This is a genomic window from Streptomyces sp. NPDC051051, assembly GCF_040682975.1.
In the GTDB taxonomy this organism is placed as follows: domain Bacteria; phylum Actinomycetota; class Actinomycetes; order Streptomycetales; family Streptomycetaceae; genus Streptomyces.
The window spans coordinates 1-55,160 of record NZ_JBFBCB010000027.1 but is presented as its reverse complement, the minus strand read 5'-3'; the positions used below and the strand labels follow the sequence as shown (position 1 = coordinate 55,160).

Sequence of the window (55,160 nt, the reverse complement as noted above, 5' to 3'; positions counted from 1 at the left end):
GGTGCCCTGCCCGGCAACTTCACGCGTAGTACTCTCGCCGAAGTGGTCCGATGACGCGCCGGGAGGGTGTCCATGGCGAGACGGAACGACGAGCGGCGCGCCGCCCTGGTGGATGCCGCGATCGAGGTGCTGGCCCGGGAGGGAGCCCGAGGCCTGACCTTCCGGGCGGTGGACGCCGAGGCCGCCGTGCCCGTCGGCACCGCGTCCAACTACTTCGCCAACCGCGACGACCTGCTCACCCAGGCCGGCGCCCGCGTCTACGAGCGGCTCCAGCCCGACGAGGCCACGCTCGCCCGGCAGCGCACGGCCGGCCGCGACCGGGAGACGTACGCGGAGCTGATGCGTGAACTGGTCGGCCGCGTCGCCTCGTTCCGCACCGGCTACCTCGCCCTGCTCGAACTGCGCCTCGAGGCCACCCGCCGCCCCGAACTGCGCAAGGTCCTCACCGAGCGGGTCCGGGCCGACGTCGAGGGGAACGTCGCCTATCACGAGGCCTCCGGGCTCCCCGGGGACGCCATGGCCGTCAAGCTGCTCATTCTGGCGCTGAACTGGCTGATCGTGGAGCAGCTCACCCTGCCGGACGTCTTCACGGCGGCGGAGCGCGAAGAACTGGTGGCGGCGGCGGTCGACCGGATCGTGGCGGCCGACTAGGACGGTCCCACTGCCCGCGGCCGGGATCGCCCCGGCCGGTCGCGGAACGGCTGTACCGGGGCGGCGCGGGTCGACTGCCGCCCGGGCGGGGTCAGCCCGCCGACTCCGCCGCGTGCGGGCTCAGGACGCCCATCGCGACGAGGGCGATGATCACGATGCCGAGGACCACGCGGTAGTACACGAACGGCATGAACGACTTGGTGCTGATGAACTTCATGAACCAGGCGATGACGGCGTATCCGGACGCGAACGCGATGACCGTCGCGAACCCCGTCGGCCCCCAGGCCACGTGGCCGCCCTCCATGGCGTCCTTCAGCTCGAAGACGCCGGAGGCCAGCACCGCCGGGATGGCGAGCAGGAACGAGTAGCGGGCCGCGGCCTCACGCTTGTAGCCCATGAACAGGCCGCCGCTGATCGTGGCGCCGGAACGGGAGACGCCCGGGATGAGGGCGCAGGCCTGGCAGAGGCCGAAGATCAGGCCGTCCTTGACGCCCAGGTTCTCCAGGCCCTTGCGCTGCTTGGGCGCCCGGTGCCGGCCGCCGTTCTCGTCGCGGGCGGCCAGCCGGTCGGCGATGCCGATGACGATGCCGACGACCACGAGCATCGTCGCGGTGATCCGCAGGTCGCGGAACGGGCCCTCGATCTGGTCCTTGAGGGTGACGCCGAGGACGCCGATCGGGATCGAGCCGACGATCACCAGCCAGCCCATCTGGGCGTCGTGGTCCTTGCGCATCGTCTTGTCGAAGAGCGACCTGGTCCACGCGGAGATGATCCGCCCGATGTCCTTGCGGAAGTAGATCAGCACCGCGGCTTCCGTGCCGATCTGCGTGATCGCCGTGAAGGCCGCCCCGGGGTCCTCCCATCCGGAGAAGGCCGCGGTCAGCCGCAGGTGCGCGCTGGAGGAGACGGGGAGGAACTCGGTCAGCCCCTGGACGAGTCCGAGGATGAGAGATTCAAACCAAGACATGAGGTTACGGAGTCCAAGTGCCGATCGGAGAGGGCGACGGACACGGCGAGCCGCCGCGCGCGGTGATCAGGTGATCAAGTGATGTGCCGGAGGCAGCGTAGCGCCCCCGGGTGACAGGCCCGGCACAGGGGTTTCGAAGAGGGGTGCGCAGGGGAAGCGCGCACGGCGGTCGAACAGGGCGTATGTGTTGACCGGCCCGGGGGCCGCCGCTTACGTTGCTGCCGAGGGAAAGCGCTTGCTACGGCGGTTGCCGTGCTTGCCGCTCTCGTTCCCGCTGCCGGGCCGTTCGTCGGAGGAGTGCTGATCACGCCCATGTCCCCATCCCCTCCGCTCGCCGGTCGCCGCATCCGCGCCGCCGTCATCGGCACCGGTGCCATCGCCCGCGGCTCCCATCTGCCGGCGCTCGCCCAGCTCGCGGCGGAAGGCCAGACCGAGGTCGTCGCGGCGGTCGACATCGACGCCGGCGCGGTCGAGGCCTTCTGTGCGGAGGGCAGGATTCCGCACGCCTACACCGATCTGGAGCGGATGCTCGCGGAGCAGCGCCCCGACCTGGTGACGATCTGCACCCCGCCGACCCTGCACCGCGAGCAGAGCGTCGCCGCGCTGCGGGCGGGAGCCTGGGTGTGGTGCGAGAAGCCGCCCGTGCCGACCCTCGCCGACTACGACGCCGTGATGGCCGAGGAGGGGGACGCCGGGGGGCCGTACGCCTCGATCGTCTTCCAGCACCGGTTCGGGTCCGGTTCCGATCACGTACGGCGGCTGCTCGCCGAGCGGGCGATGGGGCGGCCGCTCGTCGCCCACTGCCAGACGACCTGGTACCGAGACACCGCCTACTACGCCGTTCCCTGGCGCGGGCGCTGGCGGACCGAGGGCGGCGGTCCCGCGATGGGCCACGGCATCCACCAGATGGACCTGCTGCTCGATCTGCTCGGACCGTGGAGCGAGGTGCGGGCCATGGCCGGCCGGCTCGTCCACGACGTGGAGACCGAGGACGTGTCCACCGCCCTGGTCCGGTTCGAGAACGGCGCCATGGCCACGATCGTGAACAGCGTCCTCAGTCCCGACGAGGTCAGCCGGATCCGCGTGGACTGCGAGCACGCCACCGTCGAGCTGACCCATCTCTACGGCCACGGCAACGACAACTGGCGGATCACCCCGGCACGGGACGTCCCCGCGGAACGGGCGGCGGCCTGGCAGGACTTCGGCGCGGACGTGCCCAGTTCGCACCTGGCCCAGCTGCGGGCGCTCGTCGCCGGCATGCGGGCGGGGGAGCGGCCGCGCAGCAGCGGCGCCGACGGGCGCACCAGCCTGGAACTGATCAGCGCCCTGTACAAGTCGGCGTTCACGGACGTGACGGTGAGGCGGGGCGAGATCGGGCCCGGCGACCCGTTCTACACGGCCCTGCACGGGGGCGCTCCCGGCTGGGCACCCGTCGTCACGCCCGCCGCCGGGCCGGCCGCTCCCGCCGCCGGGCCGGCCGCTCCCGCCGCCGGGCCGGCCGGGGAGTCCGCCATGACTCCGGTGGCTCCGGCCGCCCCGGTCGGCAGCCGGGAGGGGTCGGCATGACCGGGCTCCGCCTCGTCCACGCCCACGGCGACCGCGTCACCGTGACCGACTCCGCCAGCGGCGTCGAACTGCTCGCGTACGTCTACCGGCCCGAGGCAGCCTGGGAGGCGCCGAAGCCGTACATCCACCCGTTGCGCACCCTGGCGGGCGATGTCGTCACCGACTACCGGCCCAACGACCACCGCTGGCACAAGGGGCTGTCGCTGACCGCCTCCCACCTCTCGGGCGCCAACCTGTGGGGCGGCAACAGTTACGTGCACGGTGAGGGGTATCTCGCACTCCCGGAGCGCGTCGGCTCGATGGCGCACGTCGGCTTCGACGAGGTCACGGCGGACGGTGACCGGGTCGTCCTCGCCGAGCGGCTGACCTGGCATCCGTACGGCGGGGAGCTGTGGGCGGAGGAGCGGCGCCGGATCGAGGTGCACGACGTGGACCGGGCCGCCGGTTCCTGGGCGCTGACCTGGAGCAGCGCGATCACCAACCGCCGGGAGGAGCCGCTGCGGTTCGGCAGTCCGACCACCGCCGGACGGGAGATGGCCGGCTACACGGGCCTGTTCTGGCGCGGTCCGCGCGCCTTCCGCGACGGCCGGATCATCGGCCCCGACGGTGAGGGGCCCGCACTGATGGGCACGCAGGGCCCCTGGCTCGCGCTGTCCGGCGAGCACGACGGCACCGACGGGCACGCCACGGTCGTCTTCGCGCACGCCCCCGAGAACGACCAGTCCGGCGACGCCGGGTCCCATCCCGCGCACTGGTTCGTCCGCAACGAGCCCTTCGCGGGCCTGGCCCCGTCCTGGGCCTTCCACGACGAACTGGAACTGGCCCCCGGCGACACCCTCACCCGCCGCTACCGGGTGGTGGTGGCGGACGGCGCCTGGGAGCGGAAGGAGATCGCCGAGTACCTGGCGGCGCATCCCTGGTGAGCGGGGTCCGGTCCCCGTCGGTCGTCCGAACCGCGTCGGGGGCCGGCACATCCGGTGCCTCTCGTGCCTCTCGTGCCTCTCGTGCCTCTCGTGCGGATCGTGCCGGGCTCGCGAGGTCCGGTCCACGCGGAAACGCCTGACGACTTCCGGCAGAAGGGCGCCTCTTCCCCCTGACCGTCGGGGCGGGCGGAACGTCGAGGCCCGTGGGAGGAGGCTCCCGCCCCTGCCGCCCCGGGGTCCGCCCGGCTCCTCGTGGCGTCGTACGGACATGGACTCCCGGAGTCGGGGCAGGCGCGATGGCATGCAGGTACATCAGGCGTATGCCACGGCCCACGGCGGGACCGGACCGACGGTCGGGGCCTCACAGCGGCGCACCGGGGGAAGGCACCGCCGCTCCGAACGGCGATGGGGCCGCTGGCACCGCAGGCTTCTGGCCTACCGCAGCATCGAACTGCTGGTGTCCCCCGCGCCGGAAACGGCGGGTGAGGAATGCCTGCTGCTGGTGCACATCCGCAAGGTGGTCGGGCGGGTGACCTACCGGTCCTGCGGCGAGTGCGCCCAGGGCGTGATCACCAACATGGTTCTCGACGAACCCTTCCGCGACAGCGGACTGGGCACCAGGGCACTGTCACATCTGAAGTCCCAGTACCCGGACATCACCTGGCGCACCACGCTCGACAAGCGTCTCACCCGTGATCTGCTGCGCCGGATGCGCATCCCCGGAACAGCCGCCGCAGGCCCCTGCCCCCACGCCCGGTCTGCTCCCGCCACCGCGGGCTGAGAGCGACGCCGCAGGGGCCCGCGCGCCCGGTCGCTCAGGTCGCCTCAGTAGACGCTCAGGCCGTACGCCGACAGCCACTCGGCCACCGGCTGGTAGTAGGTGAACCCTCCCGAGCCGCAGTTCCCGCTGCTGCCGACGATGATGCCGAGGGCCGTGCCGCCCGAGAAAGCCGGACCGCCGGTGTCTCCGGGTTCGGAACAGACGGTGGACCGGAACAGTCCGTACACGGTGCCCCCGCCGTAGTCGACGGTGACGTTCACGGCCTGGACGGTCCCGCAGCGGTGTCCGGTGGTCCGTCCGACGTGGCAGACCGACTGCCCGACGACGGGGTTCGCCGCGCCGGTGATGTCGCGGGTGCCGGCGCCGGCACCCAGCGAGACCTCGCCCGGGTAGGCGACCGCCGTGTTCGTGTACCGGACGCTCGCGTAGTCGTTGCCCGGGAAGCTGACTCCCGCGGTGACGCCGACGACGACGGTCAGGGCGGCGTCGGCGTACCAGGTACGGGCGTCCTGGGCGCACCGGCCCGAAACGAGCGCGTACAGCGCGGATCCGGAGCGGGCGTTGAAGCCCACGGTGCAACGGGTGCCGGTGCTGTAGAGGGTGTCGCCCCCGCGCACCGCGGCAGCCGCCCGTTGACCCGCTCGCTCCTCGGCACGGGCGGCCGGTCCGATGGCGGCGGACCAGCCGAGGAGCAGCGCCAGCACGACGACGGCCCGGACGACGGTTCGGAGGGGGCTTTCGGTACGCAGGGGACTCACGGCGACCTCCTATGACATGTGCCTGACATTGTGGGTCTTCCGGACCCGGACGGTCAGACCGAAAGCCGCCAACCGCAGAGGCGGAGCACGTGGACGGGGCGCCGCCTCCGAGCGTCCTGACGTGCGAGTCGTCGATCACCGCCCTGGACCGGTCCGGTGCGGAAGCGCCGTTCCGCCGGGCGTGGTCAGGCGGCCGCCGGACCCGCCACCGTCCAGCCGGGGGCCTGGGGGTGGGCCGAGATGTCCTCGTGGTGGACCGGGGCGCCGCAGGCCGTGCAGGTGACCACGGGGACCATCTCGTGGCCGCAGACGTGCTCGACGACCATGGGGCGGTCGTCGTCCGCGCGGAGGTGGCGGTCGCCCCACGCCATGAGCGTCAGCAGGACCGGTTCCAGTTCGAGCCCCGCCCGGGTGGGCCGGTACTCGAAGCGCTGCGGGCGCTCGCTGTACGCGCGCTTGGTCAGGATCCCCGCGTCCACCAGGCGGCGCAGCCGGGTGGCCAGGATGTCGCGCGGGGCGCCGATGTTGCGCACCAACTGGTCGAAACGGCCGTTGCCCAGGCACACCTCCCGCAGGACGAGCAGGGAGTGCTTCTCGCCGACCAGCGCCAGGGCGTCGGCGATGGAACAGGGACGCGGGTCTTTGGTGGAGGCGGCCATGCCGCCCAGTCTAGAGGAGGGTTGGATTTCCCAACTTGCGGGTTTGATTTTCCAACTCACGACGCTATGGTGAGTTCGGATTTCCTACTCACCGGTAATCGCCGTGCCCGGCGACCGGTCACCGCCCGGCGGCCAAGGAGGCCCGCACATGCGTGACGCAGTCATCGTCGAAGCCGTACGCACCCCCATCGGCAAGGGCAAGCCGAACGGCTCTCTCGCCCACGTCCACCCCGTCGAACTCCTCGCCCACACCCTGCGCACCCTCGTCGAGCGCTCCGGCGTCGACCCCGCGCTCATCGACGACGTCATCGGCGGCACCGTCGACCAGGTCGGCGAGCAGGCCATGAACACCACCCGGTACGCCGCCCTGTCGGCGGGCTTCCCGGAGGCGGTGCCCGCGACCACGGTGGACCGGCAGTGCGGCTCCTCCCAGCAGGCCGTGCACTTCGCGGCGCAGGGCGTCATCTCCGGCGCCTACGACCTCGTCGTGGCCTGCGGCGTGGAGTCGATGAGCCGGGTGCCGATGTGGTCCAACGTGCCGTCCGGCAAGGACCCCTTCGGTCCGGGCGTCGCCGAGCGCTACCCGCAGGGTCTGGTCCCGCAGGGCATCAGTGCCGAACTCATCGCCGCGAAGTGGTCGATCACGCGCGAGCGGATGGACGCCTTCGCCGTCTCCTCGCACCGCAAGGCGGCCGAGGCCTGGCAGAAGGGCCTGTTCGACGCCGAGGTCGCGCCCCTCGACGGTGTCTCGCGCGACGAGTGCGTCCGTCCGGACACCGACCCGGACGTGCTGGCGGGGCTCCGGCCCGCCTACCACGACCCCGCCTTCGCGGAGCGCTTCCCGCAGATCGAGTGGAACGTCACCGCGGGCAACGCCAGCCCGGTCAACGACGGCGCCTCGGCCGTGCTGATCACGTCCGGCGACACCGCCGCCCGCCTCGGCCTGCGCCCGCTGGCCCGCCTGCACAGCTTCGCCGTGACCGGTTCCGACCCGCTGCTGATGCTCACCGGAGTCGTCCCGGCGACCGAGAAGGTCCTGCGCCGGGCGGGCCTGCGCCTGGACGACATCGACCTGTTCGAGGTCAACGAGGCCTTCGCCGCCGTCGTACTCGCCTGGGCGCAGGAGACCGGCGCCGACCTGCGCGAGGTCAACGTGCGCGGGGGCGCGATCGCGCTCGGCCACCCCCTGGGCGCGAGCGGTACCCGGCTGACGACGACCCTGGTCCACGCCATGCGCGAACGCGGAGCCCGCTACGCCCTCCAGACGATGTGCGAGGCGGGTGGTCTCGCCAACGCGATGATCCTCGAGGGCCTCTGACACGCGACGCGTCCCTCACACGAACGCGTCTGACACGCGGAGGCGTCCGACATGCGGGCGCCTCGGCAGGACGGACGCCGGTGCCCGCGTGGGCCTGGGCGGCGGCGCGGGTGGTGGTGCGGGCGGGCTCAGCGGCGGCGCAGGTGGTGGCGTTTGCGCCAGGCGACCACCGCGCCCGCCGCCGCGGGCAGGGCGATGACCGCCATCGAGACCAGGAAGAGGGGCGAGGTCGGGGACGAGGCGCTCGCTCCGGCGACGACGTACGCGGTCGTGTTCGGGATCGAACCGAGCGCGGTCGCGGCCAGGAACGGCAGCCAGCCCATGCGGGAGACGGCGGCGCAGTAGTTCGCCGCCCAGAACGGCACCCCCGGGAACAGCCGGGCCGCCAGCATCGACCGCAGTCCGTGCCGGCTCAACTGGCCGTCCGCCGCCTTCAGCAGCCGCCCCCGCAACAGGGGCCGCAGCGCGTCCTGGCCGAGGATCCGGCCGAGACCGAAGGCGAGCCCAGCGCCCAGCACCGTGCCCGTCAGCGCCGCGCCGGTCCCCAGCTGCGAGCCGAACAGCGCTCCGGCGGCCAGGTTCAGCAAGGGGCGCGGCACGAACGCCACCGTGCACAGGCCGTACGCCGCCGCGAACACCGACGCCGCGGCGAATCCGCCCAATTGGGGCGGCCAGCCCTCCGAGAGGAGCCGCTGCGGCTCGAACAGCAGCACGCTCGACGCGGCCGCCGTGAGAAGCGCGACCAGGAGCGAGAACCGCGCCCACGGCGAGAGCAGCGTTCTCGTGCAGCGTGCGGCGAACCCCGTGGGCGTCGGGGCGACGACGGGCAGGGGGACGAGCGGTACGGGGACGACCAGCTCAGTGGCGGTGGCCCGGGGAGAGGCCGTGGCGGTGCCCCCAGAGCGGGTGTGGGCATCGAGCATCCGGCGACACTAACCGAAGGACGGGTGTGATCGCCGTATGGTCCGTCTCATGACCGTCACGGGAGCGGAGGCGGCGGAGGCACCGCCCGGCGCTCTCGCCGGCACCGTCCTGGAGCGGCCGGCCGCCGGGCACGGGGCCGCGGCCGATCCCGCGAGGCGCTGAGGAACACCAGGCGTGGGCCGGGCCGCTCGGGCCGGCCAGGGTCCTCCCGTCCCGCCCGCCCGGGGAAAACCGTTCGACACCGGTTCCGCCGTCGGCGAGGATCGGCCCCATGTTCCGGTACGCCTTCCTCCTCGCGGCATCCGCAGTCGCGGATGCGCCGAAGGCTGCCGTTCCCGTTCTCGCGGCCGCTGTCGACGGCGCCCGAAGCTGACCCTCTCCGGATCGACCGGCGGACCCCGCAGGGGGAGGGTCGGCGAGTTCCTCGGGGTCCCCGTCCCGGCCGGCGCGTCCTTCGCCGCCGGGGCCGTCACGCAGCACCCTCCGAGAGGCTTCGAGGTATCGCCATGCCCAAGACGGCTTACGTGCGCACCAAACCGCACCTGAACATCGGCACCATGGGTCACGTCGACCACGGCAAGACCACGCTCACCGCCGCCATCACCAAGGTCCTCGCCGAGCGCGGCACCGGCACCTTCGTGCCGTTCGACCGCATCGACCGCGCCCCCGAGGAGGCGGCGCGCGGCATCACCATCAACATCGCGCACGTCGAGTACGAGACCGACACCCGGCACTACGCGCACGTCGACATGCCGGGTCACGCCGACTACGTCAAGAACATGGTCACCGGCGCCGCGCAGCTCGACGGGGCGATCCTCGTCGTGTCCGCGCTCGACGGGATCATGCCGCAGACCGCCGAACACGTCCTCCTCGCCCGCCAGGTGGGCGTCGACCACATCGTCGTCGCCCTCAACAAGGCCGACGCCGTCGACGACGGCGAGGACACCGAGCTGATCGACCTCGTCGAACTGGAGGTCCGCGACCTGCTCACCGCGCACGGCTACGGCGGTGACTCCGCGCCCGTCGTACGGGTCTCGGGGCTGAAGGCGCTGGCGGGCGACCCGCGCTGGACGGCGTCGATCGACGCGCTGCTGGACGCGGTGGACACCTACGTGCCGATGCCCGAGCGGTACCTGGACGCGCCGTTCCTGCTGCCCGTGGAGAACGTGCTCACCATCACCGGACGCGGGACGGTCGTCACCGGCGCCGTGGAGCGCGGCACGGTCCGCCTCGGCGACCGGGTCGACGTGCTCGGCGCCGGCGTCGAGTCGGTGGTGACCGGCCTGGAGACCTTCGGCAAGCCGATGGGGGAGGCACAGGCCGGGGACAACGTGGCGCTGCTCCTGCGGGGCGTGCCGCGGGACGCCGTACGGCGCGGGCACGTGGTCGCCGCGCCGGGGAGCGTGGTGCCCAGCCGGCGCTTCACGGCGCGGGTGTACGTGCTGTCGACGCGGGAGGGCGGGCGCTCGACGCCCGTCGCCACCGGCTACCGGCCGCAGTTCTACATCCGCACGGCGGACGTGGTCGGGGACGTCGACCTCGGCGAGGTGGCCGTCGCCCGCCCCGGTGACACGGTCGCCATGACCGTCGAGCTGGGGCGGGGGGTGCCGCTGGAGCCCGGCCTCGGCTTCGCCGTCCGGGAGGGCGGACGGACCGTGGGGGCGGGCACCGTGACCACCGTCGAGTGACGACGGAACACAAGCGGCGCCCCGCGGGGCCGGTACCGAACCGGTCTCGCGGGGCCCCGCGCCCCTGACGCCCCGCGCCTGCGGCGCCCCCGCGTTCTGCCGCGCCGCGCCTCGTCGCCCGCCCCGTGGCCCACGGCCCTGACGGGCCCCGGGCACAATGACGGGGTGAGCGACTCCATACCCGTCACCCGAGCCGTCGATCACGGCACCGCCAAGCTGATGCCCGACGTCGACCGGGAGCGGGCCTGGCTGCTGACGGTGGACGGGGCGCCGCAGTCGTACGTCGACCTGGACGAGCCGACGCATCTGGAGTTCGAGTACGCCCGGCGGCTCGGGCATGTCCTGGACACCGTCGCCGAGACCGGCCGTGCGCTGGACGTGCTGCACCTCGGCGGCGGGGCGCTCACCCTGCCCCGGTACCTCGCCGCGACCCGGCCGGGCTCCCGGCAGGACGTCGTGGAGGCCGACCGGGGTCTGCTGGACCTCGTGGCCGAGCAGTTGCCGGTCCCGGCCGGCACCGGCATCACCCTGCACGCGGCCGACGCGCGGGACTGGCTGGAGACGGCCCCGACGGCCTCCGCCGACGTCCTGGTGGCCGACGTCTTCGGCGGCTCCCGTGTCCCCGCCCACCTGACGACGCTGTCCTGCGCCCGCGAGGCCGGGCGGGTCCTGCGCGCGGACGGCGTCTATCTGGCGAACCTCGCGGACGCGGCCCCGTTCGCCTTCCTGCGCTCCCAACTCGCCACCTTCGCGGTGGTGTTCGAGCACCTCGCGGTCATCGCCGAACCGGCGGTCCTGCGCGGCCGGCGGTTCGGCAACGCCGTCCTCGTCGCCGCCCACCACCCCCTCGACGTCCCGCCCCTGGCCCGCCGCACAGCCTCCGACGCCTTCCCCGCCCGCGTGGAACACGGCGCGTCCCTGAGGGAGTTCATCGGCGACGCCCGCCCGGTGGGCGACGAGGAGGCGGTGCCGTCACCGGTGCCGCCCGAGGGGGCGTTCGGGATCGGGTGACCGGCGCCGGCTTCCTCTCCCGGGGGCCGCGGCCTTCGTCGGTTGCACCGGGGCCGGCCGGTGGGACGCGGGCGGGCCGCCACCGCGGCCGGGCCGGCCGGCGTGCAGCACCGAGAGGCCTCGCCGCCCGCGGGTGACGCCCGGCACGGGAACCCGTGCGCGGCTCTCACCCGGGTGCGCCGGTGCCTCCGTCCGCCTTCGCCGGGGCCGGGGCGGCCCGGTCCGACGGTGTCCGCCGGCGGAGGCCGGCGGAGGCCTCGGCCGCCCGCCGTCCGGCCACCGGCTTCGTGCGGCGGGTCAGATGGCGCACGTCCGGCACACACAGGACCGCCGCCGTGACCACGACGACGAGGACGGCACAGCCCCACAGGGAGGCCGTGCGGCCGAAGAGGGACTCCGAGGGGCCGGCCAGGGCCGTGGCCAGGGGAACCAGGGCGACCGAGCCGAACCAGTCGTAGGCCGAGACGCGGGAGAGTTTCTCCTCGGGGATCTCCTGGTGGAGGGCGGTCATCCAGGACACGCCGAACACCTCCAGGGTGATGCCGGTCAGGAACATCACCGCGCACAGCACGCCGACCGGCACCGGCACGGCGAGGGCCGCCGAGGGCAGGGCCAGGGGGAACACGCAGAGGGTGCCGACGAAGAGCAGGCGGCGCGGTTTCCAGCGGGTCATCAGCAGGGCGCCCGCCACCGTGCCCGCGCCGAAGAAGCCGAGGGCGAGACCCCAGGGGCCCGCCCCGCCCAGGTGGTCCCGGGCGACGAGGGGGCCGTAGACCGCGTCGGCGGCTCCCACGACGGCGTTGGCGATCGAGAACTGGAGCACGACGCCCCACAGCCAGGGGCGGCCGCTGAACTCCCGCCAGCCCTCCCGCAGATCGGCCAGCAGGCCGCCGCCCCGCTCGCGGGCCGGGATGTGCCCCACGTCGAGGAACGCGCGCAGTGACCCGGCGACGGCGAAGGCGGCGGCGTCCGCCGCGAGCACCCAGCCCGGCCCGATCACCGCGACCATGGCGCCGCCGAGCGCCGCACCGCCGAGGCCCGCTCCCTGCATCGCCATCCGGAACACCGCGAACGCCCGGCCGGCCTGCTCGCCGCGCACCGAGGACATCAGCATGCCCTCGGCGGCCGGGCTGAAGAACGCCTGGCCGGTGCCCCCGAGGGCGGTCAGCAGCATCATCTGCCACAGCCGCGGCTCACCGGTCAGGACGAGCGCGGCGAACGCGGCCTGCGACAGACAGTTGAGGGCGTTGGCCGCGACCATCACCCGGTGCCGCGGCAGGCGGTCCGCGACCGCTCCGCCGACCAGCAGGAACAGCACCAGCGGCAGCGTGCGGGCCGCCGCCACCAGACCGACGTCGCCGCCGTCGCCGCCGGCTTCGAGGACGGCGAACGCGGCGGCGATGAGGGCCCCGTTGGCCCCGAGGCCCGTGACGAACGCGGCGGCCGTCAGCAGGCTGTAGTTGCGGCCCGCCCAGGAGGGTCTGCGCAGGCGGGGGCGGGGGTCGGCGGCTGAGGTCACCGGCCGACTATCCCCGTCCGGCCGCCGATCCGGCAAACCGGCGGCCGGTCCCGCCGGGCGCGGAGCCGGAGCGCGGGCGGTGGGGACTCAACCGCCGGTCGGCTCCCCGTGCAGCCGCACGGTGGCGAGGATCTGCAGGATGGTCGCCTCGGGCAGTTCGTCCTTCACGCCCTTGGCGCCGTACAGGTTCCACGACACGTAGTCGTTGTTGGAGTTCTTGAAGCCGAAGGTGATCGCCTTGCCGTCGCTGTCGCACTTGCCCTTCTGGGGCGTGTTCGTCGACCGCGCCCAGGCGTAGCTGCCCTCGACCCCGGAGGCGGTGGTGAAGGGGGTGGCCTTCTTGTCGGTGGTGATGCTCTTGCGGTCCGGCTCGGTGTAGCCGCCGAACACCCACCAGGCGGGCGTGTTGAGGGCGATCTCGTCGGTGTTCTTCGCCCCTTCGGCGCCCTTGCTGCCGACCACGGCCAGCGCGGTGTCGTCGGTCTTGCCGTCCTTGTCGTCGTCGGACGTGCACCACTTGGACTTGTACTCGGCCGTGCCTCCCTGGATGATCGCGTCGTAGCCGTCGGGCTGCTCCTTGTCCTCCCACTCGAAGCCCTGGCTCAGGCCCGGTGACTGGACCTCCCAGTCCGCGGGCACGTCGAAGGCGATGCCCCACTTGGGGTTCACGACGACCTTCCAGCCCGCCACGGTCGGCTTCTCGGTCTCGGCGTCGCGCGGGTTGTCGTCCGTGCCGGACGAGGCGGAGTCCGAGCCGCTCGGCTCGACCGACACCGTCGGGCTCGCACCGCCCTTGCCCTTGGCCTCCGGCTGCTCGTCGTCTCCGCCCAGCACCAGGAATCCGGTGACACCGGCGGCCAGGACGACGGCCGCGGCCGCCACGATCGCGACCACCTTCGTCCGGTTCCCGCCGCCACCGCCGGACTGCGGGGAGCCCGGGCCCCCCGGCGCGCCCCACTGGGCCGTCTGCGCGTAGGCGTCGGGGTGCTGCTGATAACCGGGCTGCTGCTGGTAGCCGGGCTGCTGGTACGGATTCGGCTGCTGGTATCCCGGCTGCTGGTACGGGTTGTTCTGCGCCTGCGGGTTCTGCTCTCCCCCGGGCGGCTGCTGTCCTGGCCACATGGCCGGAAACCCTAGTGCCGCCCATGACACGAACAGGTCACCGCCCCTCGTCAGGGCGGTACCGAATCGGCCGCGGCGCGCCCCTTCCCGCGCGGAATCCCCGTTCCCTCCCCTGGCCGACAGACTCTACTCGTGGGTAACATCGCGGCATGAGCGCTGACCAGATGTCCATCGGCGAGATGCTCGCCGCCACCGTGCCCATGGCCCGCACGCTGAACCTCGAGTTCCTCGAGACCGGGCCGGAGAAGGCCGTGGTGGCTCTGCCGGACCAGGGGGCGTTCCACAACCACGTGGGCGGCCCGCACGCCGGGGCGATGTTCACGCTCGGCGAGTCCGCGAGCGGGGCGATCGTGCTCGCCGCGTTCGGGGACCAGCTGTCCCGGGCCGTGCCGCTCGCCGTCCGGGCCGAGATCGCCTACCGCAAGCTCGCCATGGGGCCCGTCACGGCGACCGCGACACTGGGACGCCCGGCCGCCGAGGTCGTCGCCCAGCTCGACGCGGGGGAGCGGCCCGAGTTCCCGGTGGTGATCGAGATCCGCCGCGAGGACGGGGCCGTGACCGGCGAGATGACCGTGGTGTGGACCCTGCGGCCCAACGGCTGAGCGGAGGGGCCGCGGGCCGGGACCCCGGACGCGGCCGCGCTCGTTCCCGCGCCCTGCGTTCCGGGCCCGACGGCCACCGGCGCGGCGGGGAGCGGGACGGCGTCGCGCGGCGCCGGTGTCCCCCACCCGCACCGCCCGGCGCCGCTGCTTCGCGACGCCGTCGCCCCCCTTTTCGTGCCGTCCTGTCCCGTCCTGCCGGGCGCCGGCGTCACGCCGCCCCGGCGTCCCTCGCCCGCACGCGGCGGGACCGTTCGCGCCCCGGCGCGCCGGTCTCCTCCAGTTCCGCCACGAACTCCTTGAGCCAGGAGACGAATTCCGGCCCCAGGTCGTCCCGGTCGCAGGCCAGCCGGACCACCGTGCGCAGATAGTCGGCCTTGTCGCCGGTGTCGTAGCGGCGGCCGGAGAAGACGACGCCGTGCACCGTGCCGGCCGCGGCCAGCTCCTGGAGGGCGTCGGTGAGCTGGATCTCGCCGCCGCGGCCGGGCTCCGTGCGTTCCAGGACGTCGAAGACCGCCGGGTCGAGGACGTACCGCCCGATGACCGCGTACCGGCTCGGCGCGTCCTCGGGCGCGGGCTTCTCCACCAGCCCCGTGACCCGTACGACGCCGTCCTCCCCGGCCGGCTCCACGGCCGCGCAGCCGTAGAGATGGACCTGCTCCGGCGGCACCTCCATCAGCGCGACCACGCTGCCGGCGTGCCGGTCGCGGACCTCCAGCATGCGGCTGAGGAGCGGGTCGCGCGGGTCGATGAGGTCGTCGCCGAGGAGGACCGCGAACGGCTGGTCGCCCACGTGGTTGCGGGCGCACAGCACGGCGTGACCGAGGCCGAGCGGATCGCCCTGGCGGATGTGGTGGATGTCCGCGAGCCGGGCCGGATCGCGCACCGCGTCCAGCCGTACGGTGTCGCCCTTGGCCGCGAGGGCCTGCTCCAGTTCGATGGCGTGGTCGAAGTGGTCCTCGATGGCCCGCTTGTGGCGGCCCGTGACCATCAGCACGTCGTCCAGACCGGCCGCGGCGGCCTCCTCGACGACGTACTGGATGGCCGGCTTGTCGACGACCGGGAGCATCTCCTTCGGCGTCGCCTTCGTCGCGGGAAGGAAACGGGTGCCGAGCCCGGCCGCCGGGACGACCGCCTTGCGGACGACGGGCACGGTGGGGACGGTGGGGACACAGCCGGCAGGGGGCGGGGGAGGGGCGGAAGGGCGGGGGGCGTTCATGGCGGTCATGCTGGACCACGGGGATGGGAGTTCCCCGGGAGACACGTCTGAGAATCCTGTGCGCGAGGGCCGCACCACGGGGCGGGCCGGTCGCGGGGCCGACCCGGTAGGCTTCCCGGCGTGCGCCCGTCCCCGGCGCGCCGCAGAGCAGGACTCGTACGGGAGGAGCCGGCGGTGCACGTCCAGGAGTGGCTCGAGGCCGTACCCCCGGTCGCCATCTACGCGCTGGTGGGTCTCGTCATCGGACTGGAGAGCCTGGGCATCCCGCTGCCGGGCGAGATCATCCTCGTCTCCTCGGCGCTGCTGGCCTCGCAGCACGGCGACATCAACCCCGTGATCCTCGGCGCCTGCGCCACCGCGGGCGCGGTGATCGGTGACTCCATCGGCTATGCCATCGGCCGCAGGGGCGGCCGCCCGATGCTCGCCTGGCTGGGCAAGAAGTTCCCCCGGCACTTCAGCGAGGGGCACATCGCCACGGCGGAGCGGTCCTTCGAGAAGTGGGGCATGTGGGCCGTCTTCTTCGGCCGTTTCATCGCCCTGCTGCGGATCTTCGCCGGGCCGCTCGCGGGCGTACTGCACATGCCGTACTGGAGGTTCTTCACCGCCAACCTGCTCGGCGGCATCGTGTGGGCGGGCGGCACGACGGCCGTCATCTACTACGTGGGCGTCGTCGCGGAGTCCTGGCTGAAGCGGTTCTCCTGGCTGGGCCTGGTGGTGGCCGTGCTCATCGGCCTCACCTCGATGATCGTGCTCAAGCGCAAGGCGAAGAACGCCGCACGGCAGGCCGAGACCGAGACCGCCGCCGAACCGAGGACCGGGACGGTGGCGGCTGCCGAGTAGGTCGCAGCCGCGCGCCCGGCGCGGTACCGCCCTACTCGTGGATCTCGCCGTGGGCCTTCGCCAGGTCGGCGTAGAACGTGCCGTTCAGCGTGACGCCCTGACGCTCCTCCTCCGTCAGCTGCCGCCTGACCTTCGCCGGCACCCCCGCGACCAGCGAACCCGGCGGCACCTCCATGCCCTGCGGCACCAGCGCCTGCGCGGCGACCAGCGAACCGGCCCCGATCACCGCGCCGTTCAGCACGGTCGCGCCCATCCCGATCAGGCAGTCGTCCCCGACGCTCGCCCCGTGGACGACCGCGTTGTGGCCGACGGAGACCCGCTCGCCGATGGTCACGGGGAAACCGGGGTCGGCGTGCAGCGTGCAGTTGTCCTGGACGTTGCTCCGCGCCCCCACCGAGATCCGCTCCACGTCACCGCGCAGCACGGCGTCGTACCAGACGCTCGCGCCCGCCGCCAGCGTCACGTCCCCGATGACGGAGGACGTCGGCGACACGAACGCCTCCGCGTCGACCCTCGGTTCCCTGCCGCCGATGCCCACGATCAGCGCCCTGTGCGTCATCACCGTCTCCTCGTGTCCGTCCGCTCCCCGCACCGTACGTCACCCGGTGGGGTGAAGATCACAGGCCTCCGGCGTCCTGGCGCCGGCGCGTGCTGAGTACGGTGAGCGGGTGCCGAAGCGCAAGAACACGTTCTCATCATGGCGGCGCCGCCTCGCCCAGCGGGCCGTCCACGCGGGCTGGGCCTGGGTGCAGCGCACCGGTTCCGTCACCGCAGAACACCCCGGCGGGCTCCGCTTCGGCTCGATCGGCTCCGGCACCCGGCTCGCCTTCCCGCTCGGCACCGTCTTCGGCGAACCCTGGATCCACCTCGGCGCGCACTGCATCGTGGGCGAACAGGTCACGCTGACGGCCGGTCTGATGCCGGACCTCGACCTCGGCCCCGACCCGATCCTGCGGATGGGCGACGGCGTCGTGCTGGGCCGCGGCAGCCACGTCATCGCCGACACGACGGTCACCATCGGCAGCGACTGCTACTTCGGGCCGTACGTCTACGTCACCTCCACCAACCACTCCTACGACGATCCGCACCAGCCCATCGGCAAGCAGTGGCCGCGGATGGAACCGGTCGAGATCGGCTCCGGCTGCTGGATCGGCACCGGCGCGGTGATCCTGCCGGGGGCGCGGATCGGACGGAACGTCGTCGTCGCGGCCGGCGCGGTGGTGCGCGGCACGGTGCCCGACCACGCGGTGGTCGCGGGGGCGCCCGCCCGCGTCGTACGCCGGTGGACCCCCGCCGGCGGCTGGCAGCCGCCGCTGCGCACCCCGGCCCCGGTACCGATCCCCGACGGGGTGACCTCCGACCAACTGGTCGCGCTGTCCGGTCTGGACGAGGCGTCGGCGGCGCGGCTCGCCGAACTCGAACCGGAGAGGTGACGGGTGCGGCGTCATCCGACCGCCGCCGACCGGTAGTGCAGGACAGTAAACTCCGTCATCCAGACTGGTGGACTCCGGACAGCGTCCGGACAGGGCTCATTGGACGGAATTGGACGGAACGTGTCGGACCTCGACCTGCTGACCCAGTCCCTGGCGCGCAACGTCAAACGCTGGCGCACCGACCGCGGCTTCACCCTCGACACCCTCGCGGCCCGCGCCGGAGTCAGCCGCGGCATGCTGATCCAGATCGAGCAGGCCCGAACCAACCCCAGCCTCGGCACCGTCGTCAAGATCGGCGACGCGCTCGGCATCAGCATCACCACCCTCCTCGACTACGAGCAGGGGCCCAAGGTCCGCGTCGTCCCCGCCGACCAGGTGGTCCGGCTGTGGCACACCGACGCGGGCAGCTACAGCCGGCTCCTCGCCGGCACGGAAGCCCCCGGCCCGCTGGAGATGTGGGACTGGCGGCTGATGCCGGGCGACAGCAGCGGTTCCGACCCGCACCCGGCCGGCACGGTCGAGATCGCCCACGTCACCGCCGGTGAACTGACCCTCACCGTCGAGGGCACGGAGCACCGCGTCCCGGCCGGCGCCAGCGTCACCTTCGAGGCCGACGCCGCCCACACCTACGCCAACCAGGGCGGGATCCCGACCGAGATGGTGCTCACCGTGTCGGTGCCGCCCGTGCACTGAGACACCCCGCCGACCGCCGCGGCGCCGCTGTTAGCGTGCGGCCATGGACGCACCCATCGGACGCTTCGACGACGCCAGGCCCGCCCCCGACAGCCTCGACGACCTGGTCGGCCCGGTCGCCGACGCGGTACGCCACTGGAGCGGCAGCGTCCCCGCCGACCGGATCGTCTACGTCGACACCGACCCGCGGTGGGCCGACACGGCCGTCTTCGTCGAGCACTACGGACGGGAACTGCTGGAGCAGTCGGCGAACTGCGTGGTGGTCGCCGGCAAGCGCGGCGCCGAGACCACCCTGGCCGCGTGCGTCGTGCTCTCCACCACCCGCGTCGACGTCAACGGCGTGGTGCGCCGCCGGCTCGGCGCCCGCAAGGCGTCGTTCGCCGCGATGGACACGGCGGTGGGGGAGACCGGCATGGAGTACGGCGGCATCACCCCCGTGGGACTCCCCGCCGCCTGGCCGGTGCTGGTGGACTCGGCCGTCGTCGACCTGCCGTACGTCCTCGTCGGCAGCGGGCGCCGGCGCGGCAAACTGCTGGTGCCCGGCAAGGCGTTCGCCGAACTGCCCGGCGCGGTGGTGCTGGACGGGCTGGGCGTCGCGGTCTGAGGCGGGCCGCCACCGCGCAGCCGAGGGGGTGTCAGGGGGCCGCGGCGGCCACCCGTTCAGCCCAGCCGGGGGATCTCGATCGCCGGGCAGCGGTCCATCACCATCTCCAGCCCCGCGGCCCGGGTGCGGGCGCGGGCCGCCTCGTCGACGACGCCGAGCTGGAACCACACCGCCTTCGCGCCCTTGGCGACCGCCTCGTCCGCGACGGCTCCCGCGAGGTCGCTGTTCACGAACACGTCCACCACGTCCACGCCGAAGGGGATGTCCGCGAGGGAGGCGTACCCCCGCTCCCCGTGCACGGTCTCCGCCTTCGGATGGACGGGGACGACCCGCTTGCCGTAGCGCTGGAGCACCTCCGCGACGCCGTACGCCGCCCGTCGCGGGTTCGTGGACAGCCCCACCACCGCCCAGGTGTCGCCCAGCTCGGTCAGGATCCTGCGGATCGTTGCCTCGTCGCCGTACACGGCGGCCTCCTCCGACGGACGGACATCGCAGGACGCCGAACGGCGCCCATCCGCTCAACATCGGACGGCCGTCACCGATTCCGAACCCGGGACTGCGGGCGGCCCTCCGCCCGCCTACGCTCGGGCGCGTGCTGCGCATCATCGACCCCCGAACCGGCGAGCCCGTCGTCGCCGCCCCCGTCCGCCGTGGCCTCACCCGTGTCGAGGCCCACGCCTCGGGGTGCGGCAGCGGTAGCCTCCGCGTCCTCCTCGTCGCCGACCTCGTCGTGCGGGTGCTGGAACTCGGCGGTACGTCGGTCCTGCCCGTGCTGACCGGCGAACGCGAGCAGGCGGAGCTGCGGGCGGCCGCCACGCGGTTCGGCGCCCGCCCCTTCGAGGACGGCAGGGACGTCTCCGCGGGATTCGGCGAGGCCCAGACCGTGCACGTGGCGGCGGACGACGCCCCGGCGGCGGGGGAGGGCGCGTGGGTCCCGGTCGCGGCCGTGCGGCCGGACGGCCCGGCCGGTGCGGCCCCCGATCCCGCCGCCCTCCGCCTCGCCCTCCTCTCCCACCACCACCGCGCGCCCGCCCCGCTCGACGAGGCGGCGCTGCGGGCGGCCGGCACCACGCTGGCCCGCTGGCGCCGGGCCGTCGCCGACTGGGCGCGGAGCCCGTCCCGCCCGGTCCCCGAGGACCTGCGCCTGCGGCTGCGGACCGCCTGGGAGGACGACCTGGACCTGCCCGCGGTGCTGCGCGTGCTGCGCTCGGTGGAGGAGGGCGGGCCGCGGCTCCCGGACGGCGCCCGCTTCGAGACGTACGCCTACGCCGACCGTCTCCTCGGCCTCGAACTCACCCGTGACGTCGGGGCCCCGGCGTGAGCGCCGCCGAGGCCGGGCCGCCGCGCCGGCTGGTCGTCCTGCGGCACGCCAAGTCGGCCTGGCCGCAGGGCGTGCCCGACCACGAGCGGCCGCTCGCCCCGCGCGGCCTGCGCGACGCCCCGGAGGCCGGCCGCGCGCTGGCCGGTGCCGGCCACCTCCCCGATCTCGCCCTGTGCTCCACCGCCGTACGCGCCCGCCGGACCTGGGAACTTGCCTCGGCCCGGTGGGACACCGCGCCGCCCGTCCGGTACGAACCGCGCCTGTACGCCGCCGACGTGCCCGAGCTGCTGGCCGTGGTCCGCGGGACACCCCCCGAGGTCCGCACCCTGCTGCTGGTCGGACACAATCCCGGCCTGCAGGAACTCGTCCTCGACCTGGCCGCGGACCCCCTCGGCGACACCCTGGACGGGGTCCGGGCGAAGTTCCCCACCTCCGCCGTCGCGGCGCTGACCTGGCACGGTCCCGCCTGGAACGACCTGCGGCCGGGTGCGGCCCTGCTGACCTGGACGGCCGTGCCGCGGGGACGCGAGGACGACGGCTGAGGCGGCGGCGACGACGGCATAGGCTGGCCCGATGCAGGACGAGTACCGCACCGTCGCCCGTCCGGGCGTCCACGAGACCGAGATCAACCGCTCCCGCTTCCTGTGCGCGCTCGCCCCGGCTGCCACCGAGGAGGAGGCCCAGGCGTTCGTCGCGGCCGTCCGCAAGGAGCACGCCGACGCCACCCACAACTGCTGGGCCTACGTCATCGGCGCCGACGCCTCCGTCCAGAAGGCCAGCGACGACGGCGAACCCGGCGGCACCGCGGGCGTCCCGATGCTCCAGATGCTGCTGCGCCGCGACATGCGCTACGTCGTCGCCGTCGTCACCCGCTACTACGGCGGGGTCAAGCTCGGCGCCGGCGGTCTCATCCGCGCGTACGGCGGCGCCGTCGGCGAGGCACTGGACACCCTCGGCACCCTCACCCGCCGCCGCTTCCGGCTGGCCACGGTGACCGTCGACCATCAGCGGGCCGGCAAGGTGCAGAACGACCTGCGCTCCACCGGCCGCGAGGTCCGCGACGTGCGCTACGGCGAGGCGGTCACCATCGAGATCGGCCTCCCCGAGGCCGACGTCGACGCCTTCCGCGCCTGGCTCGCCGACGCGACGGCGGGGACGGCGCGGTTCGAGACGGGCGGGGAGGCGTACGGCGACGCGTGAGGGCGGCTGCCGGGGATGACGCCGGCTCAGGACGGCGCGACACCCTCACCGAAAGTCTTCATTCCGGCCAAAAAGGGCATCCTGGGCCGGACTTGCCGAAGCAGCCACCCGTGCCGTCGGGCCCTCCCGATACGCTCGGGAACCATGAGGCTCCTGCACACTTCCGACTGGCATCTCGGCCGGGCGTTCCACCGGGTGAACATGCTCGGCGCCCAGGCCGGATTCATCGGCCACCTCGTCGCCACCGTGCGTGAGCGCGAGGTGGACGCGGTGGTCGTGTCGGGGGACGTGTACGACCGGGCGGTACCGCCGCTCGCCGCCGTCGAGCTGTTCGACGACGCCCTGCACCGCCTCGCCGACCTGGGCGTGCCCACGGTGATGATCTCCGGGAACCACGACTCCGCGCGGCGGCTCGGCGTGGGCGCCGGACTGATCCGGCGCGCGGGCGTCCACCTGCTCACCGACCCGGCCGCGGCCGGCACGCCGGTGATCCTGCGGGACGCCCACGGCGACGTCGCCCTCTACGGACTTCCCTATCTCGAACCCGCCCTGGTGAAGGACGAGTTCGGCGTGGAGAAGGCCGCGCACGAGGCGGTGCTCGCCGCCGCCATGGACCGGGTCCGGGCCGACCTCGCGGGCCGCCCGCCGGGAACCCGCTCGGTCGTCCTCGCGCACGCCTTCGTCACGGGCGGCCGGCCCAGCGAGAGCGAACGGGACATCACCGTCGGCGGGGTCGCCTCCGTACCGGCCGGTGTCTTCGACGGCGTCGACTACGCGGCGCTCGGGCACCTGCACGGCTGCCAGACCCTCACCGAGCGCGTGCGCTACTCCGGATCCCCGCTGCCGTACTCCTTCTCCGAGGCCGACCACCGCAAGACCATGTGGCTCGTCGACCTCGACGCCGACGGAGGGGTCACCGCCGAGCGGATCGACTGCCCCGTCCCCCGCGAGCTGGCCCGGCTCCGCGGCACACTGCAGGAACTGCTCGCCGACCCCCGGCTCGACCGGTACGAGGAGGCGTGGGTCGAGGCGACCCTCACCGACGCCGTGCGCCCGGCCGACCCCATGGCCCGGCTCACCGAGCGCTTCCCTCACACCCTCAGCCTCGTCTTCGCCCCCGAGCGCGCCCCGGACGACCCCGACGTGTCCTACGCCCGGCGCCTCGCGGGCCGCAGCGACCAGGAGATCGCCGAGGACTTCGTGGCGCACGTGCGCGGGGCGGGCCCCGACGCGCGCGAGCAGGACGTGCTGCGGGACGCCTTCGACGCGGTGCGCACGGACGACAGCGCGCGGGAGGTGGCCCGATGAGGCTGCACCGCCTCGACCTCACCGCCTTCGGGCCCTTCGGCGGCAGGCAGAGCGTCGACTTCGACGAACTGTCCGCCGCCGGTCTCTTCCTGTTGCACGGACCCACGGGCGCGGGCAAGACCTCCGTCCTGGACGCCGTGTGCTACGCGCTGTACGGCTCCGTCCCCGGCGCCCGGCAGAACGGTCAGGGCCTGACGCTGCGCAGCGACCACGCCGCCCCCGGCACCCGCACCGAGGTCACTCTCGAACTCACCGTCGCCGGAAGGCGGTTGGAGGTCACCCGGCAGCCGCCCTGGGAGCGCCCCAAGAAGCGCGGCACCGGCACCACCGTCGACAAGGCCCAGACCCGGCTGCGCGAGCACGACGCCGTCGCCGGGACCTGGAAGGACCTCAGCCGCTCCCACCAGGAGATCGGCGAGGAGATCACCCAGCTGCTCGGCATGAGCCGCGAGCAGTTCTGCCAGGTCGTGCTGCTGCCCCAGGGCGACTTCGCACGGTTCCTGCGCGCCGACGCCGAGGCCCGCGGCCGGCTGCTCGGCCGCCTCTTCGACACCCGGCGCTTCGCCGAGGTCGAGAAGCGGCTCGCCGAGCGCCGGCGTACGACGGAGGCACGCGTGCGGGAGGGCGACGCGGCGCTCCTGGCCGACGCGCACCGCATGCAGCAGGCCGCCGGCGACGCCATGGACCTGCCCGAGCTGGCACCGGGTGAGCCGGGCCTTGCCGAGGCCGTGCTGACCGCCGCCGCCGTGGCCCGCGGCACCGCCCGCGAGCAGCTGACGATCACCGAGTGCGGCCGCCTGACCGCCGAGTCCGCGCAGGCCGCCGCCGAGCGTGCGCTGGCCGACGTGCGCGAACTCGACCGGTTGCAGCGGCGGTTCGCCGAAGCGCGGGAGCGGGCCCGGCTGCTGGAGGAGCGGGCCGGGGACCACCGGGAGGCGCGGGCGCGGATGGAACGGGCGCGCAAGGCCGAGGCGGTGGCGCCGGCCCTGGAGCTGCGGGAGGCCGCCGACGCCGAGCACCGCAGGGCCGCCGCCGCCGAGGCACGTGCACGTGCGCTGCTGCCGGAGCGGTTCGCCGACGCCGGAGCGGCCGGGCTGGCCACCGCCGCCCGCCGCGCCGCGGAGGAGCTGGGCGGGCTGGAGTCGGCCCGCCGCGGCGAGCGACGGTTGGCCGCACTCCTCGCGGAGCGCACCGACCTGGACCGTCAGGAGCGCGCCGACGAGGACGTGCTCGCCGAGACCGAGGGCTGGCTCGCCGACTGGGACGCCACCCGTGCGGCCCTCCAGGAGCGGGTCGAGTCCGCTCAGGAGGCCGCGACCCGCGCCGAACAGCTCGCCGTGCAACGCGAGCCCGCCCGCCGCCGACTGGCCGCCGCCCGGCTGCGCGACCGGCTCACCCGCGACGCCGACGACGCCCGGCGGGAGGCGCTCGCCGCCGGTGAGCGGGCACTGGCTGCCCGCACCCACTGGCTCGACCTCAAGGAACAGCGGCTCAGCGGCATCGCCGCCGAACTGGCCGCCACCCTGCGCGACGGCGAACCCTGCGCGGTCTGCGGCGGCACCGACCACCCCGCCCCCGCCCGCAAGGTCGCCGGACACGTCGGCCGGGAAGCGGAGGAGGAGGCCCTCGCCGCCCACCAGCGCGCCGAACAGGACCGTGCGGACGCCGAGCGCGACCTCGGACTCGTCCGGGAGGCACTCGCCGCCGCCCGCGCCGAGGCCGAAGACACCCCCACCGAGCAACTCGTCGCGGAGAGCGACGCGTTGGAGCGCGACCACGGCCAGGTCCGCCGGGACGCCTCCGCGCTGCACTCCGCGCGCGAGGAGCTGCGCCGGGCCGAGCAGGAGCACGAGCGCCGCACGACCGCCCAGCGGGAGGCCGCCGTCAGGGCCGCCTCCCGGGTGGGCCACCGCGAGCGGCTGGAGCGCGAACGCCTCGCCCTGGAGGAGGAGCTGGCCGAGGCGCGGGGCAGCTCACCGAGCGTGTCCGCGCGGGCCGAGCAGCTGGAACGGCAGGCCGCGCGGCTCACCGACGCGGCCGACGCCGCCCGCGCCGCCGAGGAGAGCGCCGGCCGCCTCAAGGCCGCCGACGGCCGCCTCGACGAGGCCGCCTTCCGGGCCGGCTTCGACACTCCGCAGGCCGCCGCCGACGCCCTCCTCGACGAGGCCGCCCGTCGCGAGCTGCAACGCCGCCTGGACGCCCGGCAGTCCGAGGAGGCCGCCGTACGGGCCGTCCTCGCCGAGCCCGACACCGCGGCCGCCGCGCAGCGGCCCGCCGCCGACCTCACCGCCGCCGAACAGGAGGCCGGCCGGGCCGCCGAGCGGCTGCGCCGGGCCGCCTCCGCCCAGGACGCGGCCGCCCGCCGCTGCGCCGAACTCGACCGTCTCTCCGCGCGCGCGGCCGACGCCGTGCGGCGGCTCGCGCCGCTGCGCGAGGAGTACGAGCGGGTGGCCCGCCTGGCCGGCCTCACCGCGGGCACCTCGGCGGACAACGAGCGCAGGATGCGCCTGGAGGCGTACGTCCTGGCCGCCCGTCTGGAACAGGTGGCCGCCGCAGCGACCGCCCGCCTCCAGCGCATGTCGTCCGGGCGGTACACCCTCGTGCACTCCGACGACCGGGCCGGGCGCGGCCGCAGCGGGCTCGGGCTGCACGTCGTCGACGCCTGGACCGGACGCGAACGGGACACGGCCACGCTGTCCGGCGGCGAGACCTTCTTCGCCTCCCTCGCCCTCGCCCTCGGCCTCGCGGACGTCGTCACCGACGAGGCGGGCGGGGTCCGGCTGGACACCCTCTTCATCGACGAGGGGTTCGGCAGCCTCGACGACCAGACGCTGGACGAGGTCCTCGACGTCCTCGACTCCCTGCGCGAACGCGACCGCAGCGTGGGCATCGTCAGCCACGTCGCCGATCTGCGGCGGCGCGTCCACGCCCAGCTGGAGATCGTGAAGGGACGGTCCGGATCGGTGGTGCGGCAGCGCGGTCAGTGACCGAGCGGGCGCCGGGGCAGCGGTGAGGAGTAGACGACGCTGGTCGTGACCGACCCCAGGCCACCGATCCTGCCCGTCAGCTCCTCCAGGTGCCGCATGGAGCGGGCGGCGACCTTGATGACGAAGCAGTCGTCGCCCGTGACGTGGTGCGCCTCCAGGATCTCGGGCGTGACGGCCACGAGGTCGTGGAAGGGCTTGTAGTTGCCGTGGGGGTAACGCAGCCGCACGAACGCCAGGATCGGCAGCCCGAGCCGCTCCGGGTCCACGACCGCCGCGTACCCCTGGATGACGCCCGCCTCCTCCAGCCGCCGCACCCGCTCGGTGACCGCGCTCGCGGACATCGACACGGCCCGCGCCAGGTCGGCGAAACTGGCCCGGCCCTCCCGCTGGAGGACCTCGAGGATGCGCCAGTCGGTGGCGTCCGGGGAATACGCGGTCATTCCCGAGGAATACCAGGGAAATCCCCGGCCCGGCAACATCCACGCCGGGGAACGGCCCTTCAGCGGGGCGATCCCCGGCCGTAGATTTCTGGTCATCGCCACCGCACCGAGAGGCCCGCAGATGACCGCCACCACCGCTGCCACGACCGCTTCCCCGCCGGGCGCCGCCGACCGCGTCCTGCGGTTCGCCCCCGCCGCCCCGGCCGACGCGGCCGCCCACTTCCGGGCCTCCCTCGTCTTCCACGCCGACGTCTCCGACGTGGCCGCCGCGCTCGAGGCCGGCGGCGACCCCGGCTTCGTCGTCCTGGACTCCCGCTCCACCGAGTCCTGGGACCAGGGCCACATCCCCGGCGCCGTCCACCTGCCGACCGCGCTCATCGCCGAACGGGCCGGGCAGCTCCTCGACAAGGACGTGCCGGTGGTGACGTACTGCTGGGGCCCCGGCTGCAACGGCGCCACCCGGGCCGCCCTCGCGCTCGCCGAACTCGGCTACCGGGTCAAGGAGATGCTGGGCGGCTTCGAGTACTGGGCGCGCGAGGGCTTCGCGTTCGAGACCCGGCAGGGCCCCGGGCGGCGCGGCGCCGACCCGCTCACCTCCCCGGTGGAGACGGCGCACTGCGGCTGCTGAGCGGCGTCCTGCCGGGGCGGTGGCGGGGCGGGCGGGACCTGCCGGCGTCAGAGCCGGGCCAGCTCGTCCACCAGGTCGTCCAGGCCCAGGGAGCCCTGCGAAAGGGCCGCCATGTGCCACGACTTGAGGTCGAAGGCGGCGCCGTGCCGGGCGCGGGCCCGCTCCCGGCCCAGCAGCCAGGCGCGTTCGCCGAGCTTGTAGCCGATCGCCTGGCCCGGGATGCTCAGGTAGCGGGTCAGCTCGCTCGCCACGTAGTCCCCGGGGCGGCTGCTGTGCGCGTTGAAGAACTCCTCGGCCAGCTCCGGCGTCCAGCGCTCGCCGGGCCGGAACGGGGAGCCGGCCGGGATCTCCAGCTCCGCGTGCATGCCGATGTCGATGACGACGCGCACGGCACGCAGCATCTGCGCGTCCAGATAGCCGAGGCGCTGCTCGGCGTCCGTGAGGAAGCCCAGCTCGTCCATCAGCCGCTCCGCGTACAGCGCCCAGCCCTCGGCGTTGGCGCTGACCATGCCCACGGTGGCCTGGTAGCGGGAGAGGTCCCTGGCCACGTAGGTCCACTGGGCGAGCTGGAGGTGATGGCCGGGGACCCCCTCGTGGTACCAGGTGGAGACGAGATCGTAGACCGGGAAGCGGGTCAGGCCCATGGTCGGCAGCCAGGTGCGGCCGGGGCGGGAGAAGTCTTCGGACGGCGGAGTGTAGTAGGGGGCCGCGGCGCCGCCGGGCGGCGCGACGCGCGACTCCACCTTCCGTACCGGTCCGGCGAGTTCGAAGTGGGTGCCGTCCAGCGCGTCGATGGCCTGGTCCATGAGTCCCTGGAGCCAGTCGCGGACCTCGTCGACGCCCTCGATGTGCCTGCCGTGCTCGTCGAGGTGCGCGAGCGCCACCCACGGCGTCGCAGCGCCCGGCAGGATCTTCTCCGCCTCCTGCCGCATCTCGGCGAGGAGCCGGTGGTACTCGGCCCAGCCGTAGGCGTACGCCTCGTCGAGGTCGAGGTCGGTGCCGTTGTAGTAGCGCGACCAGCGGGCGTACCGCTCCCGGCCGACGGTGTCCGGGGCGCCCTGCACGGTCGGCACGTACACGTCCCGCATCCAGTCCCGCAGTTCGACCAGGGCGGTGTTCGCGGTGCGGGCCGCCTGCTCCAGTTCGGCGCGCAGCGCCTCGGGGCCGGTGGAGACGAAGTCCTCGAACCAGCCGCGGCCCGAGCCGTCGGTGTCCGTCCACTCCGAGAGCTGCCCCGTGAAGGTGACCGCCGGCCGGGGAGCCCCGTACAGCTTGCGCTCCAGGCCGAGCGCCAGGGACTCCCGGTAGCCCGCCAGCGCGGCCGGCACCGCGCGCAGCCGCTCGGCGACCGCCGCCCAGTCCGCGTCGGTCTCCGTGGGCGTCACGGTGAACACCTCGCGCACCTGGTGGACCGGCGAGCTCAGGTTGCTGACCTCGCGCAGGCCCTCGTCGGCCTCGTGGACGGCGAGCAGGGCGGTCAGCCGCTCGCGCAGCAGGCGTGCGCACCGGCGCTCGATGTCACTGTCCGCGCCGGGCGCGCGTTCCGCTTCGTCGAGCTTGGCCAGCGTGTCGCGCGCGAGTTGCGCGCGCGCCTCCTGCCCCGACGGCGAGAAGTCGGGCAGACGGCTCGAACTCTCCTGCACGCCGAGGAAGGTTCCGGTCACCGGGTCGAGGGCGATGAGGTCGTCGACGTAGGCGTCGGCGACCGCACGGGGCAGCGGGCTGTTGGTCTGTGACATGGACACCATCCTCGTACGCGGCGGTGGGGCACGTCACGGCGTTTGTCCCGAAGCCGTCGGTGGCAGCAGCGGCCCGCAGTCCCACTGCTGGAAGATCAGCCGGGTCTCGACCCGGGCCACCTCCCGGCGTGCCGTGAACTCATCGAGGACCAGCCGCTGGAGGTCGGCCATGTCCGCGACGGCCACGTGCACGAGGTAGTCGTCGGGCCCGGTGAGGTGGAAGACGGTCAGCGCCTCCGGCAGCCCCCGGATGCGCTCCACGAACGGCCCCACCAGTTCCCGCCGGTGCGGCCTCACCTGCACGGACAGCAGCGCCTGCAGTCCGCGCCCCAGCTTGGCCGGATCGAGTCGCAGCCGGTTGCCGAGGATCACGCCGGAGCGGCGCAGCCGCGTCACCCGGTCCAGGCAGGTCGACGGCGCGAGGCCGACCTGCGCGGCGAGGTCGCGATAGGTCGTCCGGGCGTCGTTCTGGAGCAGCCGCAGGAGCTGGAGGTCCACCGGGTCGAGTACGACGGATTCGGCCATCGCCCGAACGTAGCACGGCGTCCGGACCGCGAGAGCCGCTCGTTGTTCACCCTGCCGTCCATGGACTCAGCCGCAGCGAGCACACGCGCGTACCCGGACCCCGCGGGCGCGCACGCGTACGACGACGTACGCCCGTCCGGAGCGCCCCGCGCACTGGCCACCGAGGCCGTGCACGCCGGGCGGGACGACCTGGCCCGGCAGGGCCTGCACGCCCCGCCCATCGATCTGTCCACCACCTATCCCTCCTACGACAGCCGCGCCGAGGCCGCCCGCATCGACGCGTTCGCGGCGACCGGCGCCGAACCGGAGGGCCCGCCGGTCTACGGCCGGCTCGGCAATCCGACCGTCGCCCGCTTCGAGACCGCGCTGGCCCGGCTGGAGGGCACCGGGAGCGCGGTCGCGTTCGCCAGCGGCATGGCCGCGCTGAGCGCGGTGCTGCTGGCCCGCGCCTCCCTGGGACTGCGGCACGTGGTCGCGGTCCGCCCGCTGTACGGGTGCAGCGACCACCTGCTGACCGCCGGGCTGCTCGGCTCGGAGGTGACCTGGACCGACCCGGCCGGGATCGCGGACGCGCTGCGCCCGGACACGGGCCTGGTCATGGTCGAGTCACCCGCCAACCCGACCCTCGCCGAGGTGGATCTGCGGGCGGTCGCGCACTCCTGCGGCTCGGTGCCGCTGCTCGCCGACAACACCTTCGCCACGCCGGTGCTGCAACGGCCCGTCGAGCAGGGTGCGCGGCTGGTGCTGCACAGCGCGACGAAGTACCTCGGTGGCCACGGGGACGTCCTGGCGGGCGTGGTGGCCTGCGACGAGGAGTTCGCCGGACTGCTGAGGCAGATACGTTTCGCCACCGGCGGGGTACTGCACCCGCTGGCCGGCTACCTGCTGCTGAGGGGTCTGTCGACGCTTCCGGTCCGGGTGCGGGCCGCCTCCGCGACGGCCGCCGAACTGGCCCGTCGCCTGGCCGCCGACCCGCGCGTGGCGCGCGTGCACTACCCGCGGATCGGCGGCGCGATGGTCGCCTTCGAGGTGCACGGCGACCCGCACGAGGTGATCGCCGGCGTGCGCCTGATCACCCCGGCCGTGAGCCTCGGCAGCGTCGACACCCTCATCCAGCATCCGGCGTCCATCAGCCACCGGATCGTGGGCGCGGAGGAGCGCAGGGGGGCCGGGGTGAGCGACCGGCTGCTGCGGATGTCGGTGGGTCTGGAGGACGTCGACGACCTGTGGACGGATCTGGACGGTGCGCTGAACGGGTCCGTGGTCACGGTGAGCTGACGTTCGGCTTCCGGTTCCCGGGGGACGGACGGCCCGGCGACAGTCCAGTCGCCGGGCCGTCCGTCGTTGTCGGTGGTCGTCGTTCGTCGGTGTCCTTCACCTTCACCGTTGCCGTTGCCTTCGTCTTCGCCGTTCGGCGTCGACGTCCGGCCGCCGCCGAGTGGCCGCCGGTCGGCCGAAGGCCTCCGGGTACGTCCGAGGGTGTCCGGCTCAGTCGTGGACGATCCGCTCCGTGCGCCGCCCGTACGCCTGCCGGGTGCCGGCGGCGGCCGTGTCCAGGCGGGCGGTGATGACGAGCGTGCCCTCCTCGATCTGGTAGTCGAGCGGGAGGCCGAGGCCGCGCATGGCGGCGACCATGCCGGTGTTGGAGGCCTGCGTCACCGCGTACACGCTCTCGCAGCCCGCCTCGACGGCCATCGCGACCAGCCGGCCGAGCAGTTCGGCGCCGATGCCGCGCCGCTGCCACTCGTCCTCGACGAGCAGCGCGACCTCCGTCTCGTCGCCGTCCCACAGCAGGTGGCCGAGGCCGACGACGCGCCCCGACGGGGTCTGCACGGCGAGGGTGCGGCCGAAGCGCGGGCTGAGCAGGTGGTTGAGATAGCGGTCGGCGTCGCCGACCGGCCCGTGGTAGCGCATGCCGAGGGTGCGCGGCGAGCAGCGCTCGTGCATCGCCTTCGCCGCCGCCAGGTCGCCGGGGTCGGCCCGGCGCACGGTGATGGCGTTGCCCTCGGGGAGCGTCAGCACGTCCTGGCCCGGCGGGACGCGCGGACCCAGCCGGGCGTCCAGCTCCACCAGGGCCCGCGCCCGCGCGAACTCGGTCGGGGTGAACGGCAGGTACGGCCGCTCCACGGTGATCACTCCGCCCTCCGGCGCCCGCAGGCGCATCACGGTGTCCTCCAGGACCCCTTCCACGGGCACGCCCTCCGGCCCGCGCTCCCCGCCGCGCACCGCGGCGGGCAACGAGCGGATCGTGCAGCGACCCAGCAACTGGCGCAGCGCCAGCGGCAGTTCGGCGGCGTCCAGCGCGGTCCGGGTGGCCAGGCCCAGCACCCGGGTCGGGGCGTCGACCAGGTCGTGGGCGTCGGCCCGCTCGATCCAGGTGCCGGAGCCGCCCGCCACCGCCACGGCCCGGCTGATCTCGGCCGCCGCGAGCGCACCGGGGGCCCGCAGCAGGAACTCGTCCACGGTGTCCCGGCCCAGGGGGTGCGTCTGGAGGCTCAGGATGTCGACGCGGTGCTCCGCCAGTGCCGTGCACAGCGCGGCCAGCGAGCCCGGAGCGTCCTTCACCGTCGTCCGCATCCGCCACAGGGTGCTCTCCCCGGCGACGCCGTCGGGGAGTCCGGACGGCCCGGCCTGCGCCTCGGTGGAGGGCGGCCGGGCATCGGTATCGCCGGTGGGCGGTGCGTGGCCGTGGCGTCGTGACCACCAGACGTGGAATCCGGCCGTGGCGACCAGGGCGGCCGCCGAGATCGCCAGCAGCCGCGGGCCCTGCGGGCCGTGGCCCACGAGGTTGGCGACCACGTCCGCCACCGCGACCGCCGTGAACAGGGCGGCCAGCTCCACGGCGTCCCGCCGCCAGTGGTGCACCGGGCGGCCGTGCTTCGCCCGCGTCACATCAGACATGTCTCGAGTCATGCAGCCACTGTGAAGGAACGGTGTTGCGTGATCACGAACGGTGTGTGACCGATGAGTAAAGGACACATTTGTCCTTTTATTAATTCTTTGACGCCGCCGGGCCGCGGCCCTCTCTGCGAGCGCCGCGCACCGGGAGATGACGCCGGTGCGCGGAGCGCCTTCCAGAATAGGGGAGTTACTGGCCGACCCGGCCCGGCTGGAGCACCTTGGTGAACAGCACGGTGCCGTCCTGTTCGCGCAGCCGCACGGTCAGTTCTCCGCTTTCGCCGTCGATGTCGACCTCGCCGAAGAACTGGTAACCGCCGGCCGGGGAGACGTTGGCGGCGGTGGGGGCCTTGACGAAGACCCGGTCCGGGCCGAAGGTGCCGTCCAGCGCGTTCGCCGGGAAGGCGCCCGCGTTGAGCGGCCCGGAGACGAACTCCCAGAACGGCGCGAAGTCCTTGAACGCCGCCCGCGACGGGTCGTAGTGCTGGGCCGAGGTGTAGTGGACGTCGGCCGTGAGCCAGACCGTACCGGTGATCCGCCGGTGCTTGACGAACCGCAGCAGTTCGGCGATCTGCAGTTCACGGCCGAGCGGCGCGCCCGGGTCGCCCTGGGCGACCGCCTCGATGTTCGGCCTGCCGTCCGTGGCGTCGGGGACGACCAGGCCGAGCGGCATGTCGGAGGCGATCACCTTCCACACCGCCCGGGAGCGGGACAGCTCGCGCTTGAGCCACGCCAACTGCTCCTCGCCGAGGATGCCCTGGGCGTCCGCACCCTGGTCGCCGGGGGAGTTGGCGTTCCGGTGGGTGCGCATGTCCAGGACGAACACGTCCAGCAGGGGGCCGTGGTGCTGCACCCGGTAGACGCGGCCGTCCGGGCGGCGCAGCGTGGAGATCGGGAAGTACTCGGAGAACGCCTGCCGGGCGCGGGCGGCCAGGACGTCGACGCTCTTCTCGGTGTACCGCGCGTCGGCGAGGATCTCGCCCGGGTACCAGTTGTTGGTGACCTCGTGGTCGTCCCACTGGATGATCGAGGGCACGCGCGCGTTGAAGGCCCGCAGGTTCTCGTCCAGCAGGTTGTAGCGGAAGTTGCCGCGGAACTCCGCCAGGGTCTCGGCGACCTTCGACTTCTCCTCCGTGGTGACGTTCCGCCAGGTGCGCCCGTCGGGCAGTGCCACCGCCGCGCCGATCGGGCCGTCGGCGTAGATGTTGTCCCCGCTGCACAGGAAGAAGTCCGGGTCGAGCGCGGCCATCGCGGCGTAGATCCGGTAACCGCCCAGCTCCGGGTTGATGCCCCAGCCCTGCCCGGCCAGATCGCCCGACCAGACGAACCGCACACCGTCGCGCCGCCGTCCGGACACGGTCCGGAAGGTGCCGGTGACCGGCTCGCCGGTACGGCGCGGGTCGTCCGGGTCGGCCAGCAGCACGCGGTAGTGGATCTCCTGGCCGGACGGCAGCCCGTGCAGTCGCGTCGTGCCGGTGAAGTCCGTTCCGGCGCCGAGCAGCGGACCGCGCCAGCGGCGCGCGTTGCGGAACGACTCCGTCGCCGACGTCTCGACGACCATCCGTGCCGGCCGGTCGGAACGGACCCACACCAGCCCGGAGTTCGCGGTCACGTCCCCGGTCTGCACCCCCCACTCCGCGCGGGGCCGCCCCGACAGGGCGAGGGCGGGCGCCGCGCCGAGGCCGACGGGCAGGGTCAGGGCGGCGGACGCGGCGAGCGAGCCGCGCAGCACGCTGCGGCGTCCGGGGAGTGGACGGTGTGACATGGGTGGGCCTCCTGGAACGGGAACCTGCCGGTGTGCACCGTCACACCTACGGGAACGCCGCAGCGCGCACGCGAACCACGGGTGAACAACCGGACGCCGAACCCGGGCTCCGTCGTCACCCCGTCCCCGCGCAGGCCGTCGGCACCGCCCTCGCCGGAGCCGGGGCCGCCCCGGGCGAGGAGGCGTCGGATCGTCCCCGCGGGGACTCAGCGGCTGCCGTCGAGCAGCACGCGCGCGACGAGCGCCGGGTCGTCGTTCATCGGGCAGTGCCCGCAGCCGGGCAGCCGCACCAGACGGGCCCGCGGAATGATCTGCTTGGCGCGGACGCCCTGGCGGCGCACCAGCACCAGATCGCGGGTGCCCCAGGCCACCGTGACCGGGATGCCGGGGACGTCGTCGGTGAACCGTACGGCCCCGCCCGCCCGCAGGGTCTGCTCGAACCCGGTGGCCCCGGCCAGCGCCCGCGTCTCGGCGACCACGGCCTCGGGCGAACGGCGCGCCGGACGGGCGTAGATGGTGCTGGTCAGGGCGGCCCGGCCGGCCGCCGATCGCGCCAGCCGCTCCACCAGCGGCAGCGGCATCCGCTGCGAGATCCGGCGCATCGCCAGCAGCACGCCGAAGGCGTAGCGCCGCTCCGCCTCCGACCAGAACCCCGCCGGGGACAGGGCGGTGACGGACCGCACGCGCTTCTCCCGGCCCAGCTCCAGGGCCAGCAGGCCGCCCAGCGAGTTGCCCGCGACATGGGGGCGGTCCAGCCCCAGGGTCTCGCAGAGGGCGGAGAGCACCGCGGTCGTCGTGGACAGGTCGTGGGCGAGCCCCGCGGGCAGGGACGGGGACGCCCCGAAGCCGGGCAGGTCCACCGCGATCACCTCGCGCTCGGTGGCCAGGATGTCCACCACGGGGTCCCAGGCCTGCCGGTGGTGTCCGATGCCGTGCAGCAGGAGCAGCGGCTCACCGCGTCCCACGCGCGCGTAGGAGACGGTGACGGTCTGCGGCCCGTCGGGGGTGGGGACCGGGAAGGAGACGGTGGCGGACATGGGGGTGCTCCTCGTCTGGACGGGTGGACGCGGTACGGGTTCGACGGCGGTGCGGCCGGTCGCCTGGACAGCTTGGCCGACCGGCGGCCGGTCGCCTGGACAGCTTGTCAGCAACTGCTACCGGCGGGTAGCCCCTGTGGATGCGTCTCGTCGGACACGACGGGGGCTTTGCCGGGGCGTCACGAGAACGGTCGCGTGCGAACACGCCGTGAACCCTCGTGCGCCGGACACCTGTGGGCTCCCCCAGGGTTGGAGGATTGGTCTTGACCAAGGGTGGGGGCCGCCCTATGGTCGCAGATAAGTACAACAACCTTTAATAAACAAGGGCGCGAAAAGCCGCCGTACCACGGCGATTGCGGAGGACAGGGTGGGGACCACGCAACTGGAATCGGTACCGGAACCGAAGTACTGGCATCTGAGGACCGTGCTCAGCGAGGCACTGGACTCGGAGTTCGCCGTGGGCGAGATCCTGCCCAACGAGCGGGATCTCGCCGCGCGTTTCGGCGTCGCCCGCGCCACGCTCCGGCAGGCCCTGGAGCAGCTCGAACTTGAGGGGCGTCTGCAGCGCCGCCGCGGCGTCGGCACGACCGTCGCGCCGCCCCGGGTCGGCGTCGACGTCGGCACGGAGGGGCAGGCCTGGCCCGGCGCGTCCGAGGACGCCTGGCAGCCCGTCGACTGCACGGTCGCGGCGCCGCCGCCGGCGGTCGCCGACGCACTGGGAACCGACCGCGACGAGGCCGTGCACATCGTGCGGCGCTCGCGGGTCTCCCACGGTCAGCCCGTCGCCGCGGAACTGCTCTACGTCCCGTGCTCGTCGGTGCCCGACCTGACCGCGATCGACACCCCGTCCGGGGCCGCACGCGCGCGTGCGGTGCTGCGCGAACTGCGGCGCCCGGCGCTGGAGGGCCAGGACCGCGCGGTGGAACTGGGTTCGGCCCGCGCGGACGACGCGAAGGAACTCGACCGGCTCCCCGGCGCACCCGTCCTCGTCGTCACCACCCGCTTCTTCGCCGAGGGCCGCACCGCGGCACTCTCCGTGGCCACCTACCGGGCGGACACCTGCCGCCTGACCTTCGGCGCCTCGGGCACCGTGGAGATCCACCACGGCCCGGAACGCCAGGCGTCCTGACCGCCCGGCGACCGCCCGGCAGGCTCCCTGAACGGCCTGCACCCGGCCCCCGGCCGCACGGCCGGCGCGCCCCGGAAGGACTCCGGGGTGCGCCCGCCCCCCGGACCGCGGAACACGCCTCACGCGCGGCCCGTCACCGTGCCCTCCACCGCGAAGAGCTGCTCCTCGACGTGGTCGAGGGCCAGCCGCAGCGCCCCCGTCGCCACGGCCGCCTCCCCGAGGAGAGACAGGGCCACCTTCGGCGGACGCAGACAGTAGCGCGCCAACTCCCGCCGCAGCGGCTCCAGTACGCCGTCCAGCCCCGCCGCCCAGCCGCCCACCACGACCAGCTCGGGGTCGAGGGCGAGCGCCAGCGCGGCCACGTCGTGGACGAGCCGCTGGATGAAGCGTTCCACGGCCGCCCGCGCCCGCTGGTCGCCCTCGCGGGCCTGCGCGAACACCTCGGCGACCGCCTGCTCGTCCAGCGGGTGCAGCGGCTCGTCCGTCGTGGACAGCAGCGTCTCCGGCGTCACCCCGCGCCCCAGCAGGTGCAGCGCGCCGATCTCCCCGGCCGCCCCGCCGTACCCGCGGTGCAGCCGCCCCCCGATCAGCGAACCCGCGCCCGGACTCAGCCCGGCCAGCACGAACACGACGTCGTCGGACTCGGTGGCGGAACCCTTCCAGTGCTCGGCCACGGCCGCGGCGTTGGCGTCGTTCTCCACCAGCACCGGGCACTTGAAGGAACGGCTCAGCCGCTCGCCCAGCCGCAGCCCCGTCCACTCGGGCAGCGCGGTACCCAGCCGCACCGTCCCGTCCGCCTCCACGATGCCGGGCGTGCCGACGCCGACGGCCCGCAGGGAGCTGCGCGGGACCCCGGCCCGCCGCAGCAGCTCGGCGACAGCGGTCCGCAGCCGTTCGAGCCGCTCGTCGGCGGGCGCCGACTCGGCGACGTCCTTCGCCTGCGCGCCCAGCACCCGCCCGTCCAGGTCGGCCAGGAGCACGGCCACCCGGTGCGCCCCGATCTCCAGACCCAGCAGATGACCGGCCTCGGCCCGGAACCGGAACCGGCGTGCCGGACGCCCCTGCCGGCGGGCGGCGCCCTCCTCGGCGGCCTTCTCGACGACGAGACCGGCCCCTATGAGGTCCTCGACGACCCCCTCGACGGTCGGCCGGGACAGCCCGGTCACCCGCGTGATCTCCGTCAGCGTCGCGCAGTCGGCGGCACGCAGCGCGTGCAGCACCACCGCGGAATTGATCCTTCGCAACAGCGAGGGATCCCCGCCGGTCAGCCGCCCCAACGTCCGTCCTCCCAGCTCGTGCGCGTGTTGGGCGGATCGTACTCGGCGCGCGGCACCCGGGCGAGCGCGGACGGCGCACCGGCCCGCCTCACCCGCCGGTCCGGCCCGCCGTGACGAACCCCGACTCGTACGCCGTGATCACCGCCTGCGTGCGATCGCGGACCGCCAGCTTCGCCAGCACCGCGCTCACGTGCGACTTGACGGTCTCCGCGCCGACGACCAGCCGCGCGGCGATCTCCGCGTTGGACAGTCCACCCGCCATCAGCCGCAGCACCTCGGCCTCCCGCTCCGTCAGCCGCGCCCGCTCCAGCAGGTCCCGCGCCGCCCGGTTCCCCGGCCCCCCGCCGTACGAGGCGGCCAGCCGCCGTACCGACGCCGGGAACAGCAACGACCCGCCCTCGGCGACGAGCCGCACCGCGTGCACGATCTCCGCGGGCCGGGCCCGCTTCAGCAGGAACCCGTCCGCTCCCGCGCGCAGCGCCTCGTACACGTACTCGTCGTTCTCGAAGGTCGTCACGACGAGAATCCTCGGCGGCCCCTCCACCGTCCGCAGCACCGCGCGCGTGGCCTCGATCCCGTCCATCAACGGCATCCGTACGTCCATGGCGACGACGTCGGGCCGCAGTCGCCGCACCAGCGGGATCACCGCCGCCCCGTCCGCGGCCTCCCCGACGACCTCGATGTCGGGCTGCGCCTCCAGCACGGCCCGCAGCCCGGCACGCACCAGGGGTTCGTCGTCGACGAGGAGCACGGTGACCGGCATCCGGTCAGCCTAGATCAGCGCAGCGGCAGCTCCGCACGCACCTGCCAGTCGCCCCCGTCGGGGCCGGCCGCCGCCCGCCCGCCGAGCAGCGCGGCCCGCTCGTGGATGCCCCGCAGCCCACTGCCGCGCACCGGAGCGGCGGACACGCGCGCGGCCAGCGGATTGCGCACCTCCAGACGGAGCCGGGCCGCGGCGACCTCGACCCTGACCCGGACCGGAACGGAGCCCGCGTGCCGCAGCGCGTTGGTCAGCGCCTCCTGGAGGATGCGATAGCCCTCGCGGGACACCGGGCCCGGCACGGTCTCCAGCGGCCCGGTCAGTTCGGCGTCCACCTCCGCGCCCGACGCGCGCGCGGACTCCAGCAGCCGGTCGGCCTCGGCCAGCGTCGGCCGGGCGCCCACCGGCCGCTCCGCCTCGCGCAGCACCCCGAGGACGCGCTCGAGGTCCTCCAGCGCGGCCCGGCCGGTCTCCTCGATCGCGCCGAGCGCCCGGTCGGTGAACGCGGGGTCGCCCGCCGCCCGTGCCGCGCCCGCCTGCACCACGGCCACCGTCAGGGCGTGGCCGATGGAGTCGTGCAGTTCGCGCGCGATGCGGTTGCGCTCCAGGAGCTGCTCGGTGCGCTCCTCCAACGCCGCGAGCCGCTCGCCCGCGGACGGTCCGAGAAGCAGCCGCGCCAGCGAGGCGGCCGCCGCACCCAGCCCGACGACGAGTCCGTACCAGGCGAGGAGAGGCAGCGGCACCAGGAGGGCGTACCCCCAGTGCGGCGTCGCCCCGGCCAGCACCGGGACGTCGTCGGGCACGCGCCCGCGCGCCGTCTCGGCCAACTGGTAGGCGAGGACCGGCAGCCAGACACAGGCGAAGACCGTCACCAGCCCGAGGGCCATCCGCACTTCCAGCCACAGCACCGTACGCAACCGGTCCCGCCAGGCCGTCGCCGGAGTCACGGAGAACGCAGGGTCCCGCGCGCCCGCCGTCAGCAGCAACTGCGCCTGCACTCCCTCACCCGTGCGCACCGCCGGGATCAACCCGACCGGGATCAGGGCCAGCGCCGGCACCCACGGCCGCGACGGGTCGATGAACATCCAGACGCTCACGACCAGCATCGGCACCCACAGGTGCACCAGTCGTGTGTACGTCGTCCCCCGCAGCAGCGGGCGCAGGAAGCGGCCCATGCGCACATCGTGACAGGCACCACCGACAGGCCACCTCCCCCGGGCGGGGGAGACGAACCCCACCGGCGGGGGAGGCCCGGCAGCGGGTCCGGCGGCCACCGTGGTGCCATGACCAGCATCGACGTCCACGACCTCACCAAGGAGTACGGCCCCCGGCGGGCCGTGGACCGGCTCACCTTCCGGGTCCTGCCCGGCCGCGTCACCGGCTTCCTCGGCCCCAACGGCGCCGGCAAGTCCACCACCCTGCGCCTCGTCCTCGGCCTCGACCGGCCGACCTCGGGAACCGCCGGCATCGACGGCCGCCCCTACGCCACGCTGCCCGAACCCCTGCGCCACGTCGGGGCGTTGCTCGACGCCCAGGCCCCGCACGGCTCCCGCACCGGCCGCGACCACCTGCGGGCCCTCGCCGCGAGCAACCGCATCCCCGTCCGCCGGGTCGACGAGGTGCTGGAGGAGACCGGGCTGACGCCGGCCGCGCGCCGCCGGGTGAAGACGTACTCCCTCGGCATGCGACAACGGCTGGGCATCGCCGCCGCCCTGCTCGGCGACCCGCAGGTGGTGCTGCTCGACGAGCCCTCCAACGGCCTCGACCCCGAAGGCATCGTCTGGATCCGCGGGTTGCTGCGCCGGCTCGCGGGCGAGGGGCGCACCGTCCTGGTCTCCAGTCACCTCATGAACGAGACGGCCTCCTTCGCCGACCACCTCGTGGTCCTCGGACGGGGCCGTCTGCTGGCCGACACCCCCATGCGGGACTTCATCGACGCGCGCGTGCGGCCCCGGGTCCGCGTCCGCACCTCCGATCCCGCCGCCCTGGCGCAGGCTCTGGCCCGGCACGGGCACGAGGGGGTCGCCCACGCCGACGGGCACTGGACGGTGGACCACGCGCGCGTGGACGACATCGGCCGGCTCGCCTCCGAGGCGGGCGTCCCGCTGCTCGAACTGACCGCGGAGGAAGGCACGCTGGAACAGGCCTACCTCGGTCTGACCGCCGCCGACACCGAGTTCGCCGCCGCTCCCCAGGAGGCCTGACCATGGGATTCACGCCCGCACTCCACGCCGAGTGGATCAAGATACGTACGCTGCGGTCCCAGACCGTCACCCTGGGCGCGGTCCTGCTCGCCACCGTCGTCTTCTCCCTGCTCGCCGCCGCCGACGCGGACGACACCGACCCGCTGTTCTCCGCCTTCTTCGGCGTCAGCTTCGGCCAGATCGCGGCGGTGGCCTTCGGGACGACGGCGGTGGCGGCCGAGTTCCAGGGCGGCGCGCTGCGCGTGTCCCTGGCCGCGGTCCCGCGCCGCGGCCGCTGGTTCGCCGCCAAGACCACGGCGATCGCCCTGCCCGTCCTCGCCGTGGGCCTGGCCACCGGCCTGCTGACCTGGGCCGTGGGCCGCGAGACACTCGGTGGACGGACGGCGGGGTTCGGCACGGCCGAAGGACTGCGCGCGGCCGTCGGCTGCGGCCTCTACCTCACGCTGATGGCCCTCCTCGCCGCCGGTCTGACGGCCGTCGTGCGCAGCGGGGTCGCCACGCTCGGCATCCTCGTCCCGTTCCTGCTGATCGTGTCCTTCGTGGTCGGCGACATGTCCGGCTCCGTCGCCGACCTCCTCCCCGACCGGGCCGGCCAGATCGCCCTCCACGGCACGTGGGACGGTGCCCTGGGACCGTGGACCGGGCTGACGGTGACCGCGCTGTGGACGGCGGCGGCCCTCGCGGCGGGGGCCTGGCGGCTGCGGCGCCGGGACGCCTGAGCGGGCCAGGCCCCGGCGCCGGCCGGGACGACGGGACCCGGCTCCTCCTGCTCGTCACCGGCTCCTCCTGCTCGTCACCGGCTCCTGCCCGTCACCGGGGCCGGGCCGTCACCGGGGCCGGGCCGCCCTGACCGGTGGCCCTTCCCCCGGCGGAGGCCCGGAGGTCACTCCCCGGCCGCCACCCGCAGCCGCGCGTACTCCTGCGCCATCGTCGCCGCCGTCCAATGGGCGTTCAGCCCGCTGGGATTGGGCAGCACCCACACGCGCGTGTCCCCGATCGTCCGCTCCTGCGGCCCCACCCGGGCCGTACGGTCGTCGAACGCCACCCGGTACGCGGTCACGCCCACCACCGCCAGCCAGCGCGGCTCCAGCCGGACCACCTTCTCCCGGAGCAGCCGGCCGCCCTCGCGGTACTCCTCCGCCGTCAGTTCGTCGGCCCGCGCGCTCGCCCGCGCCACCACGTTGGTGATGCCGAGCCCGTACGACAGCAGCTCCCGCTGCTCCGCCGGTTCCAGCCGCCTGGGCGTGAAGCCGGACAGGTGCAGCACCGGCCAGAAGCGGTTGCCCGGCCGGGCGAAGTGGTGGCCGGTCGCCGCCGACATCAGACCCGGGTTGATGCCGCAGAAGAGCACCCGGAGGCCGCCCGCGACGACGTCCGGCACGAGACGGTCGCGGGCGGCCTCCAGTTCCGCCTGGGTGAAGCGGGTCAGAGGATCGCCCCCGGGGTGTAACCGGCGGCCTCCGGCCGCTGCTTCACGATCTCCTCGATCCGGCCGACGACGAACGCCACCTGGTCGGCGGCGGCCCCCGTGAAGGACAGCTTGTCGGCCATCAGCGCGTCGAGCTGCGCGCGGTCCAGCGGGATGCGCTCGTCGGCGGCGAGCTTGTCCAGCAGCTCGTTGCGCTCGGCGCCCCGCTCGCGCATGGCCAGCGCGGAGGCCACGGCGTTCTCCTTGATCGCCTCGTGCGCCAGCTCCCGGCCCACGCCCGCCCGCACCGCGCCCATCAGGACCTTGGTGGTGGCGAGGAACGGCAGGTAGCGGTCCAGCTCACGGGCGACGACGGCCGGGAAGGCGCCGAACTCGTCGAGCACCGTCAGGAACGTCTCCAGCAGCCCGTCGAGCGCGAAGAACGCGTCCGGCAGCGCGACCCGGCGCACCACCGAGCAGGACACGTCGCCCTCGTTCCACTGGTCGCCCGCCAGCTCACCGGTCATCGACGCGTAGCCGCGCAGGATCACCATCAGGCCGTTGACGCGCTCGCAGGAGCGGGTGTTCATCTTGTGCGGCATCGCGGAGGAGCCGACCTGGCCCGGCTTGAAGCCCTCGGTCACCAGCTCGTGTCCGGCCATCAGCCGGATGGTCTTGGCCAGCGAGGACGGCGCGGCGGCCAGCTGCACCAGGGCGGTGACGACCTCGTAGTCCAGCGAGCGCGGGTAGACCTGGCCGACGGAGGTGAAGGCCTGCGAGAAGCCGAGGTGTCCGGCGATCCGCTGCTCCAGCTCCGCGAGCTTGCCCGCGTCGCCGCCGAGCAGGTCGAGCATGTCCTGGGCGGTGCCGACCGGGCCCTTGATGCCGCGCAGCGGGTAGCGCACGAGCAGCTCCTCGACCCGCCCGTACGCCACGAGCAGCTCGTCGGCCGCCGTCGCGAACCGCTTGCCCAGCGTGGTGGCCTGGGCGGCCACGTTGTGCGAGCGGCCGGCCACGACCAGCTCGCCGTACTCGCCGGCCAGCCTGCCCAGCCGCGCCAGCACCGCCACCGTACGGTCGCGGACCAGCTCCAGCGACAGCCGGATCTGGAGCTGCTCGACGTTCTCCGTGAGGTCGCGGGACGTCATGCCCTTGTGGACCTGCTCGTGCCCGGCGAGGTCGTTGAACTCCTCGATCCGTGCCTTCACGTCGTGCCGCGTGACCTTCTCGCGCTCGGCGATGGAGGCCAGGTCGACCTGGTCGAGGACGCGCTCGTAGTCGGCGATCGCCGCGTCCGGCACCTCGATCCCGAGGTCCTTCTGGGCCCGCAGCACGGCGAGCCAGAGCTGACGCTCCAGCTTCACCTTCTGCTCGGGCGACCAGAGCGTGGCGAGCTCGGCGGAGGCGTAGCGTCCGGCGAGGACGTTGGGGATGCGGGGCTTGGCGGGAGCGGAAGTCACGTGTACGGATTCTACTGGCGATTCCTGCAGGCCGGCGCCGTGGCCCTGTTCGGTGGAACCTACGAGACCCGGGTCACGCGCGGCTACGCCCGCGGACCCTCGTACGGCAGCAGGTCGGGGCGCTTCGGCGGCAGGCCGTCGCCCGAGGAGCGGCCGGTGAGACGGCGGGCGATCCACGGCAGCAGGTACCGGCGCGCGAACCGGGCGTCGGCCACCCGCCGCGCGACCCAGGCCGGCGGCACGGTCGCGGGTATCGGCTCGTGCCACCCGGTGTCCTCGGGGTTGTACCCGAGGCCCTGCCAGACCGCCTCGGCGACCCGGCGGTGACCCTCGGCCGTCAGGTGCAGCCGGTCCACGTCCCACATCCGCGGGTCGCCCAGGGACGGGGCGCCGTACAGGTCGACGACCAGCGCGCCGTGCCGGGCGGCGAGGCCGTCGACGCAGGCGAACAGCTCCTCCATGCGCGGCCGGAACCGCTCCAGCACCGGGCCCTGCCGGCCGGGGCTGCGCATCAGCACGAGCTGCTTGCAGGAGGGGGCCAGCCGCTCCACGGCCTCGGTCAGCAGGTCCCGCACCCGGACCATGTCGCACTTGGGCCGCAGGGTGTCGTTCAGGCCGCCGACCAGGGTGATGACGTCGGCGCCCATGGTGGCCGCGACCGGCACCTGCTCCTCGACGATCTGGCCGATCAGCTTGCCCCGCACCGCGAGGTTGGCGTACCGGAAGCCGGGCGTGTGCGCGGCCATCCGGCCCGCGAGGAGGTCCGCCCAGCCCCGGTAGGTGCCGTCGGGCAGCAGGTCCGACATGCCCTCGGTGAAGGAGTCGCCGACCGCGACCAGGCTGGAGTGCGGGGGAGTGGTGTTCGTCTGCATGGCGTCAGCGATGGTAACCCGCACGCCATACCCAGCGGTCGGTCACCCCCCGCCGCCCGGTCTCAGGCCCGCTGCCCGAACAGCTCCCGCAGCACGTCCTCCATGGTGACCAGCCCGGCGAGCCGCCCGTCGGAGCCGAGCGCGGCCGCCAGGTGGGTGCGGCTGCCGCGCATCGCGGTGAGGACGTCGTCCAGCGGCGTCGTCTCGCGCACCCGGGCGATGGGCCGCAGGTCCCGCACCCGGAACGGCTCGTCGCGCGGCGAGGCGTCCAGCGCGTCCTTCACGTGCAGGTAGCCCACGATCCGGCGCCCCTCGTCGACGACGGGGAAGCGGGAGAACCCGGATTCGGCGCCGAGCCGCTCCAGTTCCTCCGGGGTGATCCCCACGCGCGCGTAGACGACGCGTTCCAGCGGCAGGACGACGTCCCGCACCGGGCGGCGGCCCAGCTCCAGCGCGTCGTGCAGACGCTCCTGGGCGCGGTCGTCGAGCAGGCCCGCCTCCCCGGCGTCCCGCACGATCTGCGCCAGCTCCGCGTCCGAGAACGAGGCCGTGACCTCGTCCTTCGTCTCGATCCGCAGCAGCTTCAGCAGGCCGTTGGCGAAGGCGTTGACCGTGAAGATCACCGGCCGCAGCGCCCGGGAGAGCGTGACCAGGGGTGGTCCGAGCAGCAGAGCGCTGCGCACCGGTTCGGCGAGCGCGATGTTCTTCGGCACCATCTCGCCCATCAGCATGTGCAGATACGTCGCCAGGGCCAGCGCGATCACGAAGGACACCGCGTGGCCCGCGCCCTCGGGGACGCCGACCGCGTGGAACACCGGCTCCAGCAGGTGCGCGATCGCCGGTTCGGCGACCACACCGAGGACCAGGGTGCACAGCGTGATGCCGAGCTGGGCGGCCGCCAGCAGCGCGGACACGTGCTCCAGGCCCCACAGCACGCTCTTGGCACGCCGGTCGCCCTGCTCGGCGTACGGCTCGATCTGGGAGCGGCGTACGGAGATCAGCGCGAACTCCGCGCCGACGAAGAAGGCGTTGACGACCAGGGTCGCCAGGCCGATCAGCAGCTGGACGGCGGTCACTGGTCCGCTCCTTCCACGTGGTCCTGGGTGAGCGGGGCGTGCAGCAGGACGCGAGCGGCCCGGCGGCCGGACGCGTCGACGACGTCCATGCGCCAGCCGGCCACGTCCAGGCTGTCGCCGACGGCCGGTATGCGGCCCAGCTCGGTGGCGACCAGCCCGGCGAGGGTCTCGTAGGGGCCCTCGGGGGTGTGCAGGCCGACGCGCGCGAGCTGGTCGGTGCGGGCGGCGCCGTCGGCGGAGTAGATGCGGCGGCCCTCGTCGTCGGTGCCCGCGTGGGCCAGGTCGGGCGTCTCGTGCGGGTCGTGCTCGTCACGGACCTCGCCGACGACCTCCTCGACGATGTCCTCCAGGGTCGCCACGCCCGCCGTACCGCCGTACTCGTCGATGACCACGGCCATCGTCCGCTTGCCGGAGAGCCGGTCGAGGAGCCGGTCCACGGTGAGGGACTCGGGGACCAGCAGGGGTTCGCGCATCAGCTCGGCGACGGGCACGCGCGCCCGCTGCTCCGCCGGGACGGCCAGGACGTCCTTGATGTGCGCGGTGCCGACGACGGTGTCCAGGCCCCCGCGGAAGACGGGGAACCGGGACAGGCCCGTCGCCCGGGTCGCGTTCGCGACGTCCTCGCAGGTCGCCTGGACGTCGAGGGCGATGACCTGCACGCGCGGGGTCATCACGTTCTCCGCGGTCAGGTCGGCCAGGTTCAGGGTGCGCACGAACAGCTCGGCGGTGTCCGCCTCCAGGGCGCCCTGCCGGGCCGAGTGCCGGGCCAGCGCCGCCAGTTCCTGCGGGCCGCGGGCGGAGGCCAGCTCCTCGGCGGGCTCCAGCCCGAAGCGGCGGACGACCCGGTTGGCCGTGTTGTTCAGGTGACTGATGAACGGCCGGAAGGCGGCGCTGAAGAAGCGTTGCGCGTTGCCCACCCGCTTGGCCATGGCCAGCGGGGTGGAGATCGCCCAGTTCTTCGGCACCAGTTCGCCGACGACCATCAGGAACACCGTCGACAGCGCCGTGCCCAGCACCAGGGCGACGGAACTCGCGGTCGTGCTCGACAGACCGGCCGACTCCAGCGGCCCGGAGATCAGCTTGGCGATCGAGGGTTCGGCGAGCATGCCGACGACCAGGTTGGTGACGGTGATGCCGAGCTGGGCGCCGGAGAGCTGGAAGGTCAGGTTGCGGACGGCCTTGAGGGCACCGGCCGCGCCGCGTTCGCCGCGCTCGACGGCCCGCTCCAGCTCGCCCCGTTCGACCGTGGTCAACGAGAACTCGGCGGCGACGAAGGCACCGCACGCGAGCGACAGCAGGATCGCCACCAACAGCAACAGCAGTTCCATCACCGGTTCACCTCCGTCCCATGATCGGGCAGGGCGGGGAGGATCGCGCGACGTCGGGAACCAGGAGGCTCGCCCATGGGCGGAGGCTCACACCTTTCGAGGACTCGTTGAAGGGGACCGCACGGTCCGCGCGGTCCCCCAAGGGTAAAGGGTCGGCAAAGAGTGGTGTCGGCCGCCCCGGCTCGGCCGTCCGACCGGAGCGCCGTCGGCTCAGCCGGTCAGCGGCTTCACCCAGCGCCGCCACTTCTCCTCGGGCGTGTACCCCGCCGCACGCCACGCATGATGGGCCGTCTCGTTGCGCGTCAGCACCATCGCGTCGGCGCGCCGCCCCCCGAGCCGGACGAACCGCTCCTCCGCGGCGGCGAGCAGCGCCGCACCGATGCCTTGACGGCGGTACGCCGGATGCGCCGCCAGCCGGTAGAGGTGGCAGCGCCAGCCGTCGAAGCCGGCGATCACCGTGCCCACCAGCTCACCGCCGCGCTCCGCCAGGATCAGCGCCTCGGGGTCGCGGGCGACGAGCCGCTCCACGCCCTCGCGGTCGTCGCTGATGCTCGTGCCCTCGGCGGCGGTCTTCCAGAAGGCCAGCACGGTGTCGAGGTCTTCGGGCGTCGCGGCCCGTATCCGCAGATCAGACATGGGGCGATCCCATCACGCGAGGAACCCCCCGGCGCCGGATTCCAGCATCCGGACGCCCACGACCCGTGCCACGCCGGGGCGCGGCTCGGCTTCCCGGAGGCACCGGCCGCCCCCGCCGCCCAGGTCGTCCCGCCTTCCGCGGCCGACGCCGGCGCTCGCCGTGCCGCCGCCCTCAGTCGTGTGCGATGGCCGACAGCACGTTCATCCGCGAGGCCCGCAGCGCCGGCAGCAGGGCCGCCACCACGCCCACCACCGCCGAGCCGACGACGACCGCGACGATCGTGCCCCACGGGATCGCCAGCGCCTTCATGCCCTGCAGGGCCAGCAACCGCTGGGTGCACACGCCCCACACCAGCCCCAGCCCCACCACCCCCGGCCAGGTCCGCGACCTGGCCCGCCTGGCCAAGACCGGCGAGGCGTCGGTCCACGACATCGCGCGGGAACTGCGCCGCTGGAGCCTGTGAGGGGTCCTAGCGGCGCGCCCCGTCGGTCGCCGGCCGCCAGGCCGTGCCCAGTCTGCAGTACGACGAGGGCAGCGCCGGTCCGCTCTCCGGGACCAGCAGACGCCGGTACGGGCCGAGTTCGAACCCGGCGTCGCGCAGTGCCCCGACCGGATCGCGGGAGAGGTGGCAGCCGCCGCTGAGGAGCGGCCACACCGTCCGGTCCAGCGTGCGCTGGGTGAAGGCCATGACCGGGCCGCCGCCCGTGCCGTGCTCCAGGAACCGCACTTCGCCACCGGGCCGCAGCACCCGCCGTACCTCGGCGAGGGCCCGCGGCAGGTCCCGCACGCTGCACAGGACCAGCGAGAGCACCGCCGCGTCGAAGGCCTCGCTCTTGACCGGCAGGGCCTCGGCCGCGCCCGGTGCGACGTCCACCGGCACCTCGGCCCGCAGCGCGGCCCGCACCGCCAGCGCGCGCAGCAGCCGCTCCGGCTCGATCGCCACGACCTCCGAGACCGTGCTCGGGTAGTGCGCGAAGTTCAGGCCGTTGCCCGCGCCGATCTCGATGACGCGGCCGGAGAGCCCGGCGAGCAGCCGGCCGCGCAGCGCTGCCAGGCCCCCGCGGGTCTCCGCGGTCACGCTCAACCGGGCGTAGCAGCGCGCGAACAGCGGGTGGTGGACGGGATCGCCGGGCACTTTGCCGGAGCCGGCGGACCGTATCGGCATGGCGACCTCCCGGGCCGGACGGGCCTACCGGGATTCTCCCCCGTACGGGCCCGTCGCACCCCCGCTCCCGCGTCGAACTGCTCCGCCTCCTCGGCTAGGGAGCCGGGGGAGCCGAGGAAGGGGACCGGTCCCCTCGCGAGACCGGGGACCGGCTCCAGGGCTCCGGTTCCGTCCGGCTCCGGAAGGCCTCGGCCTCCCAGGTCCCGTCCAGGCGGGACGCCAGCCAGCCGGGGGCCGCCGCACGGAAGTCGGCGGGGGCGAGCGACCCCGAACCGGCGGGCAGCGCGCCGAGCAGGGGGGCGCCGGCGACGTCCGGCAGGTCGGTGACGTTGCACCGCATCGCCAGGTCGGGCGCGTCGGGCCAGGAGCCGATCACCACTCCGAGCAGCTCAAGCCCTCGCAAACGCAGTTCACGGGCCGTCAGGTCGGTCGTGTTCAGCGTGCCCAGCCCCGCCGACGCCACCACCAGCACCGGCGCCCGCAGCAGCTCCGCGGCGTCGGCCAGCGTGCCGCCCGCCTCGTCGAACCGCACCAGGAGCCCGCCGGCCCCCTCGACGAGGACCAGGTCGTGCTCGGTGGCCAGCTTGGCCGCCGCGTCGGCGACCTCACGCGGCCGCACGGGCACCATCCCGGCCCGGAGGGCCGCCGTCGCCGGTGCCAACGGCTCCGGATAGCGGGCCAGTTCGGCGGTCGTGACGTCACCCGCCAGCCGCGCGACCTCGTCCGCGTCACCGCGCTCGTCCGGCCGTACGCCGGTCTGGGCGGCCTTCAGCACGGCCACCGAGCGGCCCGCCGCGAGCGCGGCGGCGGCGACGGCGGCGGTCGTGACCGTCTTGCCGACCTCCGTGCCCGTCCCCGTGATCACCAGGATCGGCATGGTCATCCCTCCCGCGCCGCCGCGCACACGGCCCGCGCGATCCGTGCCACGTCCTCGTCGCCGGTGACGTACGGCGGCATCGTGTAGACGAGGTCGCGGAAGGGCCGCAGCCAGACGCCCTCGCGCACGGCTGCCCGCGTGGCGGCCTTCATGTCCACGTCGTGGTCGAGCTGGACGACCCCGATGGCACCGAGCACCCGTACGTCCTTCACGCCCGGCAGGTCCGCGGCCGCGGCCAGTTGCTCCCGCAGCCCCGTCCCGATCCGCCGGACCTCCGCGAGCCAGTCCTGCCCGAGGAGCAGCTCGATCGAGGCGCAGGCGACCGCCGCGGCCAGCGGGTTGCCCATGAACGTCGGACCGTGGGCCAGCACCGGCACCTCGCCCCGTGAGATGCCGTCGGCGACCCGGCCCGTGCACAGCGTCGCGGCCATCGTCAGATAACCGCCGGTCATCGCCTTGCCGACGCACATCACATCCGGGGTCACCCCGGCATGGTCGGAGGCGAACAGCGCGCCCGTGCGGCCGAATCCGGTGGCGATCTCGTCGAACACCAGCAGCACGCCGTGCTCGTCGCACGCCTCGCGCAGCACCGTCAGGTACGCGGGGGAGTGGAACCGCATCCCGCCCGCGCCCTGCACCACCGGCTCCACGATCACCGCGGCCAGCTCGTCGGCGTGCCGCCCGATCGCCGCACGCAGCTCACGCGCGTACGTCTCGTCGTACTCGGCGGGCGGCGGACCGACGAAGACCTGCCGGGGCAGGACCCCGGTCCACAGGTCGTGCATCCCGCCCTCGGGGTCGCACACGGACATCGGCTGCCAGGTGTCCCCGTGGTAGCCGCCGCGCCAGGTCAGCAGTCGCTGCTTGCGGGGGCGGCCCAGCGAGCGCCAGTACTGGAGGCACATCTTCACCGCGACCTCGACCGACACCGACCCCGAGTCGGCGAGGAACACGTGCTCCAGCCCCTCGGGCGAGATGTCGACGAGCAGCTTCGCCAGCCGTACGGCGGGCTCGTGGGTGAGCCCGCCGAACATGACGTGGCTCATCCGCCCGAGCTGGGCCCGCGCCGCCTCGTCGAGCACCGGGTGGCCGTAGCCGTGGATCGCCGACCACCAGGAGGACATGCCGTCGACCAGCTCGCCGGAGCCGTCGGCGAGCCGCAGCCGGACCCCGCTCGCCGACTCCACGACGAGCGGGTCCACCCGGCCCGGCATCGGACCGTACGGATGCCACACATGACGCCGGTCGAGGTCCAGCAGCTCGGACACGTCCCGCTCAGGCATTGGGCGCGAGGTCCGTCCCGGCGCCCCGGCGGCGGACGGCGACCAGGTCCGTACGGGCCTCGTTCGCCTGCGGCGCGGACGCCGTACCGCGGACACCGCCGCCCTCGTGCGCACCGCAGGCACCCCCCTGCTCGTGCGCACCGCAGCCGCCGGCGGCCTCGGGGGATCCGCAGCCGCCGCCCTGGTGCGACCCGCAGCCGCCGCCGGCCCGGTGTTCCGGCAGCGTCACCTCGCCCGCGCCCTCCACCTCGAACCCGGCGTCCGCGATCATGTCGAGGTCCGCCTTGCCGGCCTGGCCCTCGGTGGTGAGGTAGTCGCCGAGGAAGATCGAGTTGGCCAGGTGCAGGGCGAGCGGCTGCATCGTGCGCAGATGGACCTCACGGCCGCCCGCGATGCGCACCTCCACGTCCGGGCAGACGAACCGCACCATGGCCAGGATGCGCAGACAGCGCTGCGGGGTGAGGTTCCACTCCTTGGCCAGCGGGGTGCCCTCGACCGGGATCAGGAAGTTCACCGGGACGGAGTCGGGGTCCAGTTCGCGCAGCGAGTGGACGACGTCGACCAGGTCCTCGTCCGACTCGCCCATGCCGGCGATCAGCCCCGAGCACGCCGACAGACCGGCCGCGTGCGCCTTGTGCACCGTGTCCACCCGGTCGGCGTACGTGTGCGTGGTCGTGATGTCCGCGTACGTCTCCTCGGACGTGTTCAGGTTGTGGTTGTAGGCGTCCGCGCCCGCCTCGCGCAGCCGCTCCGCCTGACCGTCGGAGAGCAGGCCCAGGCAGGCGCACACCTCGACGCCCTCGTTCTGGTCCTTGATCGCCTTGATGGTCTCGGAGACCCGGTCGACGTCCCGGTCGGTCGGGCCCCGCCCGGACGCCACCAGGCAGACCCGCTTGGCACCCCCGGCCAGCCCCGCGGCGGCGGCCCGCGACGCCTCGTCGGGCTTGAGCCAGGTGTACTTGAGGATCCCGGCCGTGGAGCCGAGCCGCTGGGAACAGTAGGAGCAGTCCTCCGGGCACAGGCCCGACTTCAGGTTGACGAGGTAGTTGAGTTTCACCCGTCGCCCGAACCAGTGACGGCGTACCCTTCCGGCCGCGGCCACCACGTCGAGCAGGTCGTCGTCGGACGTGGCCAGCACGGCCAGCGCCTCTTCGCGGGTCGGCAGCTCGCGCCGAAGCCCCTTGTCCACCAGCGTGTTCAGCAGGTCCATGAGAGCCGATCCTGTCGTACCGACCCGTGCGCGGGCCAGGGAGAGTTCGTACAACGAAGGGCATTCGAGGTGTGGGTATTGCCACACCATGGGATACGCGACGTACGGCTAGTGTCTGTCCACTGCCTACAAATTCCCCGGAGGACGAGCCATGGCGTTCGGCTGGATCGACGAGCGGGCGCGGGCGCGCCGCACCGCCGGACTCGTACGGACCCTGCGCCCCCGTCCGGCCGACTCGCCCCTCCTGGACCTCGCGAGCAACGACTACCTGGGACTCGCCCGCCACCCCGAGATCACCGAGGGCGCGGCGCGGGCCGCGCGGACCTGGGGCGGCGGCGCGACCGGCTCCCGGCTCGTCACCGGCACCACCGAGCTGCATGCCCAACTGGAGCGGGAACTGGCCGACTTCTGCGGCTTCGAGGCGGCCCTGGTCTTCTCCTCCGGCTACGCCGCCAACCTCGCCGCGGTCACCGCGCTGGCCCCGCACGGCTCCCTGATCGTCTCCGACGCGGGCAACCACGCCTCGCTCATCGACGGCTGCCGGCTGGCCCGCGGCACGACGCAGGTCGTCGCGCACGCCGATCCCGACGCCGTGCGCAAGGCGCTGGGCACGCGCGGCGGTCCGGCCCTGGCGGTCTCCGACACGGTCTTCTCCGTCGACGGCGACGCGGCCCCGCTGGCCGACCTCGCCGACGCCTGCCGGGAGCACGGTGCCGGGCTGGTCGTCGACGACGCCCACGGTCTCGGCGTCCTCGGCGCGGGCGGCCGCGGCGCGCCGCACGCGGCGGGACTGGCGGGGGCGGAGGACGTCGTGGTCACGGTCACGCTGTCCAAGTCGCTGGGCAGCCAGGGCGGCGCCGTGCTCGGACCCGCGCGCGTGATCGACCATCTGGTCAACGCCGCCCGGACGTTCATCTTCGACACCGGGCTCGCCCCCGCGGCGGCGGGCGCGGCCCTGGCGGCCCTGACGCTGCTGCGCCGCGAGCCGGAACGTGCGGCACGCGCGCGTGCGGTGGCGGGCGAGCTGCACGCGCGCCTGACGGCCGCGGGTCTGGAAGCGGTGCGTCCGGACGCCGCGGTCGTCTCCGTGCGGGCCCCGTCCCCGGAGGCGGCCGTGCGCTGGGCGGCGGACTGCCGGGCGGCAGGCCTGGCCGTGGGCTGCTTCCGCCCTCCTTCCGTGCCCGACGGCGTCTCACGCCTGAGGCTGACCGCCCGCGCTGACCTCGGCGAGGCGCAGATCGAACGTGCCGTACGGGTGATCGACGGGACACGGCCATGAGCCGGCGTGGCGCGGCCGTGCGCCGGGAGACGCCGACCGGCCGGCGAGCCGGGACCAGCGGAACGCGGCGGTGAAGTCCGTCCAGCTCCCGGGGGAGAAGAGCAGGGCGGGCCCGGCCGGGTCCTTGGAGTCGCGTACGGCGAGCAGACCGGTCCACGGTCCGCGGTCCGGGCGGGCCGTCTCCACGCAGTTGTTGGCTCCCGTGCTGTAGCTGCTGCGCAGCCACCGCAGAGCCTGGGGGTGGGGGTGAGGGAGGGAGAGACGGGGCGGATCGGTGCTGCAGGGTACGTTCCGAGGCAGTGCGGTCATGATGCCTCCTTACGCGCCGTCAGCGGTCGCGGCGAGGTAGTCCAGTGAGTCCCCGGGCGAGAGAGCGTGCGCCCGAAGGGCGTTGAAGGCTTTGGTGTAGGCCTGGAGGTCTTCTTTCCGTTCGAGGTGGACACTACTCGTCAAGTGGTCGAGAACGACCACATCCAGATCAGAAGCGCTCGAAAACGAGAAGATGACGAAAGGGCCGGTGACGCCGATGTGCGCCCCGGCGCTGAACGGCAGCACCTGGAGCCTGACCTGGGGCAGCCGGGCCGCCTCCACCAGCCGCTCCAGCTGCTGCGCCATGACCTCGGGACCGCCCACCTCCCGCCGCAGCACCGCCTCGTCGAGCACCGCGTCCAGCTCCAGCGGCGGCCGGGCCCGCAGCACGTCCTGCCTGGCCAGCCGCACCTCCACCAGCGCGTCCAGCCGGTCCTCGTCGAGGCCCTCCACCGCGGCCCGGGTCACCGCGCGGGCGTACGCGGGAGTCTGCAGCAGCCCCGGCACGACGGTGGTCTCCAGGGTGCGCATCGCGCTCGCCTGCGACTCCAGGCTGATGAAGTCCCGGTAGGTGGGCGGCAGGACCCCGCGATAGGCGTGCCACCAGCGCTCGCGGCCGTCGCCCTCGACCGAGCCGGCCAACGCCAGCATCAGCTTCCGCAGTTGCGCGTCGTCCACGCCGTAGGTGTCGAGGAGCAACCGCACGTCGGCCGGTCTCGTACCGCTGGTGCCGGTCTCGATCCGGCTCACCTTCGACTGGTGCCAGCCCACCAGCCGGGCCGCCTCACCACTGGTGAAGCCCGCACGGGAACGCAGCGCCCGCAGTTCGGCGCCCAGCTTCCGGCGGCGCACCGCGGGACCGTGCTGCATGGGACCTCGTTACTCCCTCCGGGCCGTCCGCATATGTTCTGCCGTAGCAGAGTTCACCGCATCGAGCGACAGATATATGCCCATCTTGGTGGATCGCCATCCGCGACCGGCGTGTTGATGGCACTCTGGCGACGAAGCACCAGTCCGGGAACGTACTCGAACATCCGCACCGTGTCGGACTCCGGTCCCGGGGGAAAGGGACGACGTCGCCATGGCAGACCACCTGGAAGCATCCGTCACTCTGCCGAGCGATCCCGCCTCGGTGTCCACTGCCCGCACCCACGTGCTCGACACCCTCGCGCAGTGGGGCCTCCCGGCCACCGCGGAGCTGGCCGACACCGTCCGCCTGATCGTCTCCGAGCTGGCCACCAACGCCGTACAGCACACCTTCGGACAGTCGCCCACCTTCACCGTGGACCTCGTCCTCGACCGCGACGAGCGGCTGTACATCGGCGTCACCGACAGCCACCCGCGCTTCCCCCAACGACTGCCGGCCGCCGTCCAGCAGGACAACGGCCGAGGCATGGTGATCATCAGATGGCTGACCGCGGAGCGCGGCGGCAGACTCCGGGTCCGTCCCACCCGCGAGGGCGGCAAGACCGTCTTCATCGAACTGCCCTGGACGGTCCCCGGCGAGCCCGCCGGCAAGGCGGCGCCGGCGACGGCGGCGGGGCCGCAGGACCTCTGACGGGCCCCGGGGGCCGCCTAGGGCTCCGCGGCGCCCCTCCGGGGACTCCTGGACTCCTCCGGAGCCCCACGGAACCCCGCGAGGCCGCCCCGGCCCTGTGACGCCCGTCCGGGGCCGTCCCGACTCATGCGGCACCGCGCGGGCCGCCCAGGATCCGCGCGAGCGGCATCCCGATCCGCCGCAGCCACGCCACCAGCCGCGCCCG

Annotated in this window: 53 protein-coding genes and 3 pseudogenes; 25 read left to right on the top strand and 31 right to left on the bottom strand. The window is 74.1% G+C overall.

Annotated features, from left to right (window positions below):
• Nucleotides 1–72 precede the first annotated feature (72 nt).
• Nucleotides 73–651, top strand: coding sequence for a TetR family transcriptional regulator (locus tag AB0N31_RS21150; protein WP_366059912.1), 579 nt, complete (start codon nt 73–75; stop codon nt 649–651).
• Between the two features lie 91 nt (nt 652–742).
• Here the strand turns inward: AB0N31_RS21150 and AB0N31_RS21145 are convergent, their stop codons facing one another.
• The gene (locus AB0N31_RS21145; RefSeq protein ID WP_366059911.1) at nt 743–1,618 is read right to left on the bottom strand and encodes an undecaprenyl-diphosphate phosphatase; all 876 of its coding nucleotides are present in this window, start codon (nt 1,616–1,618) and stop codon (nt 743–745) included.
• 312 nt (nt 1,619–1,930) lie between these two features.
• On the opposite strand from AB0N31_RS21145, the gene AB0N31_RS21140 reads away from it, so the two are divergent.
• The 3 genes from AB0N31_RS21140 (at nt 1,931) to AB0N31_RS21130 (ending at nt 4,888) form a co-directional block, all read left to right on the top strand.
• Nucleotides 1,931–3,184, top strand: a complete 1,254-nt coding sequence (locus AB0N31_RS21140) for a Gfo/Idh/MocA family oxidoreductase (RefSeq protein ID WP_366059910.1) — start codon at nt 1,931–1,933, stop codon at nt 3,182–3,184.
• Complete coding sequence (locus AB0N31_RS21135; RefSeq protein ID WP_366059909.1) at nt 3,181–4,107, top strand: PmoA family protein; 927 nt, start codon at nt 3,181–3,183, stop codon at nt 4,105–4,107. Before AB0N31_RS21140 ends, AB0N31_RS21135 begins: the two co-directional genes overlap by 4 nt.
• Before the next feature lie 301 nt (nt 4,108–4,408).
• Nucleotides 4,409–4,888: a hypothetical protein gene (locus AB0N31_RS21130; RefSeq protein WP_366059907.1), complete on the top strand. Its 480-nt coding sequence runs from the start codon at nt 4,409–4,411 to the stop codon at nt 4,886–4,888.
• A gap of 44 nt (nt 4,889–4,932) precedes the next feature.
• Here the strand turns inward: AB0N31_RS21130 and AB0N31_RS21125 are convergent, their stop codons facing one another.
• Nucleotides 4,933–5,646, bottom strand: a complete 714-nt coding sequence (locus AB0N31_RS21125; protein WP_366059906.1) for a S1 family peptidase — start codon at nt 5,644–5,646, stop codon at nt 4,933–4,935.
• Nucleotides 5,647–5,831: 185 nt separating this feature from the next.
• A complete protein-coding gene (locus AB0N31_RS21120) occupies nt 5,832–6,305 on the bottom strand; it encodes a helix-turn-helix domain-containing protein (RefSeq protein WP_366059905.1) in 474 nt (157 codons plus the stop codon).
• Between the two features lie 148 nt (nt 6,306–6,453).
• On the opposite strand from AB0N31_RS21120, the gene AB0N31_RS21115 reads away from it, so the two are divergent.
• A complete protein-coding gene (locus tag AB0N31_RS21115) occupies nt 6,454–7,623 on the top strand; it encodes a thiolase family protein (RefSeq protein WP_366059904.1) in 1,170 nt (389 codons plus the stop codon).
• Between the two features lie 128 nt (nt 7,624–7,751).
• Here AB0N31_RS21115 and AB0N31_RS21110 read toward each other — a convergent pair whose 3' ends face one another.
• On the bottom strand, nt 7,752–8,546 hold the full coding sequence (locus tag AB0N31_RS21110) for a TVP38/TMEM64 family protein (protein ID WP_366059903.1): 795 nt from the start codon (nt 8,544–8,546) through the stop codon (nt 7,752–7,754).
• 507 nt (nt 8,547–9,053) lie between these two features.
• On the opposite strand from AB0N31_RS21110, the gene tuf reads away from it, so the two are divergent.
• Both tuf and AB0N31_RS21100 read left to right on the top strand, forming a co-directional pair.
• On the top strand, nt 9,054–10,235 hold the full coding sequence (gene tuf / locus AB0N31_RS21105; protein WP_366059902.1) for an elongation factor Tu: 1,182 nt from the start codon (nt 9,054–9,056) through the stop codon (nt 10,233–10,235).
• Between the two features lie 165 nt (nt 10,236–10,400).
• On the top strand, nt 10,401–11,246 hold the full coding sequence (locus AB0N31_RS21100) for a fused MFS/spermidine synthase (RefSeq protein WP_366059901.1): 846 nt from the start codon (nt 10,401–10,403) through the stop codon (nt 11,244–11,246).
• A gap of 166 nt (nt 11,247–11,412) precedes the next feature.
• Here AB0N31_RS21100 and AB0N31_RS21095 read toward each other — a convergent pair whose 3' ends face one another.
• Together AB0N31_RS21095 and AB0N31_RS21090 are read right to left on the bottom strand one after the other, a co-directional pair.
• Entirely contained in the window at nt 11,413–12,765 is a 1,353-nt protein-coding gene (locus AB0N31_RS21095; protein WP_366059900.1) for an MFS transporter, read from the bottom strand.
• An 87-nt stretch (nt 12,766–12,852) separates the two neighbouring features.
• Nucleotides 12,853–13,887 (bottom strand): hypothetical protein, encoded by a 1,035-nt coding sequence (locus tag AB0N31_RS21090; protein ID WP_366059899.1) that lies wholly within the window; start codon nt 13,885–13,887, stop codon nt 12,853–12,855.
• A 164-nt stretch (nt 13,888–14,051) separates the two neighbouring features.
• Here AB0N31_RS21090 and AB0N31_RS21085 point away from each other — a divergent pair, with 164 nt between their 5' ends.
• Nucleotides 14,052–14,489 (top strand): DUF4442 domain-containing protein, encoded by a 438-nt coding sequence (locus tag AB0N31_RS21085; RefSeq protein ID WP_366059959.1) that lies wholly within the window; start codon nt 14,052–14,054, stop codon nt 14,487–14,489.
• A gap of 208 nt (nt 14,490–14,697) precedes the next feature.
• Here AB0N31_RS21085 and galU read toward each other — a convergent pair whose 3' ends face one another.
• Nucleotides 14,698–15,705, bottom strand: coding sequence for a UTP--glucose-1-phosphate uridylyltransferase GalU (gene galU, locus AB0N31_RS21080; protein ID WP_366059898.1), 1,008 nt, complete (start codon nt 15,703–15,705; stop codon nt 14,698–14,700).
• A 174-nt stretch (nt 15,706–15,879) separates the two neighbouring features.
• On the opposite strand from galU, the gene AB0N31_RS21075 reads away from it, so the two are divergent.
• Complete coding sequence (locus AB0N31_RS21075; protein ID WP_366059958.1) at nt 15,880–16,545, top strand: DedA family protein; 666 nt, start codon at nt 15,880–15,882, stop codon at nt 16,543–16,545.
• A gap of 31 nt (nt 16,546–16,576) precedes the next feature.
• Here the strand turns inward: AB0N31_RS21075 and AB0N31_RS21070 are convergent, their stop codons facing one another.
• Entirely contained in the window at nt 16,577–17,104 is a 528-nt protein-coding gene (locus AB0N31_RS21070) for a gamma carbonic anhydrase family protein (protein ID WP_366059897.1), read from the bottom strand.
• Nucleotides 17,105–17,213: 109 nt separating this feature from the next.
• Here AB0N31_RS21070 and AB0N31_RS21065 point away from each other — a divergent pair, with 109 nt between their 5' ends.
• The 3 genes from AB0N31_RS21065 (at nt 17,214) to AB0N31_RS21055 (ending at nt 19,275) form a co-directional block, all read left to right on the top strand.
• Nucleotides 17,214–17,978, top strand: a complete 765-nt coding sequence (locus AB0N31_RS21065; protein WP_366059896.1) for an acyltransferase — start codon at nt 17,214–17,216, stop codon at nt 17,976–17,978.
• Between the two features lie 120 nt (nt 17,979–18,098).
• On the top strand, nt 18,099–18,671 hold the full coding sequence (locus AB0N31_RS21060) for an XRE family transcriptional regulator (RefSeq protein ID WP_366059895.1): 573 nt from the start codon (nt 18,099–18,101) through the stop codon (nt 18,669–18,671).
• 43 nt (nt 18,672–18,714) lie between these two features.
• Nucleotides 18,715–19,275 carry a YbaK/EbsC family protein gene (locus tag AB0N31_RS21055; RefSeq protein ID WP_366059894.1) on the top strand — a complete coding sequence of 187 codons (561 nt, stop codon included), beginning with the start codon at nt 18,715–18,717 and terminating at the stop codon, nt 19,273–19,275.
• 56 nt (nt 19,276–19,331) lie between these two features.
• Here AB0N31_RS21055 and AB0N31_RS21050 read toward each other — a convergent pair whose 3' ends face one another.
• Nucleotides 19,332–19,739 (bottom strand): CoA-binding protein, encoded by a 408-nt coding sequence (locus tag AB0N31_RS21050; protein WP_366059893.1) that lies wholly within the window; start codon nt 19,737–19,739, stop codon nt 19,332–19,334.
• 128 nt (nt 19,740–19,867) lie between these two features.
• On the opposite strand from AB0N31_RS21050, the gene AB0N31_RS21045 reads away from it, so the two are divergent.
• The 5 genes from AB0N31_RS21045 (at nt 19,868) to AB0N31_RS21025 (ending at nt 26,091) form a co-directional block, all read left to right on the top strand.
• Nucleotides 19,868–20,596 carry a hypothetical protein gene (locus AB0N31_RS21045; protein ID WP_366059892.1) on the top strand — a complete coding sequence of 243 codons (729 nt, stop codon included), beginning with the start codon at nt 19,868–19,870 and terminating at the stop codon, nt 20,594–20,596.
• Nucleotides 20,593–21,138 carry a histidine phosphatase family protein gene (locus AB0N31_RS21040; protein WP_366059891.1) on the top strand — a complete coding sequence of 182 codons (546 nt, stop codon included), beginning with the start codon at nt 20,593–20,595 and terminating at the stop codon, nt 21,136–21,138. The genes AB0N31_RS21045 and AB0N31_RS21040 overlap by 4 nt, the downstream gene beginning before the upstream one ends.
• A 31-nt stretch (nt 21,139–21,169) precedes the next feature.
• Nucleotides 21,170–21,796, top strand: a complete 627-nt coding sequence (locus tag AB0N31_RS21035) for a YigZ family protein (RefSeq protein ID WP_366059890.1) — start codon at nt 21,170–21,172, stop codon at nt 21,794–21,796.
• Nucleotides 21,797–21,940: 144 nt separating this feature from the next.
• A complete protein-coding gene (locus AB0N31_RS21030) occupies nt 21,941–23,104 on the top strand; it encodes an exonuclease SbcCD subunit D (RefSeq protein WP_366059889.1) in 1,164 nt (387 codons plus the stop codon).
• Nucleotides 23,101–26,091 carry an SMC family ATPase gene (locus AB0N31_RS21025; protein ID WP_366059888.1) on the top strand — a complete coding sequence of 997 codons (2,991 nt, stop codon included), beginning with the start codon at nt 23,101–23,103 and terminating at the stop codon, nt 26,089–26,091. The genes AB0N31_RS21030 and AB0N31_RS21025 overlap by 4 nt, the downstream gene beginning before the upstream one ends.
• Here the strand turns inward: AB0N31_RS21025 and AB0N31_RS21020 are convergent.
• A complete protein-coding gene (locus AB0N31_RS21020) occupies nt 26,085–26,531 on the bottom strand; it encodes an Lrp/AsnC family transcriptional regulator (RefSeq protein ID WP_366059887.1) in 447 nt (148 codons plus the stop codon). The two genes, AB0N31_RS21025 and AB0N31_RS21020, sit on opposite strands and share 7 nt — an antisense overlap.
• A 121-nt stretch (nt 26,532–26,652) precedes the next feature.
• On the opposite strand from AB0N31_RS21020, the gene AB0N31_RS21015 reads away from it, so the two are divergent.
• Nucleotides 26,653–27,159: a rhodanese-like domain-containing protein gene (locus tag AB0N31_RS21015; protein ID WP_366059957.1), complete on the top strand. Its 507-nt coding sequence runs from the start codon at nt 26,653–26,655 to the stop codon at nt 27,157–27,159.
• A 47-nt stretch (nt 27,160–27,206) separates the two neighbouring features.
• Here the strand turns inward: AB0N31_RS21015 and AB0N31_RS21010 are convergent, their stop codons facing one another.
• Together AB0N31_RS21010 and AB0N31_RS21005 are read right to left on the bottom strand one after the other, a co-directional pair.
• Nucleotides 27,207–28,898, bottom strand: coding sequence for a DUF885 domain-containing protein (locus tag AB0N31_RS21010; RefSeq protein ID WP_366059886.1), 1,692 nt, complete (start codon nt 28,896–28,898; stop codon nt 27,207–27,209).
• Nucleotides 28,899–28,931: 33 nt separating this feature from the next.
• On the bottom strand, nt 28,932–29,423 hold the full coding sequence (locus AB0N31_RS21005; RefSeq protein WP_363089845.1) for an Lrp/AsnC family transcriptional regulator: 492 nt from the start codon (nt 29,421–29,423) through the stop codon (nt 28,932–28,934).
• A gap of 60 nt (nt 29,424–29,483) precedes the next feature.
• On the opposite strand from AB0N31_RS21005, the gene AB0N31_RS21000 reads away from it, so the two are divergent.
• The gene (locus AB0N31_RS21000; protein WP_366059885.1) at nt 29,484–30,701 is read left to right on the top strand and encodes a PLP-dependent transferase; all 1,218 of its coding nucleotides are present in this window, start codon (nt 29,484–29,486) and stop codon (nt 30,699–30,701) included.
• 210 nt (nt 30,702–30,911) lie between these two features.
• Here the strand turns inward: AB0N31_RS21000 and AB0N31_RS20995 are convergent, their stop codons facing one another.
• The 3 genes from AB0N31_RS20995 to AB0N31_RS20985 form a co-directional block, all read right to left on the bottom strand.
• Complete coding sequence (locus AB0N31_RS20995) at nt 30,912–32,288, bottom strand: GNAT family N-acetyltransferase (RefSeq protein ID WP_366059956.1); 1,377 nt, start codon at nt 32,286–32,288, stop codon at nt 30,912–30,914.
• A gap of 223 nt (nt 32,289–32,511) precedes the next feature.
• Entirely contained in the window at nt 32,512–34,086 is a 1,575-nt protein-coding gene (locus AB0N31_RS20990) for an alkaline phosphatase D family protein (RefSeq protein WP_366059884.1), read from the bottom strand.
• A gap of 206 nt (nt 34,087–34,292) precedes the next feature.
• The gene (locus tag AB0N31_RS20985) at nt 34,293–35,123 is read right to left on the bottom strand and encodes an alpha/beta fold hydrolase (protein WP_366059883.1); all 831 of its coding nucleotides are present in this window, start codon (nt 35,121–35,123) and stop codon (nt 34,293–34,295) included.
• A 367-nt stretch (nt 35,124–35,490) separates the two neighbouring features.
• On the opposite strand from AB0N31_RS20985, the gene AB0N31_RS20980 reads away from it, so the two are divergent.
• Nucleotides 35,491–36,252: a GntR family transcriptional regulator gene (locus AB0N31_RS20980; protein ID WP_366059882.1), complete on the top strand. Its 762-nt coding sequence runs from the start codon at nt 35,491–35,493 to the stop codon at nt 36,250–36,252.
• A gap of 119 nt (nt 36,253–36,371) precedes the next feature.
• Here AB0N31_RS20980 and AB0N31_RS20975 read toward each other — a convergent pair whose 3' ends face one another.
• The 3 genes from AB0N31_RS20975 to AB0N31_RS20965 form a co-directional block, all read right to left on the bottom strand.
• Nucleotides 36,372–37,529, bottom strand: a complete 1,158-nt coding sequence (locus AB0N31_RS20975) for an ROK family transcriptional regulator (protein ID WP_366059881.1) — start codon at nt 37,527–37,529, stop codon at nt 36,372–36,374.
• Nucleotides 37,530–37,617: 88 nt separating this feature from the next.
• On the bottom strand, nt 37,618–38,292 hold the full coding sequence (locus AB0N31_RS20970; RefSeq protein ID WP_366059880.1) for a response regulator transcription factor: 675 nt from the start codon (nt 38,290–38,292) through the stop codon (nt 37,618–37,620).
• A 14-nt stretch (nt 38,293–38,306) separates the two neighbouring features.
• Nucleotides 38,307–39,464, bottom strand: coding sequence for a histidine kinase (locus AB0N31_RS20965; protein WP_366059879.1), 1,158 nt, complete (start codon nt 39,462–39,464; stop codon nt 38,307–38,309).
• Between the two features lie 108 nt (nt 39,465–39,572).
• Here AB0N31_RS20965 and AB0N31_RS20960 point away from each other — a divergent pair, with 108 nt between their 5' ends.
• Together AB0N31_RS20960 and AB0N31_RS20955 are read left to right on the top strand one after the other, a co-directional pair.
• Nucleotides 39,573–40,493, top strand: a complete 921-nt coding sequence (locus AB0N31_RS20960) for an ATP-binding cassette domain-containing protein (protein WP_366059878.1) — start codon at nt 39,573–39,575, stop codon at nt 40,491–40,493.
• Between the two features lie 2 nt (nt 40,494–40,495).
• Nucleotides 40,496–41,212, top strand: a complete 717-nt coding sequence (locus tag AB0N31_RS20955) for an ABC transporter permease (protein ID WP_366059877.1) — start codon at nt 40,496–40,498, stop codon at nt 41,210–41,212.
• A gap of 164 nt (nt 41,213–41,376) precedes the next feature.
• On the opposite strand, the gene mug is transcribed toward AB0N31_RS20955, so the two are convergent.
• The 7 genes and pseudogenes from mug to AB0N31_RS20920 form a co-directional block, all read right to left on the bottom strand.
• A complete protein-coding gene (mug, locus tag AB0N31_RS20950; RefSeq protein WP_366059955.1) occupies nt 41,377–41,922 on the bottom strand; it encodes a G/U mismatch-specific DNA glycosylase in 546 nt (181 codons plus the stop codon).
• Complete coding sequence (gene purB, locus AB0N31_RS20945; protein WP_366059876.1) at nt 41,919–43,361, bottom strand: adenylosuccinate lyase; 1,443 nt, start codon at nt 43,359–43,361, stop codon at nt 41,919–41,921. The genes mug and purB overlap by 4 nt, the downstream gene beginning before the upstream one ends.
• An 83-nt stretch (nt 43,362–43,444) precedes the next feature.
• A complete protein-coding gene (locus tag AB0N31_RS20940) occupies nt 43,445–44,233 on the bottom strand; it encodes an SGNH/GDSL hydrolase family protein (RefSeq protein ID WP_366059875.1) in 789 nt (262 codons plus the stop codon).
• Nucleotides 44,234–44,295: 62 nt separating this feature from the next.
• Nucleotides 44,296–45,309, bottom strand: coding sequence for a hemolysin family protein (locus tag AB0N31_RS20935; RefSeq protein WP_366059874.1), 1,014 nt, complete (start codon nt 45,307–45,309; stop codon nt 44,296–44,298).
• Nucleotides 45,306–46,640 (bottom strand): hemolysin family protein, encoded by a 1,335-nt coding sequence (locus AB0N31_RS20930; RefSeq protein ID WP_366059873.1) that lies wholly within the window; start codon nt 46,638–46,640, stop codon nt 45,306–45,308. Before AB0N31_RS20930 ends, AB0N31_RS20935 begins: the two co-directional genes overlap by 4 nt.
• A gap of 207 nt (nt 46,641–46,847) precedes the next feature.
• Nucleotides 46,848–47,273, bottom strand: a complete 426-nt coding sequence (locus AB0N31_RS20925) for a GNAT family N-acetyltransferase (RefSeq protein WP_366059872.1) — start codon at nt 47,271–47,273, stop codon at nt 46,848–46,850.
• A gap of 172 nt (nt 47,274–47,445) precedes the next feature.
• Nucleotides 47,446–47,643 (bottom strand): annotated as a pseudogene (locus tag AB0N31_RS20920) (hypothetical protein); the annotation flags it as partial.
• Here AB0N31_RS20920 and AB0N31_RS20915 point away from each other — a divergent pair.
• Nucleotides 47,639–47,737: pseudogene (locus AB0N31_RS20915) on the top strand (fic family toxin-antitoxin system, toxin component); the annotation flags it as partial. The pseudogenes AB0N31_RS20920 and AB0N31_RS20915 overlap by 5 nt on opposite strands.
• Nucleotides 47,738–47,743: 6 nt before the next feature.
• Here the strand turns inward: AB0N31_RS20915 and AB0N31_RS20910 are convergent.
• From AB0N31_RS20910 to bioB, 4 genes are all read right to left on the bottom strand, one after another.
• Nucleotides 47,744–48,439: a class I SAM-dependent methyltransferase gene (locus tag AB0N31_RS20910; protein WP_366059871.1), complete on the bottom strand. Its 696-nt coding sequence runs from the start codon at nt 48,437–48,439 to the stop codon at nt 47,744–47,746.
• Nucleotides 48,440–48,533: 94 nt separating this feature from the next.
• Nucleotides 48,534–49,316, bottom strand: coding sequence for a dethiobiotin synthase (bioD, locus tag AB0N31_RS20905; protein ID WP_366059954.1), 783 nt, complete (start codon nt 49,314–49,316; stop codon nt 48,534–48,536).
• 2 nt (nt 49,317–49,318) lie between these two features.
• Nucleotides 49,319–50,599 carry an adenosylmethionine--8-amino-7-oxononanoate transaminase gene (locus tag AB0N31_RS20900; protein WP_366059870.1) on the bottom strand — a complete coding sequence of 427 codons (1,281 nt, stop codon included), beginning with the start codon at nt 50,597–50,599 and terminating at the stop codon, nt 49,319–49,321.
• Nucleotides 50,592–51,809, bottom strand: a complete 1,218-nt coding sequence (bioB, locus tag AB0N31_RS20895; RefSeq protein ID WP_366059869.1) for a biotin synthase BioB — start codon at nt 51,807–51,809, stop codon at nt 50,592–50,594. Before bioB ends, AB0N31_RS20900 begins: the two co-directional genes overlap by 8 nt.
• A gap of 151 nt (nt 51,810–51,960) precedes the next feature.
• Between bioB and AB0N31_RS20890 the strand changes: the two genes are divergently transcribed.
• Complete coding sequence (locus AB0N31_RS20890; RefSeq protein ID WP_366059868.1) at nt 51,961–53,088, top strand: 8-amino-7-oxononanoate synthase; 1,128 nt, start codon at nt 51,961–51,963, stop codon at nt 53,086–53,088.
• Nucleotides 53,089–53,148: 60 nt separating this feature from the next.
• Here the strand turns inward: AB0N31_RS20890 and AB0N31_RS20885 are convergent.
• Nucleotides 53,149–53,397 (bottom strand): annotated as a pseudogene (locus AB0N31_RS20885) (DUF397 domain-containing protein); the annotation flags it as partial.
• A 9-nt stretch (nt 53,398–53,406) separates the two neighbouring features.
• Nucleotides 53,407–54,267 (bottom strand): helix-turn-helix transcriptional regulator, encoded by an 861-nt coding sequence (locus AB0N31_RS20880; protein ID WP_366059867.1) that lies wholly within the window; start codon nt 54,265–54,267, stop codon nt 53,407–53,409.
• Between the two features lie 211 nt (nt 54,268–54,478).
• Between AB0N31_RS20880 and AB0N31_RS20875 the strand changes: the two genes are divergently transcribed.
• Complete coding sequence (locus tag AB0N31_RS20875; protein ID WP_366059866.1) at nt 54,479–54,955, top strand: ATP-binding protein; 477 nt, start codon at nt 54,479–54,481, stop codon at nt 54,953–54,955.
• Nucleotides 54,956–55,160 lie beyond the last annotated feature (205 nt).

Coding starts and splice junctions, on each gene's coding strand:
- AB0N31_RS21150 (WP_366059912.1), top strand. CDS start 73: ATGGCGAGACGGAACGACGAGCGGCGCGCCGCCCTGGTGGATGCCGCG.
- AB0N31_RS21145 (WP_366059911.1), bottom strand. CDS start 1,618: ATGTCTTGGTTTGAATCTCTCATCCTCGGACTCGTCCAGGGGCTGACC.
- AB0N31_RS21140 (WP_366059910.1), top strand. CDS start 1,931: ATGTCCCCATCCCCTCCGCTCGCCGGTCGCCGCATCCGCGCCGCCGTC.
- AB0N31_RS21135 (WP_366059909.1), top strand. CDS start 3,181: ATGACCGGGCTCCGCCTCGTCCACGCCCACGGCGACCGCGTCACCGTG.
- AB0N31_RS21130 (WP_366059907.1), top strand. CDS start 4,409: ATGCAGGTACATCAGGCGTATGCCACGGCCCACGGCGGGACCGGACCG.
- AB0N31_RS21120 (WP_366059905.1), bottom strand. CDS start 6,305: ATGGCCGCCTCCACCAAAGACCCGCGTCCCTGTTCCATCGCCGACGCC.
- AB0N31_RS21115 (WP_366059904.1), top strand. CDS start 6,454: ATGCGTGACGCAGTCATCGTCGAAGCCGTACGCACCCCCATCGGCAAG.
- AB0N31_RS21110 (WP_366059903.1), bottom strand. CDS start 8,546: ATGCTCGATGCCCACACCCGCTCTGGGGGCACCGCCACGGCCTCTCCC.
- tuf (WP_366059902.1), top strand. CDS start 9,054: ATGCCCAAGACGGCTTACGTGCGCACCAAACCGCACCTGAACATCGGC.
- AB0N31_RS21090 (WP_366059899.1), bottom strand. CDS start 13,887: ATGTGGCCAGGACAGCAGCCGCCCGGGGGAGAGCAGAACCCGCAGGCG.
- AB0N31_RS21085 (WP_366059959.1), top strand. CDS start 14,052: ATGTCCATCGGCGAGATGCTCGCCGCCACCGTGCCCATGGCCCGCACG.
- galU (WP_366059898.1), bottom strand. CDS start 15,705: ATGAACGCCCCCCGCCCTTCCGCCCCTCCCCCGCCCCCTGCCGGCTGT.
- AB0N31_RS21070 (WP_366059897.1), bottom strand. CDS start 17,104: ATGACGCACAGGGCGCTGATCGTGGGCATCGGCGGCAGGGAACCGAGG.
- AB0N31_RS21055 (WP_366059894.1), top strand. CDS start 18,715: ATGGACGCACCCATCGGACGCTTCGACGACGCCAGGCCCGCCCCCGAC.
- AB0N31_RS21035 (WP_366059890.1), top strand. CDS start 21,170: ATGCAGGACGAGTACCGCACCGTCGCCCGTCCGGGCGTCCACGAGACC.
- AB0N31_RS21030 (WP_366059889.1), top strand. CDS start 21,941: ATGAGGCTCCTGCACACTTCCGACTGGCATCTCGGCCGGGCGTTCCAC.
- AB0N31_RS21025 (WP_366059888.1), top strand. CDS start 23,101: ATGAGGCTGCACCGCCTCGACCTCACCGCCTTCGGGCCCTTCGGCGGC.
- AB0N31_RS21020 (WP_366059887.1), bottom strand. CDS start 26,531: ATGACCGCGTATTCCCCGGACGCCACCGACTGGCGCATCCTCGAGGTC.
- AB0N31_RS21015 (WP_366059957.1), top strand. CDS start 26,653: ATGACCGCCACCACCGCTGCCACGACCGCTTCCCCGCCGGGCGCCGCC.
- AB0N31_RS21010 (WP_366059886.1), bottom strand. CDS start 28,898: ATGTCACAGACCAACAGCCCGCTGCCCCGTGCGGTCGCCGACGCCTAC.
- AB0N31_RS21005 (WP_363089845.1), bottom strand. CDS start 29,423: ATGGCCGAATCCGTCGTACTCGACCCGGTGGACCTCCAGCTCCTGCGG.
- AB0N31_RS21000 (WP_366059885.1), top strand. CDS start 29,484: ATGGACTCAGCCGCAGCGAGCACACGCGCGTACCCGGACCCCGCGGGC.
- AB0N31_RS20990 (WP_366059884.1), bottom strand. CDS start 34,086: ATGTCACACCGTCCACTCCCCGGACGCCGCAGCGTGCTGCGCGGCTCG.
- AB0N31_RS20985 (WP_366059883.1), bottom strand. CDS start 35,123: ATGTCCGCCACCGTCTCCTTCCCGGTCCCCACCCCCGACGGGCCGCAG.
- AB0N31_RS20970 (WP_366059880.1), bottom strand. CDS start 38,292: ATGCCGGTCACCGTGCTCCTCGTCGACGACGAACCCCTGGTGCGTGCC.
- AB0N31_RS20965 (WP_366059879.1), bottom strand. CDS start 39,464: ATGGGCCGCTTCCTGCGCCCGCTGCTGCGGGGGACGACGTACACACGA.
- AB0N31_RS20960 (WP_366059878.1), top strand. CDS start 39,573: ATGACCAGCATCGACGTCCACGACCTCACCAAGGAGTACGGCCCCCGG.
- AB0N31_RS20955 (WP_366059877.1), top strand. CDS start 40,496: ATGGGATTCACGCCCGCACTCCACGCCGAGTGGATCAAGATACGTACG.
- AB0N31_RS20940 (WP_366059875.1), bottom strand. CDS start 44,233: ATGCAGACGAACACCACTCCCCCGCACTCCAGCCTGGTCGCGGTCGGC.
- AB0N31_RS20925 (WP_366059872.1), bottom strand. CDS start 47,273: ATGTCTGATCTGCGGATACGGGCCGCGACGCCCGAAGACCTCGACACC.
- AB0N31_RS20910 (WP_366059871.1), bottom strand. CDS start 48,439: ATGCCGATACGGTCCGCCGGCTCCGGCAAAGTGCCCGGCGATCCCGTC.
- bioD (WP_366059954.1), bottom strand. CDS start 49,316: ATGCCGATCCTGGTGATCACGGGGACGGGCACGGAGGTCGGCAAGACG.
- AB0N31_RS20900 (WP_366059870.1), bottom strand. CDS start 50,599: ATGCCTGAGCGGGACGTGTCCGAGCTGCTGGACCTCGACCGGCGTCAT.
- bioB (WP_366059869.1), bottom strand. CDS start 51,809: ATGGACCTGCTGAACACGCTGGTGGACAAGGGGCTTCGGCGCGAGCTG.
- AB0N31_RS20890 (WP_366059868.1), top strand. CDS start 51,961: ATGGCGTTCGGCTGGATCGACGAGCGGGCGCGGGCGCGCCGCACCGCC.
- AB0N31_RS20880 (WP_366059867.1), bottom strand. CDS start 54,267: ATGCAGCACGGTCCCGCGGTGCGCCGCCGGAAGCTGGGCGCCGAACTG.
- AB0N31_RS20875 (WP_366059866.1), top strand. CDS start 54,479: ATGGCAGACCACCTGGAAGCATCCGTCACTCTGCCGAGCGATCCCGCC.